The sequence below is a fragment of the Clostridium sp. Marseille-Q7071 genome, from assembly GCF_965112025.1.
On the sequence record NZ_CBCOPR010000001.1, the window covers coordinates 115,344 to 173,014 of the forward strand.

Annotated in this window: 51 protein-coding genes and 2 pseudogenes (2 of these 53 cut by a window edge); 13 read left to right on the forward strand and 40 right to left on the reverse strand. The window is 29.5% G+C overall.

Annotated elements, in window-relative coordinates; translation table 11 throughout:
• The 4 genes from ACWPW7_RS00490 to ACWPW7_RS00505 all read left to right on the forward strand — a co-directional run.
• Window positions 1-439: the end of a fused DSP-PTPase phosphatase/NAD kinase-like protein gene (locus tag ACWPW7_RS00490; protein WP_454051958.1), read on the forward strand. 530 nt of this gene lie to the left of the window's left edge; only the last 439 of its 969 coding nucleotides appear in the window; its start codon lies beyond the left edge, outside the window; the stop codon is at window positions 437-439.
• 5 nt (window positions 440-444) lie between these two features.
• The gene (locus ACWPW7_RS00495) at window positions 445-2,061 is read left to right on the forward strand and encodes a GxGYxYP domain-containing protein (RefSeq protein ID WP_454051959.1); all 1,617 of its coding nucleotides are present in this window, start codon (window positions 445-447) and stop codon (window positions 2,059-2,061) included.
• Between the two features lie 577 nt (window positions 2,062-2,638).
• Window positions 2,639-3,664, forward strand: a complete 1,026-nt coding sequence (locus tag ACWPW7_RS00500; RefSeq protein ID WP_291567386.1) for a branched-chain amino acid aminotransferase — start codon at window positions 2,639-2,641, stop codon at window positions 3,662-3,664.
• A 286-nt stretch (window positions 3,665-3,950) separates the two neighbouring features.
• Window positions 3,951-4,100 carry a polynucleotide phosphorylase gene (locus ACWPW7_RS00505; protein WP_291567384.1) on the forward strand — a complete coding sequence of 50 codons (150 nt, stop codon included), beginning with the start codon at window positions 3,951-3,953 and terminating at the stop codon, window positions 4,098-4,100.
• Between the two features lie 114 nt (window positions 4,101-4,214).
• On the opposite strand, the gene ACWPW7_RS00510 is transcribed toward ACWPW7_RS00505, so the two are convergent.
• From ACWPW7_RS00510 to ACWPW7_RS00520, 3 genes are all read right to left on the reverse strand, one after another.
• Window positions 4,215-4,823, reverse strand: a complete 609-nt coding sequence (locus ACWPW7_RS00510; RefSeq protein ID WP_454051960.1) for a cyclase family protein — start codon at window positions 4,821-4,823, stop codon at window positions 4,215-4,217.
• A 252-nt stretch (window positions 4,824-5,075) separates the two neighbouring features.
• Window positions 5,076-5,756, reverse strand: coding sequence for a Crp/Fnr family transcriptional regulator (locus ACWPW7_RS00515; protein WP_454051961.1), 681 nt, complete (start codon window positions 5,754-5,756; stop codon window positions 5,076-5,078).
• Window positions 5,757-5,944: 188 nt separating this feature from the next.
• Window positions 5,945-6,121, reverse strand: a complete 177-nt coding sequence (locus ACWPW7_RS00520; protein ID WP_454055451.1) for a winged helix-turn-helix transcriptional regulator — start codon at window positions 6,119-6,121, stop codon at window positions 5,945-5,947.
• Window positions 6,122-6,622: 501 nt separating this feature from the next.
• On the opposite strand from ACWPW7_RS00520, the gene ACWPW7_RS00525 reads away from it, so the two are divergent.
• Window positions 6,623-7,177 (forward strand): flavodoxin family protein, encoded by a 555-nt coding sequence (locus ACWPW7_RS00525; RefSeq protein WP_454051962.1) that lies wholly within the window; start codon window positions 6,623-6,625, stop codon window positions 7,175-7,177.
• A gap of 106 nt (window positions 7,178-7,283) precedes the next feature.
• Here ACWPW7_RS00525 and ACWPW7_RS00530 read toward each other — a convergent pair whose 3' ends face one another.
• The 10 genes from ACWPW7_RS00530 to ACWPW7_RS00575 form a co-directional block, all read right to left on the reverse strand.
• A complete protein-coding gene (locus ACWPW7_RS00530; RefSeq protein WP_454051963.1) occupies window positions 7,284-8,426 on the reverse strand; it encodes a hypothetical protein in 1,143 nt (380 codons plus the stop codon).
• A gap of 10 nt (window positions 8,427-8,436) precedes the next feature.
• Complete coding sequence (locus ACWPW7_RS00535; protein WP_454051964.1) at window positions 8,437-9,711, reverse strand: hypothetical protein; 1,275 nt, start codon at window positions 9,709-9,711, stop codon at window positions 8,437-8,439.
• 7 nt (window positions 9,712-9,718) lie between these two features.
• Complete coding sequence (locus ACWPW7_RS00540; RefSeq protein ID WP_454051965.1) at window positions 9,719-10,594, reverse strand: ABC transporter ATP-binding protein; 876 nt, start codon at window positions 10,592-10,594, stop codon at window positions 9,719-9,721.
• Window positions 10,595-10,596: 2 nt separating this feature from the next.
• Window positions 10,597-11,358, reverse strand: a complete 762-nt coding sequence (locus ACWPW7_RS00545) for a hypothetical protein (protein WP_454051966.1) — start codon at window positions 11,356-11,358, stop codon at window positions 10,597-10,599.
• On the reverse strand, window positions 11,351-11,905 hold the full coding sequence (locus ACWPW7_RS00550) for an RNA polymerase sigma factor (RefSeq protein WP_454051967.1): 555 nt from the start codon (window positions 11,903-11,905) through the stop codon (window positions 11,351-11,353). The genes ACWPW7_RS00545 and ACWPW7_RS00550 overlap by 8 nt, the downstream gene beginning before the upstream one ends.
• Window positions 11,906-12,445: 540 nt before the next feature.
• A complete protein-coding gene (locus ACWPW7_RS00555; RefSeq protein WP_454055450.1) occupies window positions 12,446-13,420 on the reverse strand; it encodes an IS3 family transposase in 975 nt (324 codons plus the stop codon).
• A 10-nt stretch (window positions 13,421-13,430) separates the two neighbouring features.
• Window positions 13,431-13,682 (reverse strand): transposase, encoded by a 252-nt coding sequence (locus ACWPW7_RS00560; RefSeq protein WP_454051968.1) that lies wholly within the window; start codon window positions 13,680-13,682, stop codon window positions 13,431-13,433.
• A 414-nt stretch (window positions 13,683-14,096) separates the two neighbouring features.
• Window positions 14,097-15,449, reverse strand: coding sequence for a serine hydrolase (locus tag ACWPW7_RS00565; protein WP_454051969.1), 1,353 nt, complete (start codon window positions 15,447-15,449; stop codon window positions 14,097-14,099).
• Window positions 15,450-15,701: 252 nt separating this feature from the next.
• Complete coding sequence (locus tag ACWPW7_RS00570; RefSeq protein ID WP_454051970.1) at window positions 15,702-16,151, reverse strand: MarR family winged helix-turn-helix transcriptional regulator; 450 nt, start codon at window positions 16,149-16,151, stop codon at window positions 15,702-15,704.
• A 295-nt stretch (window positions 16,152-16,446) separates the two neighbouring features.
• A complete protein-coding gene (locus ACWPW7_RS00575; protein WP_454051971.1) occupies window positions 16,447-17,334 on the reverse strand; it encodes a LysR family transcriptional regulator in 888 nt (295 codons plus the stop codon).
• 270 nt (window positions 17,335-17,604) lie between these two features.
• On the opposite strand from ACWPW7_RS00575, the gene ACWPW7_RS00580 reads away from it, so the two are divergent.
• A complete protein-coding gene (locus ACWPW7_RS00580) occupies window positions 17,605-18,990 on the forward strand; it encodes an MATE family efflux transporter (protein WP_454051972.1) in 1,386 nt (461 codons plus the stop codon).
• A gap of 789 nt (window positions 18,991-19,779) precedes the next feature.
• Here the strand turns inward: ACWPW7_RS00580 and ACWPW7_RS00585 are convergent.
• Window positions 19,780-20,724, reverse strand: a complete 945-nt coding sequence (locus ACWPW7_RS00585) for a helix-turn-helix transcriptional regulator (RefSeq protein ID WP_454051973.1) — start codon at window positions 20,722-20,724, stop codon at window positions 19,780-19,782.
• A gap of 129 nt (window positions 20,725-20,853) precedes the next feature.
• On the opposite strand from ACWPW7_RS00585, the gene ACWPW7_RS00590 reads away from it, so the two are divergent.
• Window positions 20,854-21,219 carry a VOC family protein gene (locus ACWPW7_RS00590; protein WP_454051974.1) on the forward strand — a complete coding sequence of 122 codons (366 nt, stop codon included), beginning with the start codon at window positions 20,854-20,856 and terminating at the stop codon, window positions 21,217-21,219.
• A 25-nt stretch (window positions 21,220-21,244) separates the two neighbouring features.
• On the forward strand, window positions 21,245-22,174 hold the full coding sequence (locus ACWPW7_RS00595; RefSeq protein ID WP_454051975.1) for a hypothetical protein: 930 nt from the start codon (window positions 21,245-21,247) through the stop codon (window positions 22,172-22,174).
• Between the two features lie 284 nt (window positions 22,175-22,458).
• Here the strand turns inward: ACWPW7_RS00595 and ACWPW7_RS00600 are convergent, their stop codons facing one another.
• The 3 genes from ACWPW7_RS00600 to ACWPW7_RS00610 all read right to left on the reverse strand — a co-directional run bounded on the left by ACWPW7_RS00600 (window position 22,459) and on the right by ACWPW7_RS00610 (window position 26,826).
• A complete protein-coding gene (locus ACWPW7_RS00600; protein WP_454051976.1) occupies window positions 22,459-23,085 on the reverse strand; it encodes a non-canonical purine NTP pyrophosphatase in 627 nt (208 codons plus the stop codon).
• 260 nt (window positions 23,086-23,345) lie between these two features.
• Window positions 23,346-25,070, reverse strand: a complete 1,725-nt coding sequence (locus ACWPW7_RS00605; RefSeq protein ID WP_454051977.1) for an ABC transporter ATP-binding protein — start codon at window positions 25,068-25,070, stop codon at window positions 23,346-23,348.
• Window positions 25,057-26,826, reverse strand: a complete 1,770-nt coding sequence (locus ACWPW7_RS00610; protein ID WP_454051978.1) for an ABC transporter ATP-binding protein — start codon at window positions 26,824-26,826, stop codon at window positions 25,057-25,059. The genes ACWPW7_RS00605 and ACWPW7_RS00610 overlap by 14 nt, the downstream gene beginning before the upstream one ends.
• A gap of 541 nt (window positions 26,827-27,367) precedes the next feature.
• Here ACWPW7_RS00610 and ACWPW7_RS00615 point away from each other — a divergent pair.
• A complete protein-coding gene (locus ACWPW7_RS00615; RefSeq protein ID WP_454051979.1) occupies window positions 27,368-28,351 on the forward strand; it encodes a helix-turn-helix transcriptional regulator in 984 nt (327 codons plus the stop codon).
• A 159-nt stretch (window positions 28,352-28,510) separates the two neighbouring features.
• Here the strand turns inward: ACWPW7_RS00615 and ACWPW7_RS00620 are convergent, their stop codons facing one another.
• The 20 genes and pseudogenes from ACWPW7_RS00620 to ACWPW7_RS00715 all read right to left on the reverse strand — a co-directional run bounded on the left by ACWPW7_RS00620 (window position 28,511) and on the right by ACWPW7_RS00715 (window position 49,523).
• The gene (locus ACWPW7_RS00620; protein ID WP_454055452.1) at window positions 28,511-28,876 is read right to left on the reverse strand and encodes a sensor histidine kinase; all 366 of its coding nucleotides are present in this window, start codon (window positions 28,874-28,876) and stop codon (window positions 28,511-28,513) included.
• Window positions 28,877-29,413: 537 nt separating this feature from the next.
• Complete coding sequence (locus ACWPW7_RS00625) at window positions 29,414-30,049, reverse strand: VanZ family protein (protein WP_454055453.1); 636 nt, start codon at window positions 30,047-30,049, stop codon at window positions 29,414-29,416.
• A gap of 289 nt (window positions 30,050-30,338) precedes the next feature.
• Window positions 30,339-31,232: a VanY-A/VanY-F/VanY-M family D-Ala-D-Ala carboxypeptidase gene (gene vanY / locus ACWPW7_RS00630; protein ID WP_454051980.1), complete on the reverse strand. Its 894-nt coding sequence runs from the start codon at window positions 31,230-31,232 to the stop codon at window positions 30,339-30,341.
• A gap of 109 nt (window positions 31,233-31,341) precedes the next feature.
• Window positions 31,342-31,506: pseudogene (locus tag ACWPW7_RS00635) on the reverse strand (ATP-binding protein); the annotation flags it as partial.
• A 445-nt stretch (window positions 31,507-31,951) separates the two neighbouring features.
• Window positions 31,952-32,575 (reverse strand): D-Ala-D-Ala dipeptidase VanX, encoded by a 624-nt coding sequence (gene vanX, locus ACWPW7_RS00640; protein ID WP_454051981.1) that lies wholly within the window; start codon window positions 32,573-32,575, stop codon window positions 31,952-31,954.
• A 5-nt stretch (window positions 32,576-32,580) separates the two neighbouring features.
• Complete coding sequence (vanF, locus tag ACWPW7_RS00645) at window positions 32,581-33,612, reverse strand: D-alanine--(R)-lactate ligase VanF (RefSeq protein ID WP_454051982.1); 1,032 nt, start codon at window positions 33,610-33,612, stop codon at window positions 32,581-32,583.
• Window positions 33,605-34,570 (reverse strand): annotated as a pseudogene (gene vanH, locus ACWPW7_RS00650) (D-lactate dehydrogenase VanH). Before vanH ends, vanF begins: the two are co-directional and overlap by 8 nt.
• Before the next feature lie 581 nt (window positions 34,571-35,151).
• Entirely contained in the window at window positions 35,152-36,258 is a 1,107-nt protein-coding gene (locus ACWPW7_RS00655) for a HAMP domain-containing sensor histidine kinase (RefSeq protein WP_454051983.1), read from the reverse strand.
• On the reverse strand, window positions 36,251-36,946 hold the full coding sequence (gene vanR / locus ACWPW7_RS00660) for a vancomycin resistance response regulator transcription factor, VanR-F/VanR-M family (RefSeq protein ID WP_454051984.1): 696 nt from the start codon (window positions 36,944-36,946) through the stop codon (window positions 36,251-36,253). Before vanR ends, ACWPW7_RS00655 begins: the two co-directional genes overlap by 8 nt.
• Before the next feature lie 115 nt (window positions 36,947-37,061).
• Window positions 37,062-37,367 (reverse strand): dihydrodipicolinate synthase family protein, encoded by a 306-nt coding sequence (locus ACWPW7_RS00665; RefSeq protein ID WP_454055454.1) that lies wholly within the window; start codon window positions 37,365-37,367, stop codon window positions 37,062-37,064.
• Between the two features lie 784 nt (window positions 37,368-38,151).
• On the reverse strand, window positions 38,152-38,277 hold the full coding sequence (locus ACWPW7_RS00670; RefSeq protein WP_454051985.1) for a hypothetical protein: 126 nt from the start codon (window positions 38,275-38,277) through the stop codon (window positions 38,152-38,154).
• Window positions 38,278-38,872: 595 nt separating this feature from the next.
• Window positions 38,873-41,410, reverse strand: a complete 2,538-nt coding sequence (locus ACWPW7_RS00675; protein WP_454051986.1) for a LuxR C-terminal-related transcriptional regulator — start codon at window positions 41,408-41,410, stop codon at window positions 38,873-38,875.
• 72 nt (window positions 41,411-41,482) lie between these two features.
• Window positions 41,483-42,451 (reverse strand): ABC transporter permease, encoded by a 969-nt coding sequence (locus tag ACWPW7_RS00680; protein ID WP_454051987.1) that lies wholly within the window; start codon window positions 42,449-42,451, stop codon window positions 41,483-41,485.
• A 14-nt stretch (window positions 42,452-42,465) separates the two neighbouring features.
• Window positions 42,466-43,209, reverse strand: coding sequence for an ABC transporter permease (locus ACWPW7_RS00685; protein WP_454051988.1), 744 nt, complete (start codon window positions 43,207-43,209; stop codon window positions 42,466-42,468).
• An 11-nt stretch (window positions 43,210-43,220) separates the two neighbouring features.
• Window positions 43,221-44,159, reverse strand: a complete 939-nt coding sequence (locus ACWPW7_RS00690) for an ABC transporter ATP-binding protein (RefSeq protein ID WP_454051989.1) — start codon at window positions 44,157-44,159, stop codon at window positions 43,221-43,223.
• A gap of 205 nt (window positions 44,160-44,364) precedes the next feature.
• A complete protein-coding gene (locus tag ACWPW7_RS00695) occupies window positions 44,365-45,792 on the reverse strand; it encodes a sensor histidine kinase (RefSeq protein WP_454051990.1) in 1,428 nt (475 codons plus the stop codon).
• A gap of 5 nt (window positions 45,793-45,797) precedes the next feature.
• Window positions 45,798-46,472 (reverse strand): response regulator transcription factor, encoded by a 675-nt coding sequence (locus ACWPW7_RS00700; RefSeq protein ID WP_454051991.1) that lies wholly within the window; start codon window positions 46,470-46,472, stop codon window positions 45,798-45,800.
• Between the two features lie 410 nt (window positions 46,473-46,882).
• On the reverse strand, window positions 46,883-48,193 hold the full coding sequence (locus ACWPW7_RS00705; protein WP_454051992.1) for a hypothetical protein: 1,311 nt from the start codon (window positions 48,191-48,193) through the stop codon (window positions 46,883-46,885).
• Window positions 48,194-48,472: 279 nt separating this feature from the next.
• Window positions 48,473-49,258 (reverse strand): DUF2087 domain-containing protein, encoded by a 786-nt coding sequence (locus ACWPW7_RS00710; RefSeq protein WP_454051993.1) that lies wholly within the window; start codon window positions 49,256-49,258, stop codon window positions 48,473-48,475.
• Complete coding sequence (locus ACWPW7_RS00715; protein ID WP_454051994.1) at window positions 49,251-49,523, reverse strand: DUF2087 domain-containing protein; 273 nt, start codon at window positions 49,521-49,523, stop codon at window positions 49,251-49,253. The genes ACWPW7_RS00710 and ACWPW7_RS00715 overlap by 8 nt, the downstream gene beginning before the upstream one ends.
• A gap of 263 nt (window positions 49,524-49,786) precedes the next feature.
• Here ACWPW7_RS00715 and ACWPW7_RS00720 point away from each other — a divergent pair, with 263 nt between their 5' ends.
• Entirely contained in the window at window positions 49,787-51,115 is a 1,329-nt protein-coding gene (locus tag ACWPW7_RS00720) for an FAD-binding oxidoreductase (protein ID WP_454051995.1), read from the forward strand.
• 483 nt (window positions 51,116-51,598) lie between these two features.
• On the opposite strand, the gene ACWPW7_RS00725 is transcribed toward ACWPW7_RS00720, so the two are convergent.
• A complete protein-coding gene (locus tag ACWPW7_RS00725) occupies window positions 51,599-53,236 on the reverse strand; it encodes a M3 family oligoendopeptidase (RefSeq protein WP_454051996.1) in 1,638 nt (545 codons plus the stop codon).
• 389 nt (window positions 53,237-53,625) lie between these two features.
• Between ACWPW7_RS00725 and ACWPW7_RS00730 the strand changes: the two genes are divergently transcribed.
• Entirely contained in the window at window positions 53,626-54,105 is a 480-nt protein-coding gene (locus ACWPW7_RS00730; protein WP_454051997.1) for a YbaK/EbsC family protein, read from the forward strand.
• Between the two features lie 492 nt (window positions 54,106-54,597).
• Here ACWPW7_RS00730 and pdxR read toward each other — a convergent pair whose 3' ends face one another.
• Window positions 54,598-55,983 (reverse strand): MocR-like pyridoxine biosynthesis transcription factor PdxR, encoded by a 1,386-nt coding sequence (gene pdxR, locus ACWPW7_RS00735; RefSeq protein ID WP_454051998.1) that lies wholly within the window; start codon window positions 55,981-55,983, stop codon window positions 54,598-54,600.
• Window positions 55,984-56,095: 112 nt separating this feature from the next.
• Here pdxR and pdxS point away from each other — a divergent pair, with 112 nt between their 5' ends.
• Both pdxS and pdxT read left to right on the forward strand, forming a co-directional pair.
• A complete protein-coding gene (gene pdxS / locus ACWPW7_RS00740; protein ID WP_454051999.1) occupies window positions 56,096-56,971 on the forward strand; it encodes a pyridoxal 5'-phosphate synthase lyase subunit PdxS in 876 nt (291 codons plus the stop codon).
• The gene (gene pdxT / locus ACWPW7_RS00745; RefSeq protein ID WP_454052000.1) at window positions 56,968-57,546 is read left to right on the forward strand and encodes a pyridoxal 5'-phosphate synthase glutaminase subunit PdxT; all 579 of its coding nucleotides are present in this window, start codon (window positions 56,968-56,970) and stop codon (window positions 57,544-57,546) included. Before pdxS ends, pdxT begins: the two co-directional genes overlap by 4 nt.
• Window positions 57,547-57,663: 117 nt before the next feature.
• Here the strand turns inward: pdxT and ACWPW7_RS00750 are convergent, their stop codons facing one another.
• Window positions 57,664-57,671: the end of a DJ-1/PfpI family protein gene (locus ACWPW7_RS00750; protein ID WP_454052001.1), read on the reverse strand. It continues 610 nt past the right edge of the window; only the last 8 of its 618 coding nucleotides appear in the window; its start codon lies beyond the right edge, outside the window — the gene reads right to left on this strand; the stop codon is at window positions 57,664-57,666.

The following is a 57,671-nucleotide window of genomic DNA, read 5'->3' on the forward strand; positions in this document are numbered from 1 at the left end:
TGAAAGAGAGCTTGTCAAATCTCAATTAATGTCATATGTACGTATTCCAGTTACCGATGGTAAATTACCTACAGATGATATGGTTGACTATTTTATAGAGTTAGCAAATTCACAACCTAAAAATACTTGGATACATTTTCACTGCAAACAAGGTATAGGACGAACAACTACCTTTATGATTATGTATGACATCATGAAAAACGCTAAAGAAGTTAGCCTAGAAGATATTGTTAAGAGACAAATATTATTATCAAATATGAGTTCAAATAGTGCACAAGGATTTTATAATGAAGAAAGAAAAAACTTTTTAACTAATTTTTATAATTATTCTAAAGAGAATAATGATAATTTTAAAACTAATTGGTCTGAGTGGAAGAAAACTTCATCTATCAATAGTACCATGATTAAACAATCATTTGTTATGGATTTAGGAGCATAATTTCTATGAGGTCAAAAAAACTATTAAGCAAAGTTCTTATATTCTTTGTTTTTTCTATAATATTTTTTAATATATTTGTGTTATCAAATAATGTCTATGGAAATAGCTCTTATTATATAAAAAATTTTAAAAAGCCAAAATACCTTTATGTTGTAAACCAGAATAATATAACTAATGCAGAAAATACGATGATAGTTACGCTTCAAGGATTAGTATCTAACCGTTCAACTTCACAAATTTATACTTTAAATTCAAATGAGCCTGATTATGAAATATGGCTTGATGATTTAAAAAATAATTATGGAGTCAACTATGAAATTGTTGTAGACCCATGGAAATTGTTAGATATATTTAAATCTTATGTAGATGGATATGTACTTTACAGTGATAAAATAGAAAAAGATCCCTCAATAAATAATGCTTGTTCTTTAGCATCCTTAAAAAGAAGTATAGTTGTTGAAGAATCTCTTGAAGCTAAAGTTAAATCTTATGGTATAACAAAGCTTCAAGGAGATTGCAGAAACACAGATAAATATTGGGCTTATAATAATCTATGGGATTCTGGACTAAATCATTCAATTGTAATTCAATTATCTCCAGATAAATCTTCTCCATTACGTGATTATGCCATAATGACAAAATCTCTAGTATTCTTTGAAGATATGTCATATGATTTGCCACTTAGTAATAAAGTTTTTAACTCCATGGATGATGATTCTGTATGTTTAGGATGGGGAGCAGATGAACATACTAACGTAAGCACAGCTTCAAAATATGGTGTGAGTATGGTTCCTGCAGATTGGTCTTATAATTTAACTGTATTAAGTTCTTTTCCATCATTACCTATAATTCAAAAAAATCAAAGCCTTCCTCCTATAGAAAATAATGTACACTATGTTACATTTATTATGTCCGATGGAGATAATCAACAATGGAATCTTGGTAGTAATTATGGTTCTCCAAAATGGTATGGTTCTCCTTATAGAGGAAACTTTAATATGGGATGGTCTATAAGTCCATCTATATATTATTTAGCTCCTACAGTTTTAAACTTATATTACAAAAATGCTAGTAATGGAAATAATAATGATAATTTTATCGTATCTCCTTCTGGAAATGGATATATGTATCCAAGTCAATTTCCTACTACAGCATTGAATTCTTATGTAAAAAGATTAAATAATTATATGAAAAAAGTTGATCAAAAATATGTAGCTATACTTGATAATGACTCCTTTTACAAAACTGATCTTTGGGATAAATATACTAAAGAACCTAATATTCAAGGGTTATTCTATCTTAACTATCATAAACAAAATGATTATCATGGAGAAATTATATGGTCTAATAACAAACCAATAGTGTCCTGTAGAGATTTGCTCTGGAGCGGGCTTCAAGATGAGAATATGTTAGTTTCAGAAATCAATAATAGAATTAATCTAGGTTATACAAATATACATGATGCAAACTCATACTCCTTTGTGTACGTACATGCTTGGAGTAAAGATATGAGTAGTATTGAAAATGTTGTGAATCAATTAAATAAAAATCCTAAGGTAAGAATAGTTACTCCAGAAGGATTTATGACTCTAATAAATAGAAATCTGAAAAAAGATAGATAGCTTATCTATAGGTTTCCACAATAAAAATTTAACTTATGCATGATTTTAATTCCACAACAAAAATTCTTTTCTATGAATGAAAAATTAAGAATGAAAGATGAAAAATTATGGTTAAAACTCCACGGCTAAAGCCTTTGGAGTTTTTTTAAACAAATTTTATTTTAAGAAATTCACCTTTAGTGAATTTTTTCCTAAATTTTTCATTCTTCATTATCAATTCTTAATTTCTAAGAATTTAAGCTATTTTTATAGAAAATTTATTTTCCAGAGTATATATTAAGTTTTCGTATTGTATCCCTATAGTACTGCTATCTGTCTTTTTTATTTATTTTTCATAATTATGTTAAAATTATAAGCTATTATATCTATTAAATACTTACAGTATTAACAGAGATTAAAATTATATTTTCTATTTTCAAAAACTTACTATTATTCGAACTATTCAAAGAAAAACTATGATTTAATTTCTTCTTATAGTCAATATTAGCTTAATTGTAATTAGACATATATAAATTAGCGTGTTAATATAAAATTATAAAATATAATTTTAGGATATAATTAATTAGGAGGAATTTCTATGGATAAAGCTTTAAACATTGATTGGAGCAAATTAGGATTTGCTTATATTAAAACAGATTTTCGTTATATTTCAAAATGGAAAGATGGAAAATGGGATGAAGGAGAACTTGTTCAAGACAATACACTTGCTATAAGTGAAGCATCTACAGCACTTCATTATGGACAACAGTGTTTTGAAGGATTAAAAGCTTATAGAACAAAAAGTGGTAAAATTCAGTTATTTAGAGTAGATGAAAATGCTAAAAGAATGAATAAAAGCTGTAAACGTTTGCTAATGCCTGAGATTCCAGAGGAAAAATTTATTGATGCATGTATTCAAGTAGTTAAAGCAAATGAAGCCTATGTTCCACCTTATGGTACAGGTGCAACTCTTTATCTTAGACCTTTTTTAATAGGTGTTGGAGATAATTTAGGTGTTAAACCTGCTCCAGAGTATATATTCTGTGTATTTTGCTCACCAGTTGGACCATATTTTAAAGGTGGAATGAATCCTGTAAACTTTATTATTACAGATTATGATAGAGCAGCTCCACTTGGAACAGGTGCTGCTAAAGTGGGTGGAAACTATGCTGGAAGCCTATTGCCTCATGATGAAGTAGTAAAAAAGGGATTTGCAGATTGTATTTATCTTGATCCAGCAACTCATACAAAAATAGAAGAAGTTGGAGCAGCTAATTTCTTTGCAGTTACAAAAGATAATAAATTTGTTACTCCAAAATCACCATCAATTCTTCCTAGTATAACTAAATACTCTTTAATGCATGTTGCTAAAGAATATCTAGGAATGGACGTAGAAGAAAGAGATGTTTTAATTGATAAATTAGACGAGTTTGTAGAAGCTGGTGCTTGTGGTACAGCAGCAGTTATAACGCCTATTGGAGGAATTCAACATAAAGAAAAAATGCATACCTTCTATAGTCAAGATGAAGTAGGACCTATAACAAAAAAACTTTATGATACTCTTTATGGAATTCAATTTGGAGAAGTTACACCACCAGAAGGTTGGATTTTTAATGTATTGTAATATATAGACATGCTATTGGAAAAGTTAATGTATAGATAATATAACTGATTACTTTAGTGTTACAACCAAAATAATTCACACTGCACAATTCACAATTATGGTAGAAATTAGTTTAATTAAAATTAATTTCTACCATAATTTTTAACTATAAATTGCGAATTGTAAATTGAATAGTTCTAATTAAAATTTTATAAAAAATTTCTTATTATTTAAATTAAATTAGTACAAAATCTACCACACATATTTACAAAGTCAGCTGGAAATAACTAAATATGAGGTGATAGATATGGTGAATAATAATATTTCAGATTCTTCTAATGATATTAAATACGCTAATTTACATGAGACAGAAGAAAAAAGAATTAAAGAAATAGAACAACAATTTAATAGTGAATTTGGAACTGAATACTATTTAATGGTTATGAAAAAATCTTAAGCTTAAGAGAGCTATTGATATGATAATTATCAATAGCTCTCTTAAGTTTTTAAGTTTAACATAACATAAAAACTTCAATTTCTATAGTTTCTCATCTAGACATTATTTTATATATTAAAATTCAACTAGTACTCTCGTAGGTAACGCGTCTAATCTTTCCATTTTTATAGGCATACAATAAACCTTAAAATCTTTCTTAGGAATTTTGTTTAGATTAGTTAAATTTTCTATTCCATATATGTTATTATCTGCAAGCAAATTGTCAATAAATCGGTGATTTTTCCCAAGACCAAATCCTAAAGCATCAATGCCTACCATATTTACTTTTTTATCAATTAAATAATTTATAACCTCTATTGATACTTCAGGGTGATTCTGATACTTTTTCTCATCATCTAAATATCTATCCCAGTTAGTTTGAAAAAATACATATATGCCTTCCTCAATCATAGATAAATCTAAATCCTTTAGTTCAATAGGTCTATTTTCTATGTGAGAAACATCAAATTTTATTCCTTTTCTAATTAATCTATCTAATTCTATTTCGATAACACTCATTGTATCTATATGAGTTCCTGAATTATGAACGGCACCAGAAAAAAAGGTAGTAGCATATTCTCTTTCAGTACCTTCAAAACATTTAACTTTTTCAACTTTTAATGTTGGAGCACCTTTTATATAATTCATTCCTAATTTGCCAACTTGAGTAACATCAATTAACATAAATAACCCCCCTCCCACTCAACTTATATTTTCAGAAATATATAATTAAAATTTTTAAAAAATTAATTTACTATTTTAATGCTTTTACTTGTTTTCTAACTCTTCTTTAGATTCCTTTTGTATAATACTTTTTAATAACTTTAACCTATTATAAATACTACATACTTCTCCATAATATCAGCCATATCATATTCAACTTCATTTAAGTTTTTATATCTGTATGATTATCTTAAAGCTGTACTTATAATTCTATCACCACTTTGCATTTATTGATAATTTTTCTAGTTTCTCTTTATCTAAAATACATATAACTGATTTATCCTTATTTATAACTTTCTCTTCAGATAAATCTTTTATAATTCTACTTAGATGTCTAGGACTACACCCTAAGTTAAAGGCCGTATCAGATAAATTAAACTTTTCTATTTTATACTCATTTTCCGGAAGCACGGTAACTAAGTAAGTAGCGAATCTATTTATCAAAGGATACAACATACTATGAAACAATTCTCTACAAGTCTTTGATAATTTTTTACTTAAAAACTTACAAACTGATTTATAAAACTCAACATCCTTAGATAAATGTAGTAAAACATCTTCAATTGAAATTCCAATTAAAATTGTTTTCCCTACAGCTTCCACATTATGCTGATAACTTAGTTTTTCTAATAACTCTAAATCTCCTAACATATCTAAAGGATTTGAAAAATCTAATAAAAAAATTTTTCCATTCTCCGTTAGAGAATATACTTTTGTTTTCCCTTCTACTAAAAAATATATATAATCAATTTTCTCTCCACATCTATATATAATTTCTCCTTTGCGAAAAACATGTAGCTGCATATAATTAGTCATATCTTCTTCAAATAAACTATAAATATTAAATTTCTCAATATAAAAATTTAGCTTTTCATTATCTTTTAATATTTCCATAGCTATCACCATTCTTATTATAAATTACTTTTTTATTGTAGTATCGGACATATGTCATTATTTTTATTAAGATATTTTATTTCAACTACTTATCATATAAATTATCATTTTTTAAATCAGTAGTATATCTATATTGGTTCACAAAGAGGGCTAATCAACTTATACATTCCATTCATATTTTTCTCTCCTCATTGGCACATCAATTGTAAAATAGAAAAAATTGTCTTACCTTTCTCAGTTAAACTATACCCTACTCTTGGAGGAACTTCCGGAAGTATAACTCTTTTTACTAGTCCATCCTCTTCTAATTCTCTTAGTTGATGAGTTAACGATTTATGAGAAATCTTTGTTAAATATGATTTTATCTTCCCAAATCTTTTCGTTCCTTCTTGATATAAAAAATATAGTATTAAAGGCTTCCATTTCACATACAACTTCTTTAATTATCATAAAATTATACTCCTTAGTTCCATTTATTAGTTACCAGTTGGTTACTATGTGCATAAAAAGTGCGTACTTAACAGACTAAATAATAAACACTATAATATTATCATATTAACTAATAGTTTAGAATTTAATTATAGGATTGTTTATACTCAATTATAATTTCCTCAGATAAGGAATAAATTATAATAACTAAAGAATTCTATAAAAATTTATTTACCAACTATGTTAGGCATCTGAACGAAAATACCAAGTCAAAGATGTTAGTCTATTCTATATTGGACAAGGCGTCAGGCTCCGTTCATAGTGCTGCTATGGTCGGGTTCTGACAACGTAGTATAATGTAAAATAGTCTAACATGATGGCTTGCTATTTTTCTGAAGATGCCTTAATTATTATATAAATTAATAGGGGGCATAAAAATGAAAATTTTAGCATTACTTGGTAGTCCAAGAAAGAAAGGAAACACTTCCATATTATTAGATGAATATCTTAAGGGAATAAAAGAAGCCAATAAGAATATAGAAATTACTAAAATATATCTACATGAAAAAAATATACGTAATTGTGCTTCATGTAACTTTTGTCATAACATTAATATTGGTCAATGTTGTATAAAAGATGATATGCAAGAACTTTATATTAAATTTAAAGAAGCAGATATGATTGTTTTTGCAACGCCTATTTACTGGTGGAACATTTCAGCACAACTGAAATCATTTATAGATAGAATTTATGCTTTAGATGTAGGGCAAGGATACTTTACAAATAAAAAAGTTTCTCTTCTTATGACTTATGGTGGAAATCTTCCTAATAAAGGACCAGAAATTGTTAGAATTAGTTTTGAAGAAATATGTAAATATACAGATATGAATCTAATTGATGTATATGGAGTATGTACTGACGAATACTTAAAAGTAGCTGAAAACCCTAAGGCTCTTCAAGATGTATATGACATGGGGCTAAAAATTTCTTAAATTAACCTATTTATTCTATAAACTTTTATTTATAGGCTTAAAAATAAAGCAATCTTATATATATTTAGTTAAGATTGCTTTATCTAAAAAATTATTTATATAAAATTTAATTAACAATATCTAATATCTTTTCTTCTTTCCATCTTATTATTACAAGTATTGTTCCAATAATAATCAAAGAAAAATAAGTTATAGGTATGAAATATTTAGGTAGATAAATACCTGTAACCCTACCTATAATACGTGGAAGCAGTTTGCTAATAATAAAAATTATAGGTACTTGTACTCCAATTAAAGTTATATAGTTATTTACCATACTTGATATAAACATTACTATTAATCCAATAACAAAGCTTAATATATACATAGCTATTACCGTAATAACTATATACTGTATAAATGTTAAATCATACCAAAATAAATAGCTACCAAAAACTGAATTTATATTAGAATTAAAAAACATTTCTACATTGTTAAATGAATAAGCTATGAAAAAACACAGAAGTTGAATAGTTGTTATTATAAAAGCAGCCATTAATCCTGAAATTACCTTCTTTTTAAATAAATATCTTCCAGTTTTAGATGTCTGCTGAAGAAGATTTACTTTATTCAACTTATCTTTTAAAAATATAGGCGATATCATGAAAATTATGCTTATTATTACTAACATAGCTACATATTTTATTAAAGAATTATAATTTTCAAAAATTAGATAAGGAAAAATAGACTCATACTCTCCGCTACTAGCTATTTCCTTAATTCGTTTTTCTTGTTTCTCATTTATTGTCTCATATGTAGATCCCATCCACTCATCTTTGTGCTTATAATCTTCTATTAGTTGTTCTCTTGCTTGTAGTTGCCAAAATATATCTGATCTTACCTCAAAGAAAACATAATTATGTAGATTATTTAATTTTTCTATATCTTGATCCATATTTTTAAATTTTTCGTAGGTAGTTATCCCTTCATATACAAATTCTTTCTTTGATTGAAGATATCTATTTGCCTCTTCTACTTGTTTATTATAAGTATCCTTGAAATGTTCAAATTCCTCTTCATCCATCTCTTCGCCATAATTATTTATCATTTCAACACCTATATTATAGTAATCTAATTCTGGTCTTCCGTTAGGAAAATGCTCTATATAAAAACTAATAAATAGAAAATACATTATTATACTGATAACCATAAGTACAAATACCATCTTTAGGCTAAATATTTTCTTTATTTCATTTAAAACTACTTTCATTTATGCCCTCCTAATATATACTTTCTCTTTTAAATCTTTTAATACATAAGGTGCATAGGATTATTAATAATACGGACCATACACCAACTGTAATTATTTCATAATATTTAAATACTGTAGATACGCCATTTCCCATAAACCATAAAAAAGGATTTAAAATAAGACAAAAGGGTGTAAATCCAGTAATAAAAATAGCATTAGAACTGGTTGGCATAGAGCCTGGTATCAATATACTTCCTCCAAAGATTATGGCAAATATAAAAAATACAATATAACTATTTTTTATAAATTTTGATATTACAAAGGTAATGCCAGCAAAAAGTAATTCACATATATAAACTACTCCAATAGCAGAAAGTAAATATTGGACAAAAGACATATTCCACCATGATATATAAGGTACTTTATCTTCCCAGTTAAAAGCAGTACTTATTGGAACATTCCAAAGTCCTGAATAATCAAATAAGATAAAATAAGCAAGCAAAGTGACCCCCATAATAATAGTTGTAACTATTATAGAGGAAATTATTGAAGCAAATAGCTTGTCCATAATAATCTTTCTTCCCCTTTTAGATGAGTATGCTAAGTGATGAGTACTGTTTTCAAACTCATAGTTAACTAAATAGGCTGTAATTAGAACAACTATTATCATTATTTGAAAAATAATATTCTTAAATAAAGTCTTAAATAAAAAAGAATGCATTCCATAAATTTCTCCTATAAAAAATAGGTTTTTATGTTCTCCATTTTCTTTTAATTTTTCAAATCTGTCACCTAATTTTTTATATTCATTTCTTAAAGTATCAGCAGCTTTTCCACTGAGTCCAGCTGAATTTATCGCACTCTCCGCAATAGTCATTGTATCAATGGTACTATATCTTTCATCAATACTTTTTATAGATTGATGATATATTTCTACAATACTCAACTCACTGATAAATTTTTTCTCCTCTTCGTTATAAATGTCTCCTTTATAACCCTGTGGTGAATATTCATCATCCTTAAAAAGTTCTAATACACTTTCATAGCTTTTAGAAGTTTTTTTAGAAGTAATTTCATTCATTTTATTTAATTCATCATTATAATAATTATCAAACTCATTAACCATTTTGTCGTTAATTTCATATCCAAACTTATCTACAACTTTATTTAAAACCTTAAGTTCATCTCTAAAATATCCATTATTGAATATAATAAAAAAATTAAAGACTATAAATGCGGCCAAAAGTGATAGTATTATAGGGGATGTAATGGCTTTTTTAAGCTCGTACATTTTTATCTTCATAAAATATCTACACCCTCTCTAATGGTTCATCTCTATATTCATAAAGAAATACATCTTCTAAGCTTGGAATAACAGCCTTCCATGCACTATCGGGTTTTCCTTTACATATAAATCTTACTTTCATCTTACCTTCTTCCTGTTTTTCTGATAATGAAAAATACTGTTTTCTAAAATTAGATGCAGTATCAAAATCAATTTCTGTTTCATATACCATCCCTTGAATGTTTTTGCATATATTATTAATACTGTCTTTATAAAGTATTTTTTTATCCTTTATCATAATAATTTCATTAGCTATTGATTCAACATCAGATACTATATGAGTTGAAAGAATAACTATCCTATCCCTTGACAGCTCAGTAAGTAAATTTCTAAAGCGAACCCTTTCTTTTGGATCTAAACCAGCAGTAGGCTCATCTAATATAAGAATTTTAGGATCATTAAGCATTGCTTGAGCAATTCCTACTCTCTGAATCATTCCACCAGAAAATTTTCTCATCTTTTTATTAGCTACATCTTCAAGAGCAACTAATTTCAAAAGTTCTTCTATTCTTTTCTTAGCAGCATTATTATCTATACCTTTTAGTGCAGCTAAATAAAGTAAATATTGTTTTGGACTATAATTTTTATAATATCCAAATTCTTGAGGTAAATAACCTAATATATCTCGATATTCATCATCCATTTTCACTATATCTGTCCCATTATAAAGGATTTCCCCTTCATTAGGAAAAATTAGTGTTGTTAGCATTTTTATCAGTGTGGTTTTTCCTGCCCCATTTGGTGCTAATAGTCCATAGACCCCATTTGCAAACTCAAGATTAATATTTTTAAGCACAGAAAAGTTTCCATAGCTTTTGGTAACATTGTTTACTACTAACATTTTTAAAACACTCCTTTTACAGTTCTAAAAGTAATAAGCTTTTTTAAACTTTTTATATAACTACAACCACAGGCAATTATTACAATTAAATACACATATGTAGGTATACTCATAAGCAATTTATTGTAAAAATTCATATTAAATATACTTAATGCTAAATTTATAAATATCCATCCTCCAATTACAAAGTACTTTGTAAAACCTGAACCTATCTTAGTTATTAAATATAAAAATACAGTAGAAAATAAAAATAATGCTGTAACTGAAATCATGAATCCCTTTAAAAAGTTTATTTGTTCATATCCAAGGAAAATTCCATATATATATATTCCATTGGCTATAATACAAATAATACTAAAAATAAGCATTCTCAATGCTGCTAATTGGTATATATTATATTTACATACCATCTCTATTTCATAGGTACCTTTTTGTTTTGTATTAACAAAAGAAAATAATGACATAATTAAATATAATATTGGAGAAACCATAAATATAAGAGAATATATTACCTCATATTCCATATTAGAATTCTTACTAATACCTACAGTAAGAGAAATTAATATAGGCAATATTAATATTATAAGAAAACTAATTTCTCCTATATCGTGAAACAGATGCTTAAAACCAATCTGCCTATACATATTTTTTAGATGTGAATAAAATGATTCTTTTGGTTTAATCCCCTTATTTATAATAGTTTTAATTTGAGCTTCTATTTCTAAGTCATCAGGCATTTCTATATGAAACTTCTCCTTATTCATATTGCGCCTCCTTTAATATTTTTCTTATTTTCTTAAGAGTTGCATAGTACTTAGTTTTAACAGTAGATTCTGGCATTTGTACTATATTTGATATGTCTAAGAATGTACTCTCCCCAAAAATTTTTAATCTAAATATTTGTTGTGTTATCCCATCAAACTTATTTACTATATCAATAATTCTTTGAGCATCTTCTCTATACTCTATATTAATTGTAAAATCTTCCTCATCATATATATCATAATCATCAATTGTAACAGCTATACTATTGTATCTATAGTATTTAGAACGATAGTAATCCACTACTCGATTAGTGGATATTTTATATAGCCATGTTCTAAAAGAAGCTTTTTCTCCATCATAATTATTTATTGATTGTAGCATGCTTATAAATATTTCTTGTGTTAAATCCATAGATAGTTCTTTATTAATTGTTTGTTTATATACATATGCATATATTTCCTTATAATATATAGAAATAAGCTCATTTGCTGCAGCTTTGCTTGATTTCAGCTTAATTTCCTTTATCAATCGTTTTTCTTTATCCATATTTCACCACTTACTTAACTATTTTCATGAAAATGATCAGTGAGACTTTTTTCATATTCCTTATATAAATTTAATATCTTAAAATGTAACTTATAATTTTGTATAGATGTTTCTTTAAGTATTCAATTCACAACTTAGTTCAATTCACAATTCACAATGCAAAATTCACAATTGTGGATATTTCTCAGCAAAGGCTGAGAAATTTAGAATTAATTAACTGTAGCGGAGAACAGTGTTCTCCACAAAACCCAAATTAGTTTCTATTATCAATTATTGAACAGACACAGGGACGGTCCATTACAAATTATAAAATGAAAATTATTAAAAAGAATAAACCGTCCCTTATTCTTGGTTATCTCCATTAATATTAGTTAAATTTATTATTATTGTTGCAAGCTATACTGCACCCTTATACAATTGAAAATTGATGATTGACAATGGACAATTATTGAAGCTTCTCCTTTATATGAGAAGCTTTGAATCAATTTATTTTTAAAGAAATTAATTTCAACTACGGATTAGTACCCCTCAAATGGGACACTATATACTAATTACTAGCTTATCCTTAAATTTACAATTTTTTAGATTATAGAACTCATCAGGAGTTCTATAATCTATTGATGAATGGACTCGTATAGTGTTATATCCATATACATATTTATCAATGATGGCTTCCGCCTCTTCTAAACTATTAAATATCTTGCCAGCTAGACACTCATCTTGAAGATACCTATGATATGACTCTATATGTGCATTATAGTTCGGGCTATGCACTGGAATCCTTTCATGGATCACCTTTTCTTTTATACATAGCTTTTCAAAGTCATGAGCTATAAACTGTGAACCATTGTCCGTACGGACAGTAAGTCCGTCAACAGCATCTTTGATGCTTCTGTTGTATAATGCTATAAGCAATACTTCTTGCGCTGCTTCAGCATTAGCAGAAGGTGATAGCTTACATGCTATAATACTTCTATCAAAAACATCAATAATTGAAGCTAAATAAGCAACTTCACGTGTACCAGCAATATACACATACTTTGTGTCCATCTCCCAAAGTTGATTAGACTGTTTAACTAAGTGATTCTTACAAACACGTTTATATCTTGTAACTGGCTCCTTAGATTTCTGTATCATCCCTAATATACTCATTAGCCGATATACCTTTTTCTTGTTTATCTTTAAGCAATACCTTCGTTTAAGAACTGCTGTAACCTTCTTGTAACCATAGTGTCGTCCATGGTCACAGGACTTTATTTCCATAATGTACTTTTGTATTACTAAGTCACTTACTTTTACATTATCAATATTATAGCTAAATCCTGGAATAACTCCCTCTTTTCTTACAATGGGTGTATTTCCATCTTTTTTAGCTTGTTTTCTTCGATAGTATGTAGATCTATTCAGTCCTAGTATCCTAAGAATGCTTGCTACTGGTGCTCCACATGCTATCCATTCCTCTGCATACTCATAATAATCTATTTCATTTTCTTTTTTTTTAATAAATCTCTCAATACTGCTATTTCTAGGTCTTTCTGTTTATTTTCTTCAACAAGTTTTTTATACTCTTATAATTCACAATTATATTTTCTTCCTTAGGTTCCTTTGGTTTCAACGTTTGTTGATATCTCCTATAATTCCCTTTCCATGTTGATAGCAATTTAGGATTAATATCATATTTTGCAGCAACTAAAGCATTGCTTCCATATTCCAATGCCTCCTTAACAATTGCAACTCGTTCTTCTTCTGTAAACTTTCTTGTAAATTTTGTAGTCATATTTTACCCCCTCAACCTTGCTTTTTTATTGTATAGTCATTTGAACGAAGTGTCTAACATCTTGAGGGGGTCTATGAGAACTACAATCGTCAATTTTCCATTCTCAATTCTTAATTGGTTATGTTCCCCAGAGGTAGATACTAGCAATTATTTTGATGCATATAAATCTTAGGTTGGGTACATCCATATATTCGTAATGGTATTATAAATAGTTTTACTTTGTTCAAAATTTTATTAAATAAATAAAAAATAACGCCACCAGTTATTTACTGTTGACGTTAATATTGTAACTATTTTGACTATAACTTATTCTACTATGAAGCCCTAAGTAACAGGAACAATAGTATATTAGAATTACTCTAAGATATTTTTGTGATGATATTAATAAATAAAATATTCGTTTTAAATTTTTCTTTAATCAATTCGAATTGCTTTCTCACCACCAGATTGATAAATGACTAATTCACAAACCTTGCCTTTTTCATCTTTTAAAAACTCCAATTCAACTAAAGCATGTTTTATAAAGAATCTTGTTTCTGATAGAGGTATTAATTCATATAGTGATTTCATTAACATTTGAAAAAATAGTTTTCCATCTTTTTTTATAACTGTTATTTCTAATCCAGGATCTAAAAGATATTTTCCTATATATTGGTCATAAACACTTTCATCTATATCTACTCTTTCTTTTGCCTTAGGTACTTCTGGAATTGTATACGGTTTGTCAAACAAGATTTGCTGCACTGCTAAAAGGGTTTGTTGCTGAAAATCTATATTTTGTTCAAAGTTACATAGGTATATAATTGTTTTATTTTTATCTATATAACGAAATAAATAATTGTTATATCCTGGCCATCCCCCACTATGGCTAACTACCTTTCCCATATCATTATCATAATCAATAATCCATCCAAATCCATAATCAAAGGTTTCTTTATTATTTAAATATACTGGCGCAAAAGCTTCTTCTAATGTTTTTCTAGTCACTAGCTTTTCTGAATATAATGCTCTATCCCAAATAAAGAGCTCTTCAACATTTGAACTTATCATCCCATCTCCCTGCATTCCATCTAAGAATACAACATATTCTATTCCAGCTAATTTATCTGGAAGCTCATATTTTTCTGACTGATGAGAGTACACATATCCATAAGCATAATCAGATATTTCTTCCTTATTATATCTACGGTTATATACTCTTGAACTTTTCATGCCAAGTGGCTGAAAGATGTATTTATCCATATATTCCTCAAAACTCATCCCTGTTACTTTTTCTATAATCAAAGCAAGGACAACATATCCAGTATTACTATACTCCCACTTTTCATTAGGCTCAAAATACATAGCTGGTTTATATTTTTTTAGCATTTCCAATACGTCTTGATTGCTAGCAATCTTATCACGATTCCACTTTTCTATAAAAAGAACAGAATAATCTGGCAAACCGGATGTATGGCTAAGAAGTTGTCTAATTGTAATTCCCTTATAAGGAAAGTCTGGAATCCATTTCTCAATGAAATCTTCATAATCAAGCTTACCTTGCTCTTTTAAAATCATAATTCCCATGGCAGTAATTGGCTTAGATACAGAGGCTAATTCAAATACAGAATCAGTAGTTAGTGGACGACTCGTTGATATGTCTGCGATACCAAAGGCCTCTTTATAGATTATTTCCCCACCATCTGCTACTAAAATTGCTCCATTAAATTGTTTTTTCTCAGCTAAGTTCATAAATAAATTATGAAGTTTCTCTTGTTTTTTATTCATAAAAATTCCCCCTTTGAATTAAACATTTAAAGTAAAATAATTAATAAAACATTCTAAAAATATATTCTTTACTAGAATGAAATTGACTAAGATAATAATGCTATTAATAGGTTTTAACAACACAATATGATACAAAACATAACTAAATACTAGCTAATTATCTTTTGAAGGTGCTTATATATTTCTCTAATAGAAACATTTTATTTTAGCTATATAAATATTTTAGGCTACTTAAATGAAGAGTAAAAAAAATTATTTTTGTTCTAGTTCTTTTTCAATGACCTTCTTAAATTTTAGTGAGAGTTTTCTTAAAACTACAATTTCATCCCAGTCTAACTTTGAGTAAAAGCGATTAATAATAGAACGTTCAACTTCTTCGCATCTTTTAAAATGCTCAATACCTTTTTCATCCATTTCAACAAAGATTTCTCTACGATTACTAGGGTTAATTTCTCGCTTTATATATCCTTCTTTTTCTAATTTACTGACGATTTGACTAACTGCACTAGATGTAATTTCCATAGCTTCAGCAATTTCACTTATATTAAGACTTCCATGTTTATGCACCAACTCAAGCAAAACACCTTGCTTTGTGGTGATTTCATCATCCATTAAATCTTTATATTCCTGTAATAACATCATATTACATGCATAGTCTGCTTCTCTCATCTCTTTTACATATTGAATCAGTTCCTCATTCATTTTAGTAACCTCCATTGTTAAGATACCTTAATAATTAACTTATATTAATAATATATCGTTTTCTTCTCTTTTGTCAAGCAAATTATAATTAAAAATATTAATTTTATAATTATGGACATTTCTCAGTAGAAACTAAGAAATTTAAGTAAATATGTATAAAAAAATGGCGAACACTGTTGGCCGCTACAAAAATCTATTAAAGAAATTGGTTTGATTAAAACTAATTTCAACCGTAATTGTCAATTTTCAATTCTCCATTGTTGAAGTTCTTCATTGATGAAGTTCTCCATTGATTCTATATATTCTCAGAATACATCTCCTTTAAAAGCTTAATAAAATTTTCAGATGTCTTGGATAAATAATGATCTTTTAACCAAATTAATCCTGATTGTGCAATAAAATTATCATCATCAATTTCATATATCCTTACATTGTATCCTTTATGTATTTTAAGTACTGATTCAGGAATAATAGTTGTACCAAATCCCGAAGATACTAATTCTAATAAAACTAATATGTCCGAGCATTCACATAATATATTTACATTCAAATCACGATGTAAAAATGGTTCTAAAATCATATTATATAGACCTAATCCTTCAGTACTAGGTACTATAAGTGGATACTTCTGTATTTGCTCATAAGATATTTTCTGTGAAGGTAGTATTATTTTATTTGATGTTACAAAACAAAATTTTTCTGATTCAAAATGAAAAACAGAAAAGTCTTTTAACTCCACCGGCATTCTAACAATAGCCAATTCAATAGCTCGTTCTTTCAACAGTTTGCATAGCTGTCCCGATTCATTTTGTTGAATTTTATAAGATACATAAGGGTATCTCTCTTGAAAAATACTAAGTAAAGTAGATAATTTATAATATGATAGTGTATTTACACCAATTAGTAATTTGCCTCTTACACCACTTCCTATTTCTTTAATCTCAATGTTGGATTCTTCCATAAGATTTACTATATTTAAAGCATTCTGGTAAAGTGCTTTTCCAGCATCAGTGAGCTCAAGAAATTTTCCACTTTTACTAACTAACTTAACCCCAACTTCCTCCTCCATAGCACTTAGTTGCTGGCTTAAAGGGGGTTGGGTCATGTGAAGTTTTTTAGCTGCAGCAGTAATTTGTTTTTCTTCAGCAATAGCAATAAAATATCGTAATTGTCTAATATCCATAATTATATCTCCCACCTTACATATGAAAAACATATGTAAGCCAAATAAAAATAATATTTTCCATATATTTATTTATATGTTACCATAAATTTGGTATTTGAATACAATTTTGCTTATTGCATTACCTTATAAACTTAACAAAATAAAATTATATAAAAGAAATCTCTCTCTTTATATAATAATAAAATCTCTACTAAAAAACTTTAGTTATAATCTTTAGTTTATAACTAAAACTTTTTATTTATAAATATTATTTTAAAATAAAGGAGTATGCTCACTATGGTAATGGATATGAAAAAAGGAAATCCAACAAAACTTATATTAAACTTTGCATTTCCAATGCTTATAGGAAATATATTTCAACAAGTATATAATATGGTTGATTCTATCGTAGTTGGTAGATTTGTAGGTAAGAATGCCCTTGCTGCTGTTGGATCATCTTTTTCACTTATGAACTTTATTACTTTATTAATAATTGGACTATGTATGGGAAGTTCCATTGTCATTTCTCAATATTTTGGTGCTGAAGACTATGAAGGGTTAAAACGTGTAGTTTCAACATCTTTTATTTTTATGTTTATATTTACTGTACTTTTATCAATTTTAACGTTTTTATTTACAAAACCCCTTTTAATACTGATTAAAACTCCAGTGGAAATATTAGAAGACTCCACTTCTTATCTTAAGATTGTTTTTGCCGGATTAATATTTACATTTTTATACAATGCAATAGCATCACTACTAAGAGCATTAGGTGATTCAAAAACATCTTTATATTTTTTAGTTATTGCTTGTATTATCAATATAGTATTGGATCTTGTATTTGTTTTAAATTTTAAAATGGGCGTTGCAGGAGTTGCATATGCTACCGTTATAGCTCAAGCTATTGCCTCAATTTTAAGTTTAATATACGCTTTTTCAAAAGTTCCCATACTAAGAATGAAAAAAAAAGAATTTGTATTTGATCGTACAATTTTCCCAGTCATAGCGAAGTATAGTTTCTTAACTTCTATACAACAGTCTATTATGTCTATAGGTATGGTAGCTGTGCAAGGTCTTGTTAACACATTCGGTGCGGATGTAATAGCAGCTTTTACTGCTGCTGGGAAGGTTGATTCACTTGCATATCTCCCTGTTCAAGATTTTGGTAATGCCTTTTCAACTTATGTAGCTCAAAACGTAGGAGCAGGTAAAAAAGAAAGAGTACATGAAGGGGTAAAATCTGCTATTAAAATAATTATTGTTTTCTGTATTATTTCATCTATTTTGATTTTAATGTCATCAGAATATCTCATGAAAATATTCGTTGACTCAAGTGAGGTGAAAGTAATAGAAACTGGTATTGAGTATATATCTGTAGTTGGAATATTTTATATGTTAATTGGCTTTCTTTTTATGTTCTATGGTTTCTTTAGAGGTGTAGGTAATCTTACAATGTCTGTGGTATTAACAATAGTATCTCTTGGTACCCGTGTACTAATGGCATACTCTCTTTCTTCTATTTCATATATTGGACAAAAAGGTATTTGGTGGTCCATACCTATTGGATGGCTTTTAGCAGATATCCTTGGATTTATAACTTATAAAAAAGGTAAGTGGCAAAATAATATTATTGATCTAAAAGATAAAATAACTGAAGAAAAAGAATGTATGTAAGCTTAATTCATAATGCAAAATGCACAATTATGGATATTTCTTAATGGAAACTGAGAAATTTTGAATTATTTAACTGTAGCGGCGAACAGTGTTCGCCACATATTATTGCATTAATATTCAATTATAGGATACATTCAAAAGGAACTGGCGAACACTGCTCGCCCCTACGGTAGCTAGCAACTGCATTGCTAGTCAAAAAAATCCTTTACAGAAATTATTTTATTTAAAAATAATTTTCACCATAATTGTCAATTGCCAATTTTGAATTGTGCATTGATAAAGCCTCTGGGGTGCAGTATGGTATGATACTATATTTGCATCATTAAACAATATTTTAATAACATTGCGTCTCTCCATAGTATTAGCATAAATCCGCTAATTTTTGCTCCAAACCATACTGCACCTCAGAGGAACCCTTATACAATTGAGGATTGACGATTGACAATGAAGAATTATTGATACTTCTCTTTCTACAAGAGAAGTTCTAAATTTATTTCTTTTCAAAGTGACTCAGTCACTTTTATTGAAAAATCTATTTAAAGAAATTAATTTATAAGAATTAATTTCCACCACAATTGTCAATTCTCCATTTTCAATTCTCAATTGATTAAGTTCCCCAGAGGTGGAAAAACTAGCAATTGTATTGCTAGTCAAAATTAAATTCCATATTAATTATCAATCATCTAACTGTAGCGGCGAACACTGTTCACCGCTACAAAAATTTATTTAAAAAATTAGATTGAACAAAAATAATTTCAACCTTAATTTTGAATTGTGCATTACTTAACTTTATCTATAATTGTTTTTTATTTTATCTATCTTCTCTAAAATTAAATCAACTACTTCTTTAGGTGACTCAACAATTGCATCTGTACCTACACCTAATAAAAAATCTGAATAATAGTCTATGTCCCTTATATCTATAGTTGTATCAATAATCCCAGTGCCATCATCATTAACTTTTATTTTTTTATCCATCCACGGTTCTAGCTGACACTTTCTAACTCCTTTTTTAGAAAGCCTTACTTTTAGCCTTACAGTTTCTTTAGGCTTTGATGGTTCAAACCAATCTTTTAAAGTTATATTGCTAATGTCTTTTTCTACAGTTGTATCTTCATTTATACTTACTGATTTAATATAGTCAACTCGAAATAATCTGTAAGATTGTTTCTTTAAACAAAATGCTGGGCAATACCAATAGCCATTATGCGAATATATGCCAATAGGTAAAATTTCTCTATAACTAATTCCACTCATAGATTCATATTTAATTGATAAAACACTTCTTTGAATTACTGCTTCTAGAATAAATTTTAAGTATGGATTTTCTTCATTTCTTCTTGGTATCCAAAATAAAACTCGATTTCTCATTACATCAATTTTATCTTTCGTATTATCTGGAAGATAATTATAAAACTTATTTAATGCAGATACAGTATCATCTTCAAAAGGTAATGATTCATAATTTTGAAGAGACTGATAAGCAAAAAACATTGCTATAGCTTCATTTTCTGTAAATGCTATAGGAGGTAATATCTTTTTATTTAATAATCTATATCCACCTTTAGCTCCAAGTTCTGTATATAGTGGAACCCCTAAATCTTCTAAATCTTTCAAATCTCTTTGTATTGTACGTATTGAAACTCCAAATTCCTCTGCTAATTCCTTTGCTGTAAAGTTTTGTTTTCTATTAATAACAATTATTAAATCTACTAATCGTTTAGATTTATTCATAATTTTAGCTCCTAGAATATGTTTTTTTACTCATTATAGTCTTCTTATAATAAATACGTCAATAGTTGTCATAGATACATGTTACATTTATATTGATAATAAAAAAATTATTAATTAGGAGGTTAAATTATGTTCAAAAGATTAGAATGTGTATCCCTTTATACTTCTGATATCAAAAATTCTGTTGATTTTTATACCGCTTTGGGTTTAAAAGAAAATTGGAAAATTGAAAGAAAGTTAGATAATGGTAAACTTTGGACACTGATTGGATTAAAGTTTCCTGAAAAAAATAGCTCAGAGCTTGTTCTTCAAAATAATGCTGATATCAATGTAACAGATATAGAAATATATGTAGATGATGTTGTAGATACGTACAATAACTTAAGTGAAAATCCCAATGTAAATTGGATTAGAGAACCTTTTAAAACTGAATCTGGTCATGTTGCAGTGTTGGAAGCTCCAGATAAAAATGTGTTTGTATTAGTAGGTAAATAATATATTAATTGAAAGGATTGATTACATGATTTCATATAGAGGAAATGGTTCATATTGTTATTCTAACTCCGCTTCTATGTTATTATCTACAATAGATGAAGATGTATGTAATTCTTTAATAGAAGTGCTCACAGGATTTTCATTAGGTGCTTCTATAGAAGATGGTTTACTGTTTTTTGATAACTCTATAACTACTCCAGATGTAGCAATTAATGCAGCATTTCATTCATTAGGTTTTACTATAAATGAAAGAGTTAGCAATTATGGAGATAAACTTCCCTTAGAAGAATTTTTAAAAGTTCTATCTATTTATCCAGTTATGTTAGGGCCTTTAGATATGGGATTCTTAACATATTTACCAAATCATAAATATCTAAGTGGATCTGATCATTATGTCTTAGCCTTACAAATGAATAACAATGAAATATTATTGCATGATCCACATGGTTACCCTTTTGTATCATTATCTTTAAGTCAATTAGATTTAGCTTGGAAAGCTGATAAAATACACTGTAAAAAAGGACCTTATCATTACTGGTTTTCTCCTAAGAAAGAATTAAATCTAAGTGAAGATGAGATTTTTTTAAGAGCAGTTAACAATTTTAAAACCATATATATAAATCAACAAAAGGCAATGGAAAAATCTAAAATGCCTTTTGGAAAAGAAGCAATAAATATAAAGGCAACCGAGTTTAAAAACAAAAAAATTACGAATCGAGAAATGTCTCATTTAATATATTTTGCATTTCCATTAGCAGCAAGAAGAGCACAAGATTTCGCAAAATATTTTAATAATCGAAACGGTGTAATATCAACACTAAAAGAAAAACAATCTAGATTATTTGGCAAATGCCAAACACTAGCAACATTAAATCGCTTAGATGATGTGGCTGATACACTTAAAATCATAGCAGATATTGAGGATCAAATTAAAACCGCTATACTAAAATTATAATAAATACGGCATCTGAAATAAAAAAAGAGTTCGCTGAACTCTTTTTTATAATGTACAATTCACAATTATGGATATTTCTCAGTCATCACTGAGAAGCTTAGAATTAATTCTGTAGCGGCGAACAGTGTTCGCCACGTACTGACTAGCAATGCAATTGCTAGTTGGAAATCTATTTAAGAAATTATTTTGCTAAAAAATAATTTCATCCTTAATTGTACATTATGAATTTTACATTGTGCATTGGTTTACGCTGTGAATTGAATAAAGTAATGCTAACATTAAAATTAATATCCAGCATACTTTAATGCTGTTTTCTTAAAAAATTCTCTAAATCCTTTATTCTGAATATCATCTTCTTTATTTTTCTTATTATTCTCCATATCAATATAATACCTATTGCTTTCTATATCTACTGAAAGAGAATCTAAAGGGAATCCTTCATTTCTTTTTTCATGAGGCTTTGAAGATATTATAAAACTTCCTGTTCCTATATCTTCTCCATCATATTCAAATATGTTTTTATCATCCATCACTAGACATATGCCATTTTTATATCTTACCTTTGCTTGTCCTCCTAACTTTCTAGCTAAGGAGCTATAGTAATCTATCATTTCCTCATCATCTAAGCTTTTTCCATTCACTCTTCTAACATGTACTCCAGGTTGATTTTCTTTACTTAATCCTTCTATGTACAGTCCTGAGTCACAAGAAAATACTGGACTTTTATAAGTCTTATAATATGCAAGAGCTTTAATCCTAGCATTTTCTAGTGGCTCATTACCACTTTCATCTATTTCATCAAACTTTAAATTAATATCCTTTAATCCTATAATTTCAATATCCAGCCCTTCAAGGACTTTTTTCATATGTGCTAATTTTGCTGGATTAGATGTACCATATAACAGCTTCATATTTTCACCCCTAAAATTAATATTTTTTATAATAAACTTAAGGTAATTATCTATTTACTAATTTCTATTTTATTATAAGTTGATAAATAAACCTACTAATTTTGGATGAACAAGTAGGTTTATTCATTATAAATATTATGTATATATCAAAGAAATAGCGATTTTAATTATAAAATCGCTATTTTTCATATAAATATAGTTTATTATTAATCTCAATACTAAATAATCATTTTTATCCTATTAAATTATTAAAGATGATTTTAAGCATTTTCCTTAATTCTATAAATTTGTTCTTCTGCTTGCCACATGGCATTATACTTTCCTCGCTTCTTTATTAATTCACTATGTGTTCCCTGTTCTATAACTTTACCATTTGAAACTACAAGAATTTTATCAGCATTTTTAATAATTGAGAGTGTATGCGCAATCATAATCACTGTCTTTTTTGCCTTTAAAAGATTTAAAATTGCCTCTTTTACTGCTAGCTCATTCTCAATATCTAAAGAAGCTGTTGCTTCATCCAAAAGTATGATTGGACTATTTTTCAAAATAGCACGAGCAATAGAAATTCTTTGCCTTTCACCACCTGAAATCTGGTTGCCGTTTTCTCCTACAGGCGTATCATATCCCTTTTCCAATTTCTCAATAAAGTTAGCACAGTTTGCTAATTTGCAAGCTTCCACAATTTCTGCGTCGGTGGCTGAAGGACGAGCATAACGTATATTATTCTTAATGGTATCATTAAATAAAAACACATCCTGATCAACCATTGAAATCTGACTCAAAACTTTTTCTGAATTTATATCATTGATAGATATGCCTCCAATTTTAATATCTCCAGCCTGTGGTTCATAGTATTTAGAAATAAGATTTAGAATTGTAGATTTACCAGATCCCGAATCTCCAACAATTGCAGTTAGCTTTTTATCTTCTGCTGTAAAGTTAACTCCAGTAAGAATCGGTTCCCCCTCCACATAAGAAAAGTTCACATCTTCAAAACATATACCTTGAGTTTCAGGTGTAAATATAACATCTGATTTTCTTTCTTCCTGTTCATTGATAATCTGAGTAATCTTTCCTTTAGAAATCATTAAGTTTTTATATGATGTACAATCAATAAAAATAGTTCCTGCTAGCTTTGATACAAAAATTGGGATCATACTAACCATCAGAAAAGCAGCTGTATCTAGTATTCCAGACATCCAAGCATTTCCCGCAGCAATAATAGTTGCTGGTAGACTGCACCATGCAATGATGTTAAATGTAACGCCAACAGGTATAACTTTTTTTTCATATACATAGCTCACATCACTATAGGATCTCATTGAATCTGTAACAGATCTATTCTTTGTTCCTCCAATACCATAGGCACGGAATGTTTGTATACCCGTAATATATTCTACAATATTGCTCACATTATCTGCTAAAATTTGATTTTTCTCACTTCCATATTCTTTTACGGATCGAAAAGATAGCCATAAGGCTGGTATCACCATTAAATCAGCAATGAGTAGAATTACCCCAACAGGAAAATAAACACTTCCCATAAATAAAATAACCATAAGAGAAAGTACTATATTTTTTACAATATCTCCAGATTTATGAGTGAGAATCTTTTCATAGTTATTAACATTACTAGTCACAACATTGATGTATTCACCTGTTTGTCCTTTTGTAAAACGAGCTAAGGATATTTTTTTAATTTTATCACCTAAAAATAAACGTATATTCCGACTTACATTAGCTCCACCGATTTGTCCCTGAGTATAACCAATACTATAGGAAATCAATCGAATAATGAATACAAATGCAAGACTACCCGTTAAAGAAAGAAGTAATTTTATATTTAAGTTATGGTTCCACAGCGCCTGAATAGAATAATAAAGCATCATAAAATTACATCCAGATAACAATCCTTCTAGCATATTAAGTGCCATAGACAAATAGAATCTTCCATTCTTTTTCATCACTTTATTTGGATTCATAGAGCGTACCTCCTTCTATTTTGTAGGTAATACCACGTGCCTCCTCATAATCTCGCCATGCATGCCTATAATAGAGATTATTTTTAAGAACCTCATCATGAGTACCAACGGAGGTAATTGTACTACTTTCTACTACAGCCACCCTGTCACATTTAAGAACAACACCTAATCTATGTGCTACAATAATTACTGTTTTCCCTTTACAAAGATTATGAATTGCCTTATCAATTTCTACTTGGTTTTCTGGATCTGCTGCAGAAGTTGCTTCATCTAAAATCAAAATAGGGGCATTCTTTAAAATAGCACGAGCTATTGCAATTCTCTGTTTCTCACCACCTGAAAATCTAGATCCATAACTTCCTACAAGAGTATCGTATCCATTTGGAAGTTTCATAATAAAATCATCAATTTGCGCCTTTTTTGCCGCTGAACGAACTTCTTCAATAGTGGCATTACTTCCCATTCTAATGTTTTCTAAAACACTATCCTTAGTTAAGAAAGTCTTTTGAAATACAACAGAAACATTTTGTAGCAAGTCTTCATAATTGATTTCTTTTACATTCTTTCCACCAATTAAAATCTCACCTTTTCCAACGTCATAAAAACGGGCAATTAATTCAATTATAGTGCTTTTCCCTGCACCAGAACGACCAACCAATGCGATTTTTTCTCCATCTTGAATGTTTAATTTGCAATCTTCTAAAACATTATTTTTTCCATCATAGGCAAAGCTTACATTATTAATTGTGATGTCTCTCTTTTTAGGGAAAGCACTTCCCCCCTCATAAGCAGGTATTTGAAGAATTTCATCAGCTTTACGTATACCATTGAGGACTTGCGCAAAACTGGAACCAAGTTCCTGCAAAGGTCGTAACTCTGTTAAATACAAAGAGCCTACAAAGGCAAAGAGAATAAAAGCACTAGCAGTTAAAGAACCTTTTAAAAACCAGAATCCTCCAAGTGGTACCATAAGCAGTAGACCACACTCAACAATGACAACATAGGCAGCATAGGGTGGCCCCATTCTACGGGACATTTCTTTCCAAACGGAATGTTCATCTTCAATGGCATCAGAATATTTTTTGAAGGAATGACTTCCCATATTATAGGCTTTAATCTGTTTCATTCCGCTAATATATTCAATCATAGTGGAATTTAGATTTGAAATAGAACGATTTGCTCGCTCCATCATCTTATCTGTTCCACGGAACATAATAGCCATCAATCCAAAGGCCAAAACTAAAGGAATCAATGATACCAATGCCAGTTTCCAATTTACTGTACAAAGGTATATAAATACTGCAATTGGTCCACTGACATAATAAATAAGTTCTGGCAAATGGTGTGCTAAAAATAGCTCTAACTTTTCAATCTCCTCATTTAATGTGGTTTTAATTTCACCTGTGTTTCTCTCACTTAAATTTCCAAGAGGAACCTTTGCCATATGATTTACCAACATACAGCGCACTTTAAATAGAGCATTGTAAGCTCCTTTATGAGACAGTACGCCAGCTATACCAAACATTATAAAACGAATAGCAACTGCAGCAGCAATTAGTACTGCATAATATAACAAAACTTCTTTAGAAAATATATTATTATAAACATTTTCCATAATCTTATATACACCATAATAGGGAATCATTGTGCTAAGACCACTAATCAGTGACAAAATTACCGACAAATATAAATAATATTTATCCTTTCCCGCCCATTTTAATAGAAGTAATATTGGATTTTTTTCTTTTTGTTTCATATAATTCACATCCCCTCAACCTTATTCAATGCATAATTCACAATGCACAATTCACAATTGTGGATATTTCTCAGTTATCACTGAGGAATTTTAAATTAATTTTTTTGAAGTTACAGGGTAACTTTTTATGAAAGATTAGCAATTGCATTGCTAATTAAAAATATATTAAAGAGATTATTTTGCTAAAAATAATTTTCACCTCAATTGTGAATTGTGGACTGTGCATTGATAAGATTCCTACTATAAAATTAATTACTATTTTCTCTGTAAAAGCTTAATTGATGACTGACAGAAAAAATGCTATAATCATATAAGTTAGTTCTAACTAACCATATATCAAAAATCATTGTATCCTTTGAGAAATTCCTCGTCAATAAGAGGTAAAAAGCTACTCTTTTAAAGAAAATCTTATGATATAGGCTATATATCTATATATTTGAAATTTAAATAAACATTCTTTCTGTCATATGAGAGTATTAAAAAGATAAAATGGAGTTTTCTAATAAGCTTATATAGAACTCCGTAGTGGGAGGTGATAAGATTGGAATGTAAGTTATACCAAGAAATAGGTGAAAGAGGTTCTGCAGCTTTTTTTACAGAATCACTTGCTTTTCGAAATGTTATTGAAAACGGGGAACACTTTTTAAAACCTAATCCAAAAGAGGGAGAAGGATTTATTTATCAGGTGAATCCTTCTCCAGGTCTATTTCTTTCGATTAGTAACTGGACACCTTATTCACCAATTTATAAGACATATCAGCTTAATCAAAGACGAATAGAAATTTACTTAATAGAAAGTGGTAAAATTTCTTTAATTCAAAACGGTAAGAAAACTTTTGATGTTCCAGCTGGCGTGAATGTATATTTTAATAAACTGACGAAAGGTCGTATTTACTTTGGGAATCATAAGCCAATCCAAATTATTAATATATTGATTTTAGAGGACTATATCGCAAGACATTTAGAAAGTCAATTTTCTGAAGATGATTTTAATTTTGCAGAAACTTTTAATTGGAAGACACAACACTATAACACACCAGAAGTGACATTGTTGTTCCAACAGATTAAACAAAAACTCTTATCTTTTGAAAAGTCTCGTTTATATTATGAAAGTAAGATTGGTGAATTGCTTTCAATCATTGCAGGTAATTTCTTAAACGAAAAACATAAAATAGAAAAAGCTGTAAGCTTTGTTTCAACTAAAGATTTAAGACAACTAGAATTAGTAAAATCTGCAATTGATAGAAATGTTATTAATCCACCAGATATTAAAGAGCTCTGTAAGATTGCTGCAATTGGTCAAACAAAACTACGTGAATCATTTAAAGTTGCGTACCACATGACAATTGGAGAATATATCCGTCTTGCTAAGATGCGACATTCCCTGATTCTTCTATCCAATAATGAGTTAAAAATTCAAAATATTGCAAAACATATTGGATACGCAAATGCTAGTAAGTTTTCAGCAGCATTTAAAAGAGTTTATGGTTATTCACCAGATGAGTATAGAAAAAACTATTTTTAGTTCAAAGTTTTCTTCTAAATAATAAAAAATAGACTTAATCCTACATTTGCAGTATTAAGTCTATTTTTATATTTTCTCACCACTCTTTTTACTAAAGCCTGTATATATGCTACAATTTTTAAATAACTTCTCTTCTCAACTATGTATCTTATATCCTTATCATTCCAAAGGTAATTCTATCATAAAGCAGATTTTTCCCTCATCTACCTTATAAGTTATGTATGCATTATTTTTTTCCGCTAATTCTTTGCATATAAATAGACCCAATCCAGAACTTATTTGTGTATGGTCTCCATAATTATACTTAGTAAAAGATTCTAATAAATTTTCTTTAATTTCCTTTGGAATAGGAAGGCATTTATTTTCTATAATAATATAAATATTATTTTCACATTTGCATTGAATATTTATTCGTCCATCTTCACTACATTTGATTCCATTATCTATTAAATTCACAAGAATAGTTCTTATGTCTTCTTTTACAGCAAAAATTACAGCGTCATCACTCTTTAAGTTAATATCTATTTTTTGTTTTTAAAACACAAGCTCAAATTCATATATGATTTGAGTTAATAATTCTTTAATATTAAATTTTTGAGAAATGCCTTACTAAAAACTATGAACACCTATCCTCGAAAATCCCTTTATATCAATAACTTTCCCCTTTCAAAATGGAGAGAAACGGATAAAAATGGACTTTCAAGAATATCATTTGAACCAAATTGAACCAAAGATAGTAGCTAATTGAATACAAAATAACCACCATAGCATTTTAAAATTTTAATCTATTACTTGTAAAGAACTTGAGAAGGTCTCCTTTTGAAGTTTTTTACAAGTCCAGCAAGCGAAAGTGCGGTAGAAAAATCCCTCTAAATTAAGTTTAAAACCTATCTTTATTTCCAAACTGGTATCAACTTGATATTACAAGCAAAGAAAAAGCCTTGGAAACATTGATAATACCAAGTTCCTAAGACTATATGTCCTACTCCCATTCAATTGTAGTCTGTCATTTATAATATATTGACTTTATTTTTTGTCAAGTATTATTGATGGCGAAAAGCCCTAAATAGCAAATAAAAACATCCCCAAAAATGATAATACTAAATAAAAGATTGCTTCCTGTTTGATGACAAATGAAGATGATATTGTTTCATCTTTTTCGGTGCTATTTTTTTTCAAGATGATGTGAAAGAATGCTTTAAAGATGAAATATCCGATAATAGCTCCTAGGGTGTTCATAATTAAATCATCTGTCGTTGTGGTTCGACTTTGAGTGAACAATTGACTTAATTCAATACTTAAGGATAACAAAAATCCCGACAAGGCAACCTTTTTAATTGTTCGAAATTGTTTCCAAATCAATGGTAACAAGAATCCTAATGGTATCGTCATTATAATATTCAAAACATACGGCATCATTGACTCAGGAGAACTAGAGAATGGAACTAAATAAATTCGATCAAATCCAGATGTAGATGTGGTAACAAACCGTTGCACATCCCAAATTGTTCCTATACCTGTTACCCCATAAACAGCTGCCAGATACACTAAAAAAATAAATACCCCTAGAAAATGCTTGCGGGAAACACTTCCTTCTTCCTTCTTCTTAGCCCTTAGATAAAATCCTTTTTGAAATACAATACATAAAATGCATGTACAAATAATGTTAATTAAAAAATCAGTGTGAACAACATACATAATACATATACGAATATAGACATATAAATACTGAAATAGTGACACAATAATCCTCCTTGTTGAATCAAAATTTAATTATTGACATGATTATAATATCAACAAAAACTTAAGAATAAGTGAATACAATTCTTAATGTTTTCTTAATTTTTAACGCCTTTAATAAAAATCCAATTTGAAACACAATACATAAAATAATAATACAAAAATAAGTATACAAAACTGTAAGAATATAGAATATGCCTCCTAACTTTACATTTAAACCTATGACTTTATCATTTTAGAACCTAATTCAAGAAAATGTAGTCACAATCACTCCATCTATATTATTACCAGATATTTCATACTGTTCATTCGCTGGTACTTCAACTTCAATTGCCTCATTTTGAGAAATGGGATAATATGAAATTGTATATTTCTTCCCATCAACACTAACAGAAATGCTCTTTTCTTCTTTTAAATAATCCAAATATTCTTCCAAAGCTAAATTCATTTCCTGCATAATCGCACTGTGAGACAAGCCGACATATCGAATATGCCAAGGTTCATATTGAATTCCTGTAACATCCGTTTTATCCAAGGGATAGCGTAATATAAAGCCGTATTTCCAAGAATTTTTTTCTATCCACTTTCCTTCTGGCGCTTTATCCATCTCCATTTGAGTAGATCCCACATCAAGTGCTAATCCTAAATTGTGTTCGCTTTGACCTGCTGGCAAAGCATAATCAGAACCCATTTCTTCGTAAAGTCTGCTTTGCTCATCTAAGTCTCGAAAACCACTGCTAATTAAAAAGTGACAAACCCCATCTTTTTCAGCATCAGATATCATCTCAGAAAATTTTTCAGCTATTTCTTCTGACAATTTAATTTCGCTATCAAGTAACCCATACCCCTTTGTCAATTCTTTGTGCGTAAATAAATTTATGACATCCGATTTTATACTCTTTTGGTGAACAGGGTGTTCATTGTTGACCAAGAGTAGATTCCCTTGATAGATCTGTTCTTCCGTAAGCTCAATCTTTTGGATATTTTTAGCTGCCATTTTATTATCCGATGTATCTTTATTATTTTGTTCATATTTTTTAATCTCTCCTTGAATATCTACTTTATCTTGAGATATCGGTAATATATTAAAAATAAAAACTATGAATAATGCAAATGGCAATAAAAGTCCCCACTTCTTCATTTTTAGTTCCCTCCTTAACTTAACTTGTTTATAGTATAGGAAAAACTTTTAAAATAAAAAGTGGGGTAAATATTAAATTTTCCTTAAATTTTTTACTTGGATTTTACACTTAATCTCTTTGGGAATCCTCCATTGGTAAACGGACTTCAAATATAGTGCGTATTAAATTACTTTCAGCAGTAATCGTCCCATTGTGTTGCTCTACTATATTCTTCGCAATAAATAAACCGAGACCTGTGCTATTTTCTTGACGAGTTCGTGCTTTGTCACCAGAATGCCTTGTGCAATATCACTAAATTCATCATATGCAGTCTTTAGTGGGCACGCTTCACCCCAGTCAGCAATCCGCTCAAATAGCAACAGAAATTGCTGTTTGCTAAAAAAATAAAGGTGCTACCCACGAATTGGATCAGCACCTTTATTTTAGGATAAGTATAAAATTTTTTCTGTATCTAAACAGTAATTATTAACGTTGCTATCCACCAAATTGTGTCATGATACCTTTTACTTCCTCAACACATTCTGGTTTAAATATAGCAATCATCCTTGGGATAAAACTCTCCACATATTCAGTATTAAGTGTGCATCTGCGTGTTTTGAAAAAATTTCAGCTAATCACGCTTTAGCTTCATCTTTTTTGCCCTCTTGCACTCGTTCTAAAATAAAATTTAAAAATTGTTTTGTACCTTTCCAATCTACTATCCAAACGGCTTAGTATCTCATTTGAGATGGCTCTCGCTAATGGGGAAATCAAAATAGCTGTTGGGGTATGGTTCGTTTTTCAATACGTAGTGCCACCATTCATATATATATGGTTCAAATCCACTGTGTTCCATAATAGAACATAATAGCCGGCGATTTTGCGCTTCATTGCTTGAAATTTTTTTTGAGGTATGATGTGAACGTTCATCCATACAATCGAAGTCGCTCCCCATAGGGACAAGCGCACCCGTGTCCAGTCTATAAAGCGTAAGGTCAATGGCGCTTCCGCGACTGTGGCTTGATTTTGACGCCACATATCCCTTTGTAACCATCTCGCTCCGATCAATATTGGGATAATATCTTTCTTTTGTGCGGCCGTCTTCCTGCTGCTCAGACCAATGCAATAAACAGTTTACCGCATGTTGAGGACGATAGCCATCCCAAAGGAGCAAACCGTACCCTAGAGCAGCTGCCTGCTTCTTTGCCTTAAGCAGCGCAACAGCCAAAGCATATGTCCCCGCTATGCGATTGACTTCATAACCATCTACCGGTTTTCCAGTGAAATTGTCCCATGTGGCATATTTGGAGTCCCAACGAACTCCATGCAATATTTCATCTAAAAAAACAAAATCTTTTTCCATGCGTATCATCCTTTGAGTGCCAGTGTGATGCAATGATCAATTAACTCGGACAGTGTCATCCCCGCGGCAGCCATCATACGGGGATAACGGCTGTATGTCGTGAATCCCGGCAACGTATTGACTTCATTCAGTATAATACGTCCGTTTTCCTGCAAAAACATATCAATACGAGAAAGACCTTTACAGCCGAGCGCCTTATAAATTGCTTTCGCCGTCTCTTGTATCTTTATGCGTTTCTCTGCCGACAGGTTCGCGGGAACCGAAATAACTGCGTTTTCGGAACCTTTTTCTGGTTGATCTTCTTGATGGATGCGAAAGATACCATGCGAAAGTGAAATTTGGTCCACTTCGCCAACGATTAAGTCAGTACCATTTCCCAACACAGCACAGCCCACTTCAAGGCCTGGCACAGCTTGTTCAATCAGGACTTTATTGTCATACTGCCTTGCTGTTTCAATGGCAGCGTCTAATTCGTCCTCGTTATTGACTTTATTCACGCCGAAAGATGAGCCGGAACGCGCCGGTTTAACAAAAACAGGATATGTTAAGGGATTTGAATCCGGTATATCGCCATGATTCAAAATCAAAAATTCGGGAGTGCCAAAACCAGCATTTTGGGTCACAATGTATGTCAGGGATTTGTCCATACACACCGCCGAACTTTGAACATCACAGCCTACATAGGGGATGCCGGACAATTCAAATAAACCTTGTATGGCGCCGTCTTCACCCGATTTGCCGTGCAAAGCCGAAAATACCGCGTCTATACGTTGTATTTGATATCCTTTATTCCCCATAACAAGCAGCCCGTGCATTTTTTTGTCCGGAGAAAGCACTGCCGAACGGCAGTTTTCGTTTTCCCAATCCACGCATGGCTTTTCGCACATTTTCCAAACGCCGGATCGGGTGATTCCGATGTATATCGGCTCATATTTTTCTGTGTCGATGTTATCTGCAATCTCTTTCGCCGATTTTATCGACACATCATGTTCCTCTGAGCATCCCCCAAATAGGAGGGCTATTTTCAATCTATTCAAGTGTATCTCTCCTCTCAAAATCCAGACAGTTCAATATTGTCTTTTCAACGGTATCATACAATGCCCGTTCGGTATAGTACGCCGTATGCGGAGTGATGATCACATTTGGCATCTTGTGGAGCTTAAGCAAAAATTGGTTGTCAATCGGTTTCTGTGTGCAATCAAAATAGAAAAGTCCTTCTTCTCCTTCCAACACATCCAAGCCGCGCCGCCTAACCTTCCATTTTCCAACGCTTTGATCAGCGCGCCGGTATCCACAAGCCCGCCGCGGGCTGTATTGATAAGAAACGCGCCCTGTTTCATTGCTTCAATCTGTTCGTGACCAATCATATGATATGTGTCCGTGCCAAGCGGCACATGAATGGTGAGAATGTCGCTTTTCTGCAGCAATTCATTGAGGGATACATAATACCGCCGCCTCTTTGCTGTGACCATACGCCAGCACATGACATCCAAATCCCCGCAGTCGCTCAATAACCGCCTTGCCTATATGACCAGTCCCCAGCACGCCAACAGTCATCTCACGCAATTCTTTTCCGCAGGCAGTATCCAAGCTAAAATCATATTTTTCTGCACGGCTCATAATGGATTTTGCGTTTCGTATCGCCATCAGCATCAGCATCAATGTATAATCTGCAACGCTATCCGGTGAATATGCCACGTTTCCAACAGCGATACCCATACTTTCCGCGGCCTTCACGTCTATGTGATTGAAGCCAATACTTCGGGTAGAGATATATTTGACGCCGGATTCCTTCAGCGCAAAAAGAATGGATTCGGAAATCTCAGATTTGTGCCCCACACTGATACATTGATTGCCAGTGGCTAACATTGCGTTGGTTTCTGATACGGCAGAGCTTGTAATGGTAGGTATGACACCAAAGCGTGGCGAAAGTTCATTGAACACTTCAGCCTCGTCCCTCTCACATCCATAAATGGTAATGCCGGTATTTTTCATACTATCAACCTCTCTCTTGTCAAATAATTTTAGTTCCCTCCTTGAGTTAACTTGTTTATAGGGCTCATCACCACGAGAGGTGCTTGATGGAGAATCCCCTTGTTAAAATGCCTTTCGCTATAGTTCAATTTCGTGTGATTAATGCTTGAACCGCAATAAGCATCTTTCAGCTCTAAAAGCAAGAACCATTGATGGTGATGAGCTGTTTATAGTATAGAAAAAACTTTTAAAATAAAAAGTAGGGTAAATATTAAATTTTCCTTAAATTTTTTACTTGGATTTTATACTTACCCGGATTACTCACTCACTTTATAAGAAAAGCACCGAAACCATCACTAACTCGATACTTTCTTATTTTTACCTCATCACCTTTTGGGTGACCATTTCAGCTTTAGGGAATTCTCATCGTTCTTTGACAATGAAATTTTTCACTTTGGGGAGGTACGGGATAAGTGCGCTTAATTTTTGGGGAAAGAACAGTAAAATCTGTAAAAATTAAATATAGCCAGAAAAATGAATTTTCATACACTCCATTTTCTGGCTATATTTTTATCTTTGAGTAGTCATAAATAATCCTAGGCTTAATCTCTTTGGGAATCCTCCATTGGTAAACGGACTTCAAATGCAGTGCGTATTAAATTACTTTCAGCAGTAATCGTCCCATTGTGTTGCTCTACTATATTCTTCGCAATAAATAAACCGAGACCTGTGCTATTTTCTTGATGAGTCCGTGCTTTGTCACCAGTATAAAGCATATCAAAAATATAAGGCAGTTCATCTGGAGGAATGGCATCCCCATAATTGATAATTTGAACAACTATTTCCTTTGAACCGATGAAGCCGTTGATATCTACATACTGCCCCTCATATCCATAGCGATTTGCATTAATCAGAAGATTTTCAAACACACGGGCCAACAACTCTCCATCACCCATAATAGATAAAGGAGAAGTAATATTCATTCTTGCTATTAAATCGTTTTTCTCGAAAACAGGATACAACTCTTCTTTCAATTGAATAAGTAGCTTACTTAAATCGATTTGTTTCTTTTCAATTGGTAACATGCCATAATTCATCCTAGTTATTTCGAATAATTCATCAATCAACCTTTCTAAGCGTTGAGATTTGGTAAAGGCAATCGTTAAATAATGCCTGATCTGATTTTCAGTCAAGCTATCATCCTTAAGGATTAAATCTAAATAACCTAAAACAGAGGTAAGAGGTGTGCGCAAATCATGAGCCAAATTTACTACTAACTGCTCTTTACTACTTTCCGAAAAGTCACCCCTTTCTATGGCTTGTTCCAATTTTTCACTTGCCATATTAATGCCTTGTGCAATATCACTAAATTCATCATTTGACAATATTTGAACTCGATGCTTAAAGTCACCCTGAGCGAGATAATGAATTCCTTTTGAAATCTCATTGAAATAGGCAGAATAGGGTTTTGTAAGTAAAAAGAAAAACAATATCGAAAGCAGGATAAATAACAGTAAAAAGACGTTAAGATCTCCAATATTTGCCATGATTTCACGAAGATAAGCTAGTGTATCTCCACGTTCAACATTTGTATAATAATACAATTGGAGTACTTTAAAGAGTAGGTATGTTATGGCGCTAGACAACAACATGCTTAAACCTAACAATATTATCATTTTTGAACGAAAGCTTCGTAGTATTTTACCCATTGAATTTATAACCTACCCCCCATACAGTTTTTATCAATTTGTTTTTTCGTTTATCCTCTTCAAGTTTTTTCCGCAAAGTACGAATATGAACCATAACGGTATTCCCACCTTCATAGTATGCATCCCCCCATACCTTCTGAAAAATATCTTCTGCACTATAAACTTTATTTGGATGGCTGGCTAATAAATATAAAATTTCAAACTCTTTCCGCGTTAACTCAATATTCTTACCATATAAAGTAACTGTACGGTGTTCGGGCGAAATCACTAATCCTCCAAATTCCAAGCTTGAGTTATATTTAGTTTTAGGTTTATTTAACTTCATAAAGCGTCGCAGTTGGGCATTTACACGAGCTACCAATTCGATGGGTGTGAATGGTTTGGTCATATAATCATCTGCTCCAATCACGAGTCCTTGCACTTTATCAAAATCAGACGTTTTAGCGCTCAAAAAAATGATGGGCATATTATGTTTTTCACGAATGTGACGGGTAACTTCATATCCGTCCATTTTCGGCATCATAATATCCAAAATCAGCAAATCAATCGGTTGAGCCTGAATAACCTCAACAGCTTCTTGTCCATCAGATACCTTAATGATATGGTACCCTTCTTTCTCTAAATGGATGGCAACCAGATTAGCAATTTCTCTATCATCATCAGCTATTAATATTGTTATATTCTTCATCTATATCACTCCTAAACAAAGTTATATCTCATATTCCGATATGGATAACTCTCTGAAAAATTATTTTTGCAATTACCGATTCTTGATGTTTTTACTCCCAACACCCTCTCTTATATTATGGTTTATTAAGCTCTTTTACAATAGCTTTTGTATAGTAAATAGCCTCTTTCTGAGTCGGAAGCATATATGGAGAATACCCTAACAGTACTCCAGAAATTTTATTGCATTGATTTACATATTTCGCTAATTCAATAGCACCTTTTTGACGAATGCTAAATACACTAAAAATTATTTCTAAGTCTGGACTTAAAGCGTTATTTTCTTGAATAACATTTAAAATAACAATTTTTTCTTTTACAGATAAACTGTGTTGTTCTCCTGTTGCCCTACACACTAAAATAGATTTTACTCCTTTTTTCAGCTAAGTTGATGATATGCTCTAAGGTTGCTTGAACATTTATTTCTTCGTCGTAATGAAAGGCAGTCGGCACAGCAACATGATAGTTTTCTTTTAAATTAAACAAATGTAATCATTCTATTCATTTAAAGTTATAAAAATTATATACTGAAATGAAAATGACATCAATCTTTTCACTTATAAATATCTTTGTTTTGCGGACGTGGAAGCTGACCGGTACGCTCCAGCAAGTCGAATCCCCGTCCAATATTAATCCCATCGCTACTTATTCATCCCAAAAATGAGATGCCCCCTATTAAACAAGGGAAGTATCTCATTTTAATTCTCTGTATTTGGACTATCTTCTTTAAGATGTGGCGATTTGCATGGTTGTCTACGTGGTGTTGCTGGATTCTCCAATCGCTCAAGTCGCCTTTTTTCACGCTCTTCTTTTTCCTTTTCTACTTGAATGCGACAATAAGATACTTCTTTCAATAGTTCTGTGACAAATGGATTATAAATTCCAAACGCCAATTTTTTTCTTTGTCTATTTCAAATTCATAAGCGTTCAATTTGGAGTTATACTTTAAGTAATAAATTTGCTCACATGTAACAGTTTGAAAATTGCAGGCATTGGTTACTTTCAACGAATAAAGGACTATTTTAGGATAATCCCCTAAATTAAATTTTTTCAAATGATTTAAAACATAATAAGGTAAATTAGACGTCTTTAAAAAATCTAGATAATGTAATAACGACATATCTGTAAAAGTAAATGGAGCTAAATGAACCACTTCCTTTTCTCCGTCTATATACATGAAGGCTTTGAATCTGTTCCATGATTTGCTAAAGCTAAATAGAGTTCCTTGTCTTTACTGATTGACATATATTCAAGTATTTCCTCTTCGTTCTCAAAGTTAGTCTTTCCAATCATTGTGGTAACAATAGTTAAAATTCCGGCTTCATTTTTAAAATCCAAGTCATAATCAATCACTGTTTCAACGATATGAGATTCTAAAGTATTCGATATTTAGATTCCTAATTTATTGACAACTAGTTCATGAATATAGGCATTAGAATTTGAGCAATAGCTTGTTGGCTTCAAACTTTTTATTATCATACGCTGAACACATACCTCTTAAAGTAGTAACAACAGAAATGTAATCTTCTGTATTAGCTATTTGTTTTTCTAGCTTAAAACCCTCAATAATCCCATAACCTCCATTTACACCTTGTATAGATGTAATAGGTATTCCAGCTAAATTTAGTGTTTCAATATCATGCTATATAGTCCTAGTTAAAACTTCAAATTTTTCAGCTAATGTATTTGCATTTACTATATCTCGATTTAATAAATATATAATTATTCCAAGTAACCTATCTATCTTTATTTTTCCTCACCACTCTTTGTATTAAAATCTCATCTTATTAAAGCATCTGAAATAAATTAGTTAATCAAAAATATTATAGATATATTTGCTAGATGGTGCTATATTGCGTTCATATTAGTACTATGAACACAACCTCATTTAAATTATTATTCTTTTTCTTCCTTCGTTAATAGCTTCAACTCTATTATTTACTTCTAATTTTGAATATATATTTATTATATGAGTTTTTACTGTAGCTATAGAAATATATAATCTTTCAGCTATTTCTTTATTTGTATACCCATTTGATATTTCTTTTAAGACTTCTATTTCTCTTTCACTTAATATATTCTCTTTTTTATCCTTTGAAAATAATTCTAATACCTGTGAAATAAATTCCTTATCTTCTCTTGGTAAGGTATCGATTGATATATATTTCCTTATTAATCCTACTATAGGTTTTCCCATTATTGCATATGGCTTAAGTAATCTTTCATCTCTACTGTAAAAAATTGCTTCTAACAATAAATTTTTCACTTCTCGTGATTTTATATCCATACTATCCAATAATAGAGCTTTTTCCAATAATGCCATAGTTAAAACACAAACATTACTATTTTTTCTTGAATAAGCTAATATTTCATCAATAAGCTTTTGTCCTTCACCTTTATTATCAAGAATATTTAAAACCTTAGAATATATAAGTTTTTCCTCAATTTTTAATTCATTCTCTTTACTATTTAGCTCTTCACATATAGCCTCATATTCTAATATTTCTTCTTTCCTAACCCTTTTATGATTAAACAACATGGTAATTTTTAATGCTAGTATAGTCAAATATACTCTTGTACCTTTATACTCTTCAATTAATTCATTGATAATTTTTTCTCCTTCATCTAAATCACCTTGAAGAATTTTGATTTCTGCTAAATTATATTTTAGTCCTCTAGAACCAGCTCTAAAATATTCATCATATATAACCTTTGAAAAATTCTTTTCAGCATATTCTATAAGTTCCTCCGCTTTTTCTAGCTGCATTTTTTTTATATATACTCCTGCTAATCCTATTGATATAAAAAACTTAAATTTATATAAACCATCGGTTTCATCAACTATTCTATTTAATGTTTTTGATACATCTTCACTTTCTGTTAATCTTCCCATCTCTTCAAAAATCATTGCTTTCTGCATTAACGAATATATCTCTATATATTTATTTTTTAGTACTTTATTAGTATTTAAGCATAAATCGATTGTTTCTAGTGCCTCGTTTAGCCTATTTATATATAGAAACCAAATAGTCGTCATTAGATACATGAAAGTTTTTGTCAAATTATTTTCACATTGTTTCTCTATTTGTGATATTTCTAAATTGTTATAAGGTATATCAAAATCATCTACAAGCATCCTTATTGGGCTTAAATATTGCCATAATCCTTCTTCAAAATTGTTTTCTATTTCATTCAATATCTCATTACATTTTTCTATTTCAAAATTACTATAATGATGAAATACTCTAAAAATAGTTAAATCAATACTTTTTGGCAAATATGAATTAGGTATTAGTGTTACTAATCTTGGATTTAACAACCTATGGCCAAATTTTTCAACAATTTTTAGAGAGCTATTATAATCCTTCGCTTTAATATATAAATTCAATGCCTCATCAAAATCTTCTAGCTTTTCTAAGTAAGATGCTGATAGCACAAAAATATTTCCTTGTTCTTTAAGCTGCTGCTCATTAAATAATTTTACTAAATACTCTTTTAATATATTATGATACCTAAAAAATTCAAGTTCTTCGTCTATAGTTATGATAAGTATATTTTTACTTATCAAAGAATCTATTATTTCCTTGCAATAATTCTTCTGAAGAATGTTATTACAGAGATTTGGAGTAAAATAAGGTAATGGAGATGTTTTAATTAAAAGCTCCTTTTCTTCATCGGTTAAATTTGACATAATTTCCTTAGATAAATAGTCAATCATATATCTATTTATTTTGTTAATTTTCTCAAGCTTTTTACTACTTTTGGGAGCCATAGAAATTAACTGTACTCCTCCAATCCACCCTTCTGTAGCTTCATAAATTTTATTAATCTCAATATCACTTATATTTAATAATAAAGTTTGTCTCACAAAACTTTCACATTCTTTAAGAGATAATTTAAAATCATCACCATCTATAAATAAAAGATTTCCTGAAACCATAATGTCTCCAAGATACATAGGTATTTCCTCTCTTGTTATAAATACCATATGAATATTATCAAAAGAATTTTTTATAAAATATTCTATTGTTTCAACTAAAAAGCTTTCATTAATATTATGGAAGTCATCTAATACAATGGTTATTTCATCTTTAATAAGTTCATTAATCATAATACCTATCAATGTGTATATCTCTTTTCTATTTACTAAAGGATTTAATATATCTAGATATAATTTCTTATTTTTAACATAGTTACCTATAGCTTCAATAAAATAATTCCAAAAAGCAATAATATCATTACATCCTTCATCTAACGAAATCCAACAGCTTTTTTCATGACTTTCCTCAAGATATAAGGAAACAAGGGTGCTCTTTCCTACTGCTGCAGCACCCTTTATTATCGTAATTTTATGTTCTTTTATATATGAAACTTTCTTTTCTAAAAGTTCTCTTTTTATATTATTTTTTCTTACTTTAGGTCTCATAATTTTTGTGTAAAGAATATTATTCATTGCAATCACCCTTATATTTATCACCTATAATTTTACATAAAATAATTAAAAGTTACCATTTCTAAATTTTTTATTGTTTATAATATATGCTAACATAAATAAAATAATAGATAATAATATAATCATAATTAATCCTCTATAGTCTAATGTTCTATTATTCTCTACTGCAATAGTATAGTCAACTATTTTTCTTTGGGGTAAAATTTTTCCTATTTTACCTATAACCCCTTGGCTATCAATTGAACAAAAACTACCTGAAATTAGGGTGGTTATTACCAAAAGCATTGAACCAAATAAAGTTGCATTATCTTCTGATTTTACTAACGATGATATAAATAACCCGAAAGCTGAACCTAGAATACATAGTATTCCTAATATAAAAATAAACTGTATATTGCTTATATTAGTATTTAAATTTAAAATATTTACTGATATTAGAATTATTATGGTAATAGGAAGAAATACCATTATAAAGCATGAGATTGCATGAGCTAAGAAATAATTCATGGCGGTTATTGGATGACTTAACACCCTTTTCGATATACCTTTATCCCTTTCCTCATAAAACAGAGTAAAAAACATTAGCCCTTGAAGTAATATAAACATAGTTAGATATCCTAATATATTAGTACCTATTCCCCTATTTTCACTAGAAAAAACATTATCAATACTTTCTCTCTTTAGTAATTTTTCAATGTTTTCTTTAAATTTATGACTTTTTACCGTTATTACTTCATAAACTCCATTATTTGATTTAATAACTGCATCGTATTTATTTAGAACTAAATCAGACAGTTGTGGCTCTTTATTTATATAATTAACCTTTATACTATTACTATTTATAGGAAGATTATTTGCTCCAACTACCGCTAAATTAGCTTTAATCTCTAGCCTACCAGTAAAATATATAGCTATAAAAATCATAGTTGGTATAATAAGTATTATATTAATTATATAAAATTTATTTTGTAGTATCCTTATAAAATTATTTTTTATCATATTAAAAACATTCATATACTCCACTCCTCCTAAATATAGTCCTCACCATTAAATAAAAAATTTATCCCAATTAACAAAATTATTGTAATAGAAATTATTATACTTATTGTTGTTAAATAACCATTAAAATTTCCATCATATATTATTTTAAAAATACTTTCTATAATCATTTTTATAGGCGATAATGCTACTATACTTTTAATTTTTTCTCCAAGTCCATCTATTGGAAAGAATATACCAGAGGTCAATGCTAAAATATTACATACTAATGAAAGTATCTTATTTGTACCTTCCTCATTTTTAATTAATACACATACAAAAGCACCTAATGTTACAGTGAAAAACAATAACACAAGTATAAGTATCAATATATATAAAAATTTACCTCCACCATAATTAACCATACCAGTTATAGATAATATGCTCATATCTAGGGTAAAGAGGCTTCCTATAAATAAAAATGTAGATATAATTTTTGATCCATATATCTCCCAATTATTAGTCGGGGAAAATAACACCCTAAGATTACTGTTTTTTATCTTCCTCTCCATAAAAGCATTTGGAGTTATGGTACAAGACGATAATACTAAAAATATAATCATAGTAATTCCATAGTAGTCATAAGCAGTCACCCCTCCGCCACCATAAAATGAGGAAAATAAATATCCAAATAGTACAATCAAAACCATAGGATATACAAAACCAAAGATTATAACCACAGGATTAGTAAATAGATTTCTTATATCTTGTTTTATAAGCTTTACTAAATTCATAAGTCCTCCTCCTAATCCCTTAAATTTCGTCCTGTAAGCTTTAAGAAAACCATCTCTAAATTTCCTTCTTCGCTTTTCATATGTTTAATTTTAAGTCCCATATCAGTTGCTTTTAAGATAATCTTATCTAAATTTTCTATGGTTTTTATACTTGTAATCTCTATTAAATCTTTATTAGAATAAACTTTTTTAACTCCCTCTATAGAGTAAAAGCAATCTAAATCATCTTCTAATATCCTATCTACATATAACTTGTAAACTCTTTGCTCTTTCAAGCTTTCCTTCAACTGTTCTTTTGTACCTTCTGCTATTTTCTTTCCCTTATCCATTATTATGATTCTATCTGAAATTTCTTCTACTTCTTCCATGTAGTGAGTTGTATATATTATTGTAGTTCCCTTATCTCTTAATTTTTTTATAGATTCTAATATATGGCTTCTTGATTGCGGATCTATACCAACTGTAGGTTCGTCCATAATTAATATCTTAGGCTTATGAGCAATGGCACAAGCAATATTAAGTCTTCTCTTCATACCTCCTGAGAAGGTCTTAGGCTTTTTATTTTCATGCTCAAGAAGAGACACAAATTCTAAAGCTTCTTTTACTTTTTCTTTAAGTTCTCTTCCTTTAAGTCCATATAATGAAGTAAAAAATTCTACATTTCTGTAAGCTGATATATCTTCAAATATAGCTAAATCTTGAGGAACCATACCAATTTGACCTCTTATCCATTTTCTATTACCTTCTACTGGTTTATTAAAAAATTTTATATCTCCGCTATCTTCCTTTAGTATTGTAGATAGTATGTTTATGGTAGTACTTTTTCCTGCACCATTAGGTCCTAATAATCCTAATATCTCTCCTTCATAAACCTCAAAATCAAATCCATCCACAGCTTTACTATCCTTATAATATTTTTTTAAATCTTTAACCTCTATAATTCTATTCATAAATATCACTCCTCTCTTTTATAATAAGATTTTTAACCATAAAAAAAATCAACCCATAGGTTGATTTATAAGGTTGATATTTAAAGTTTTAATTATTTAATTTATGGTATTATCTATACCAGTATCTTTAAGCTAGGTTTTAAAGATATAAAAATTTCTCTTCTCACTTCTATATTTCATAAAGCTTATAATTTATTTTATATTATTATTCCAAAGGTAATTCTATCATAAAGCAAATTTTTCCCTCTTCTACCTTATAAGTTATATATCCATTATTCTTTTTCGCTAATTCTCTGCATATAAATAGACCCAATCCAGAACTTATTTGGGTATGGTCTCCATAATTATACTTAGTAAAAGGTTCTAATAAATTTTCTTTAATTTCCTTTGGAATAGGAAGGCATTTATTTTCTATAATAATATAAATGTTATTTTCACATTTACACTGAATATTTATTCGTCCGTCTTCACTATATTTGATTCCATTATCTATTAAATTCACAAGAATAGTTCTTATATCTTCTTTTACAGAAAAAATCACAACATCATCACTCTTTAAGTTAATATCTATTTTTTGTTTTTCAAACACAAGCTCAAATTCATATATAATTTGAGTTAATAATTCTTTAATATTAAAGTTTTGAGCTGTGTATCTCTTTCTCTCTTTACCTCTTGCCACCACCAACATATTTTGAACCATTGTATGCATCCTTTTAGATTCAGCTATAATTCTATTATAAGCTCTTTCCGTTACCTCTTTGTCCATTTCTCCCTTTTGAAGTAGCTGAGTATATCCTATAATTGCAGTAACAGGGGTTTTCATCTCATGGGTTGCATAGTTAAAAAAATTTCTCGATGATTTTTCTAACTGCTCTATCTTTTTCTTTTCTAACTGCAAACATTCCATTTGTGCCTCTATTTGATCTTGCATTCTATTAAAATGATGAATTAAACTTGCTACCTCATCATTACTCTTTGTTTCTAATCTATTAGAAAAATCTCCTTGTTCTACAAAAGTCATACCTGTTGCTAAGGTGTTTAAGGGCTTTGTTGTTTTCTTTAACCAAAAATATATAATTAAGATCATTGCTATAAATAATAAGCTTTGAATAAATACAATCTTTGTCATAAGATTAATAGAACCTTTATACTCACTTAAATAATCTTTTTGAAATACTAGCGTTCCTACATAATTGTCCCCTACATACATAGGATAGGCATAAGTAGCATAAAACACTGTTTTTTCATTATGTATATATAATAATGATGATTTTCTATCGCTATCTATCATTATCTTTTCTGTATATTTTTCATCTAGTAACTTCCCAGTGAATTGTTTATAATTATTCCTATCATCATTTATCGAAGCGTATATATCATATTGTTTATTAATATTATTTAAGATTGGCCATAATTCACTTTTATTATTAAAACTAATTGTATCATTACTTATAAGGTATTGTGTTTTCATTTCAGAAAAGGTAATAGTTCTTATCTTATCCATATCATTTGTTATAAAAGTCTGTAAATTCTTTTCAAATATTCCCCATATTATGATGTTTATTATAATCAATACACTTAAGCTAGCTATTATAACACCTATAGTGATTTTCCCTCTAATAGTTTTTAACATTTTATTTACCTCATTACATAACCAATTCCAAATACTGTTTCTATAAGAGTATCTCCAGGCATTTCTAGCTTGGCCCTAATTCTCCTAATATGAACATCTACTGTTCGAGTATCTCCAAAATATTCATATCCCCATACTTTATCTAAAAGCTCTTCCCTTGAAAATACTCTATTTCTATGGGTAATTAAATAAAAAAAGAGAGCATTTTCCTTTCTTTTTAACTCTATTTCTTCTCCATTTTTAAATACTCTTTTTCCTATCAAATCTACAGTAACATCTTCTCCTAGGTCTAAGGTCTGTTCTGAAGAAAAATGTTTTTCTTTTTCTAAACTTCTAAATAATACTTTTACTCTAACTATAACTTCTTTTATTTCAAATGGCTTTGCTATATAATCATCTGCTCCTAGTTCTAATCCAACAATTTTATCAAAAATATTATCCCTTGCAGTAATCATAATCACTAAATATTCCCTTGATATTTTCTTACAGATCTCAAACCCATCCATATCAGGCAGCATAAGATCTAATAATACAAGATCCGGTCTAAAGCTTTCTATTATATCTAAAGCACTTTTACCATCAAATACACTTTTAACTTCGTAGCCTTCATCTTTTAAAGCAATTGTTAAAACATCATTAATTGAATATTCATCTTCTACCACCAATATTTTTTTACCCATTATACTCACCCTAATCTCTAAAATAGCTTAAATCCTTAAAAATTAAGGATTAATAATGAAGAATGAAGAATTTAGGAAAAATTCACTAAAGGTGAATTTATTAAAATAAAGTTTATTTCAAGAAAACTCCAAAGGCTTTGGTCGTGGAGTTTTAACCATAATTCTTCATCTTTCATTCTTAATTTTTCATTCATAGAAATAAATTTTTGTTATGGAAATTAAAATCATGCATAAGTTAAATTTTCGTTAAGGAACCCTATATAACATCACTATATAATTTGAAATTGACTATAATTTTAATTTACTATTTAATAAATTATTTCAATATTTTGTATATACAAAAATTATATATTAAAACCTTGATTCTATCAATGTTCTCCACATCATATTGAGATAAAGCTCATAGACTTCTAATATTTAATTGTGTATTTTTTATATACAATATCTTTTGTTTTTACTGTGTCATCTTCAAATTTAGTTAAATGCCTAGCCAAAAATAATTCTGTTCCATCTTCACTTAATTCAATATATACCTCGGGAGATGACGTTTCACCTTCACCTTCAGTTTTCTCTTTATATATAACATTTAGCTCATCATTTCTTATTTCCTTAATATATCTATTTATAGGAATTATAGACTCCATGTTTTTTTCATTTTGCTTAAACTCTTCTATGTCTAGCATATTATTTCCTATATATTTTGCCCACATATTGATGCCATCTGGTACTTCAAATAATACTCTATATTGATTAGTCTTAAAATTGAACTTACTGATAGAAATGGTCCTATAAAGTGGACGATATAAATATGGTCCCTGCTCATTTATATATTCATCTTGAAAAATCAGCATTTCATCACTATTTATCATTACTCCACTTACATTATCTATTTTATCTTTTTTATTTGTGCCAATATACTTATCTAAATTAATATATGATTCAAAAAAAGCATTTTCTTTTTCTAATTTCAATTTATAAATTTTAAAATCCTTATTTATCCACACTAAGGATTGTAGTGAATCTACATAATTAAGAGTGTTAAGACATCCATTTTTTTCATATTCTTTATCATGAACATCATAGAGTTTCTTACTTTTCATATCATATAAGTATAGCTTTTCTTTATTAGATGCCGTTGTTATATAAATCTCTACATAGTTTTCATTATTTGAATTAAGTCTAATATGGCACGCACTATCATACCCGCTACGTTCTTTCAATTCACTTATTATCTTTGTCAGTTCAGGAATTTCCTTAATTTTATCTTCCTTTTTATAATCTATGCTAAATACTTTATCATTTTCAAACAATTTGAATCCTAGCATTTTAGCTCTCCATATAAAATTAAAAGCTTCCTTTGAAGTTTCTATTAAATTATTATCATCATCTACTTTATATAAATACTCTTTCATATATCCTGCTATTGGATGAGCTGCTGTAGCTTTATCTGATCTTGATATTATTCCACGTCCTTTATCGATAGTTCCATAAACTTCCCCTTCATGATAAAAAGCTGGTTCAAAATAATCTCCTTCATCTAATTTTAAATTTATCTTTTCTACTGTTACTTTTGGATTATTATTTTTTTCCCCTAGTTTTTGATCTCTTACATCGCTTTCAAGGACTATTCTTTTAACACTTTCCTCACTTTTCCCACCACAGCCAATTAACTGCGTGGTTAAACTTAAAATCATAACTACATATATCATCTTTTTATTCATGCCTCTCCCCCCTAGTTTTATATTATCAAAAGGTTTTTACAAACTAACTTTAACTTGTTTCCAAATTGTAAAATCCCCCAATTTTTTCATAAAAATATCCTAGAATACTTGTATTTTAAGTATTCTAGGATTAACAAAATTTATTATACTTTCACTTAAATGTGGGGATATTTTCTTAGTTACTCATATTTTCAAACTTACATGCAAATAATCTATATCTTAAGGCTTTATCTAAAATGCATAAGAATTTTATAATATCGGCAATCTGTATAATCTTATTTATTCTTTAATCCAATAACTTCTGCAGTCATTAGACCTACTTAGAAAGCCGTATTCAATTAGTGCTCTTCTTATAGTTGCAAAATCATCATATACTGCCTTTAATATTTCATTTATTTCTTTTTCTGAATAAATTACACTACTTTCAAATTTTTTCGTTATTTCTTCTAAAACTATAATTTTTTTCTTTTCTCTTGATGGATAACTTTTTAATACCCCATTTTTATCCATATAATTTTCTATAACCTGTACCTTTTCCTCATCAGTTATATTAAATCTATCGTCTAAGGTAGTTGCTGTTTTATGGGCATCACATATAGTTCCTTTATCAAGGTTATTTATCTTTTTGTTAGTACTTTGAGCTAATAAATCCATAATAGCTAAATATAATTTTGCCTGTTTTTCTTTTTCCCTTAGTTTATAACGATGATTTCTTATAGTAGAGGTGGCAACGCCTAACTTATTAGATATTTCTTTATCTGATAATCCCTGTGAAAAGAGATTTATTATTTCTCTTTGTGCCTCTGAAATTCCAGTAAAGCTTGAATTCATATTTAATAAATATTGTAGCATTGAATTATGTTTCTGTCCTATATGAATTTCAGCAGCTTTCTTTGCTTCATAAAACTCCGAATCAATTTTATATATTTTACCAATGGTAAAATTTTCTCCGCAAATTAAACATTTAATATTATCATCACTTTGAATATATCCATTTTTTATATCATCTATTGTTGCATTCCAAAACTCTTCATTATTTTTTATTTCTTCGTCACTCTTATTCATCAATGTATTCTCCTTCTCTCCAATATTTTGAACCATCTTTTTCTCTAAATAATAGTTTATAATTTATTAATCCTCTTCTAAGTAGAAAATAGTCTTCAAATGTATGCCACTCATTAATTATGCTATTAACTTCTTTCTCAGTATAAAAATAATTATATTTAAATTTGCTAGCAAGATAACTTAGAATTTCAACCTTTAGGTCTTTTTTAGCAGGCCAAATTTTTATTCTACCTTTATCATCAAGAAATCTTTCTATATTCCCCATAATATACATCTCCTAATTCCATAATTAATATATTTATTCCAATAAATATCATTTACAAGTATAATTATATAATCATTTTTGTATTTTGTCTATTTATTTATAGATAAAACTAATTTATGTTTATATACTCATATTCAATATGTTAACTATCATATTGAAGTGATGCTACTTAATTGTTAGTAATTCTCTTATTTAATTAAATATATCAAAGGTGCTTAAAATTCATAATATGTATTAAGATTAATTTTGAAAGGAGATATATAATGTATTTAACAGGTGGAATTGTTCGTAGAAATAATCCCCTATATTTAGAAGCTAGTAGAGATTTGAATCTAGCTTTTAGAAAATTTCCTTGCGTTATAGTTTTCTGTTTTTCTGAAGCAGATGTCATAAATGCATTAAAATATGCAATCTCAGAATGCATTCCATTTAGAATTAGAAGTGGAAGACATGATTATCAGGCAAATTCAAATGTAAATAGAGGACTCGTAATAGATATTAGTAATATTAATTATACTTTTATCGATAGAATAAATAATACTGCTAAGCTTGGCGGTGGAATAACAAATGGAAAAATGTACTCTGACTTAATAAGCAAAGGTTATACTATCCCTGCTGGAACATGTAAAGATACAGGTCTCTGTGGCCTAACTACTTGTGGTGGTGTAGGATTTGCATCAAGGTTACTAGGACTTTCTTGTGATAATTTATTAGAAGTAGAATTAATAAATTATGAACGTAAGAAAATAGTTGCAAATGAATGTTGTAATGATAATTTATTTTGGGCTGTAAGAGGTGGACTTGCCTCAAATTTTGGGGTAGTAGTTTCATTAACTTATAAAATTACTCCCGTATGCAATGTTTCAACTTATGTTATAACTTGGAACAGCAAATACTTTATTGATGTAGTAGAGCTTTGGCAAGAGCTAACCCCTCATGCTGATGTTAGATTAACAACTACTGTAGTTTATGAAAAAGACCACTGTGGTGATATCCTATTATCATCACAAGGACAGTTTTTTGGAAGCACAGAAGAATTAGAATGTATAATAAGGCCACTTATAAACGTTGCTCCAACAGAATCTGTAGAAATAGAATGTGTTCCATATAGAGAAGCTATAGAGATGTGGAATATTGGATGCCCTACCCCTCAAAAATTTAAAGCAACAGGCTCTTTTATATATGATCCACTTAATAGATGTATATTAGAATCTTTAGAAGATGAAATGATAAATTCTCCTAATAATTATAGCCGATTCTATGAGTTTATAGGGCTTAATGGAAATGTAAGTGACATTGATCCAAATGACACTGCCTTTGTTCATAGAGACTCATTATATTTATTAGAAATAAAATCTATATGGACTTCAGAGAGATTTAGAGAGGCTAATATTGATTGGACAAACGATGTTAAAGCTCTATTAGATCCCGTTGGAGTAGGCACCTATAGAGGTTTTACTGATTTTGATATTATAGATTGGCAAAATCAATATTATGGAGATAACTATCTAAGGCTTAGAGGAGTTAAAACTGAATATGATCCTTTTAATATATTTAAATTCCCACAATCAATAGAACCTTTTAATATTTAAATTTAAGGTAAAAGCATTAATTATTTATTAAATAATCAACAATCTTCATATTATTTAGTTAATATATCCACAGAAATGTGGATAAGTTATACAAATTATAATAAAGACTTTAAAATAAAAATATCCTAGAATACTTATGTTATTAGTATTCTAGGATTAATAAAATTTATATTATTTCTATTTACATATTTAATGGTTTCCTCACTGCTCCATTTCTGAGCCCATATATATTATGTCACTTTTGGTAATGACATGTTTATAACATATGATAATCTACAAAATTCAAATAGTAATGGTTAAAAACTAATATGATTAGCTTTATGAGGCAGTCTTCCTATAGTACTTAGGTACAATTCTATAATTCTATAAATTTTTCAATATCTTTCTCTATGATTTTTAATGCATTTCTCCAAAAATCTATAGAGTGAACATCTATATCCATTACTTTTGCAATATCAACAATGTTATTTTTGCTTGTTTGGCTTAAAAATATATTATATTTTTCTCAAAGTTCTTTTTTTCTTTTATATATTCAGCATAAAGACCTTTTGAAAATAGAATACCAAAAAAATATGGAAAATTTAAATATTCATTACCAACCATAAAATATCCAACCTTATTCATCCACATATATGGATGAATAGTCTCCTCTTTAATACTATTACCATAAGAAGCTTTCATAGAATTTATCATTAATTTATTCAGCTCTTCAACAGATAATGCCCCTAATTTTCTTTGCTCAAAAAACTTATTTTCAAATAGATATCTTCCATAAAAATCTACTATATAATAAGCAGCATCAGAAATACTTCTTTCTAATACTTCTATACTTTGACTACTTGGCAATATATTTAATAATTCATTACTTACTATAGTTTCACAAAAAATTGAGGCGGTTTCCGCAATAGGAATAGGATATTCAGTATTTAGCATCTCTTCATTATAAAGCTTAGAACTATGATATGCATGCCCAATTTCATGAGCTAGTATACTAACATCAATATATTTACCATTGAAACTAGTCATTATTCTGCTCTCTTTCATTGGAAAAATGTCTACGGATAATCCATAATTGCCCTTATTTATTCGTGGCTCTGCGTCAATCCATCTATTTTCAAAAGCATTTCTTGCAAAATAAGCAAGTTGTTCACTAAAATTTTTAAAACTATCTATAATCAAATTTTTAGCATCATTATAAGAAATTTTCACATTGTTATCACCTACAGGTGCGTAAATATCATAAAAAGGAAGATTGTCTTTATGTCCTAGCAATTCTGCTTTTTTATAAAAATATTTATGAAACATTGGAAGACTTTCTTTTATAGCCGTGGTCATAGCACTCAATGTTTGAAAGTCCATTCTTGATTGTAATAAAACTTTTTCTAAAGGTGATTTATATCCTCTAATTTCATATACATTAAGGGCTTCACCGCCAATTGAGTTTATGCACTTAGCACAAATTTGTGATATGCTTTTACACAAATCATTTTCTGCATAATAAGCGGTCTTTCTCAAAAAAGTATCTTTTTCATATGCCATATTTCTAAGTTCTCCAAGTGTCACCTTCTCTTCTACACCATCAATAGTAATGTCTACTGTTGCAGTACTTATTGTCTCCATATAAAGTTTTTGCCAAGCCCGAGAACCTGATATTTGCATTTTAGCAAAAATTAATTCTTCTTTTTCATTTAACAGATACTTTGATTTTCTTAAAAGCTCTAAAAGATAGAATTTGTGTTCTAGAAGATATGGTGACGCACTTATTATTTCATCCAAATTTGTAATATTACTAAGCCATCTACTAAATGTTACAAAAATTTTAGTAAGTTCTAAATTCTTACATTCAATATCATCCGAGATATTCATCACTTCAATATTTTCAAAATCCATATTCACAATTAAATATAAATAGGAAGATAATTTTGAATATATTTTCTTATATTCATTATTGAGCTTTAAAAACTCTTCAATTTTAAAAGAAGAGCTTTCGTCCTCTTTCCAATGCCTTATATCTAATTTATTTATAGAAGCTATATAGATATTAAGCTGCTCCATGTCTTTTTTAAATTTTTCACAACTAAAAGAAGTGTAGATATTATCTAAATTCCACGTTAAATCCATTAATAAACATCTCCTTATAAAAGCCATTATCAATTTTTATTTGTGAATTTTAAAAAGATCTACATATTTTTATCACTCCTTAAAGCTTTATTTAAGATATAATTAATGGATAAACTTATAATTTTTAATACTTATATAATACAAATTGTCATTTTATTAATATTACCATATTTTACATAGCAAGATAAGCCACTTATTATTAATTTATATTCATTAATTTATCTAATACATTATTTTTATATTAAAGCTCTTCTATACAAATACTATCAGATTGCATGTTACACCATGCTTTTGTATAATATATTTCATATAATCCTTTTTATCTTTTCTATATTATTTAATTATCAAGTGTATTATATAAATTTAAAGAATATAAGGAGGAAAAGATTATGTCATCTAATTTAAGTAAAAGTGCTGAAAAAGTTCAAATTGTACTTAATAAATTTGGATTTGAGCTTAATGTAATTGAACTATCTGATTCTACTCGTACTGCACAAGAGGCAGCAGATACAATAGGTTGTGATGTAAGTCAAATAGCCAAATCTTTAATTTTCAAAGGGAAAACCTCTCAAAATCCTATATTAATAGTAGCAAGCGGTACTAATAGAGTAAATGAAAAGGCAATTAAAGGAAATTTAAGAGAAAAACTAGAAAAAGCAGATGCAGATTTTGTACTAGCTCATACAGGCTTTGCCATAGGAGGCATCCCACCAATTGGACACAAAACCTCTATTACTACTTTAATTGATGAGGATTTAATGCAATATGAGGAAATATGGGCTGCTGTTGGAACACCACATGCTGTTTTTAAACTTACTCCAAAAATTCTAACAGAAATAACAAATGGAGATATAATATCTATAAAATAAACTAAAGCCACAAAATGCTTATGTATGTTTTGTGGCTTTAGTTTATATAAAACTCTATATTTATATAAATTTTAATCAACAATTTTCATATTTCTCAATCAATATATCCACAAAAATGTGGATAAGTTGCATATAATAATTTTTTTTAGATAGGATTATTATATTAAATATATGTAAGGGTCTATTTGAATATATGTCGAAACATTCTTTAGAAACTGTAATCCAAAGGCTGATGTTAATACATTTATTACTTTTGGTATCATCGGCTATTCCTTTGTTCTTATTTAAATTTAGTCAATTTACTCCTTACCTGCGAATAGCAAGTTACTACAGTATACTTGCATTAGGTTTACTTATTCTAGTTGCACTATCTAGTAAATTTTGGGATAAAGTCTTTGCTGTAACGTTAATTATTTTAAAAATTATTAATAAATGGTATTAATAATAACATTTATACCTCTCAAAGATATTTAAAATTTTTTTTTAAATATCTCATTTCCAAGCTTCTACTAAGAGAGAAGCTATTTTTTTTAATTCTGAAGGAGTAAAAGAAGCATATCCTACTACAACTGTTTTTGTATCAGGAATTTTTTTAATATAATAATCTGACAAAGCATAAACTCCAACATCTTTATTCTTTGCACTTTCAATAAGCTGAGCTTCATTCATGCCATTATTTACTTGTAAAAGAAGGTGCATACCCGCATCTTCTCCACTTATAGAAATCATATGACTTAAGGTCATTAATCCCTCTAAAAATGCATCTCTACGGCTCTTATATATTTTTCTCATACGATTCAAGTGGCGCTCATAGTAGCCACCTTGTATAAAAGCTCTTAAGGTATGCTGCTCAAACTCCGAAACTGTACAGGAATAAAACATAAGCTGCTCTCTGTAATGTAACAGTAATTTTTTAGGTAGCACCATATATCCGATACGTAAAGAAGGAGCAAGGGTTTTAGCAAAAGTATTCAAATAAATTACCTTATCATTATGATCCAAACTTTGCAGAGTTGGAATAGGTTTTAGCACAAATCGGTATTCACTATCATAATCATCTTCTATAATATATCTTTCATCACTTTGTGAAGCCCATTGCAAAAGCTGCCTTCTGCGATTAATACTCATTATCGTTCCAAGTGGAAAATGATGTGATGGAGTCACATGCACAACATCAGCAGGAGTATTTTTAAGTTCATCAATGCACATTCCTTCTTTATCCATTGGAATTGAATGCATATTTACTTTACGACTTTGTAGAATACGAGAGGTTTTATAATATCCTGGGTCTTCCACTGCAAAAGCATGATTTGGAAGCATTTCTGTTATAAGGCCCAGTAAATATTCTGAACCTGCACCTAAAACTATTTGTTCTGCTGATACATTCATGTTACGGAATTCTTGAAGGTATTTTGCTATTACATTGCGCAATTCAATATCACCTTGAGGATGTACAGGTTTAAGCAAAGAGTCACCTTGGTTGTTAAGGCATTCACGCATTAGCCTTGTCCAGACTGAAAAAGGAAAGTTACTAGTATCTACAGTATTTGTTTTTAAATCAAACTTTACATCATTAGGAGATTGAATTTCATGTTTTACTTCCCATTCAACTTTTGATTTTATTTTAGGTATAAATTCAACTTGTTGAACATAGTACCCTTTTTTTTCTACAGCATTAATATACCCTTCTGCTTTAAGTTGATTATATGCATTTTCAACAGTAACTTGGCTAACTTGCAAATGTGAAGAAAATGCTCTTTTAGAAGGAAGTTTTTCACCTGATTTTAAGGAACCCCCTTCAATCATATGTCTTATATGCATATAAAGCTGTTCATAAAGAGGCTCTTCTTTTTTATCATTAAATATTACTGTAATCATAGCATAACTCCTATCTGGCATTATTAAATAATTGAATTCTGGTTATTGAAGGCATATCAGATGTATTATATTATTATTTCAAGAAAATTGTCAAGATTATGGAGGTTTTAACATGGGTCAGGAAAGATATGAATTAAATAAAAACTTAGCACAAATGCTAAAAGGTGGAGTAATTATGGATGTAACTACACCAGAACAAGCAAAGATAGCAGAAGCTGCTGGAGCATGCTCCGTTATGGCACTAGAACGTATTCCTGCAGATATTAGAGCAGCTGGAGGGGTTTCCCGCATGAGCAATCCTGCTATGATTAGAAGTATTCAAGAAGCTGTTTCTATTCCAGTTATGGCAAAAGTTCGTATTGGACATTTTGCAGAAGCTCAAATTTTACAGGCTATTGAAGTTGACTATATAGATGAAAGTGAAGTTTTATCTCCAGCAGATGATACTTATCATATTGATAAAAAACAATTTAACGTTCCTTTTGTGTGTGGAGCAAAAGACTTAGGCGAAGCACTACGCCGCATTAATGAAGGTGCATCTATGATACGTACTAAAGGCGAGCCGGGAACAGGAGATATTATACAAGCAGTACGTCACATGAGAAAAATTATGAGTGATATCCGTGCTATTGCTTCAAAAAGAGATGATGAATTATATGTAGTTGCAAAGGAATTAGCAGTTCCTTATGAATTAGTTAAATATGTTCATGAAAATGGGAAATTACCGGTTGTTAATTTTGCCGCTGGTGGTATTGCAACTCCAGCAGATGCAGCATTGATGATGCAACTTGGTGCTGAAGGTGTATTTGTTGGTTCTGGTATATTTAAATCTGGTGATCCTGAAAAACGTGCTGCTGCTATAGTGCAGGCAGTTACAAACTATAAAGATGCTGATTTAATAGCTAAACTATCTGAAAATCTTGGTGAAGCTATGGTTGGAATTAACGAACAAGAAATAGAATTACTAATGGCGGAGCGTGGACAATGAGGATAGGTGTTTTATGTCTACAAGGAGCATTCATTGAGCATATCAAAATTTTACGTCAATTAGGTGTAGAATGCTGTGAAATTAGACAACTTAAAGATTTCACAGAGGACTTAAGCGGATTAATTCTACCTGGTGGTGAAAGCACAGTTATTGGTAAATTATTAAGTGAGCTTAATTTATTAGAACCCATACAGTCTGCAATAAATAAAGGAGTACCTGTGTTTGGTACTTGTGCAGGACTTATCTTATTATCTAAAGATATAGGTGGTAATAGTACAACATATCTTAGTTCTATGGATACTACTGTGAAAAGAAATGGTTATGGACGACAACTTGGAAGTTTTACGACAGTTTCAGAATTTAAAGGCATTGGACAAATTCCTATGGTTTTTATCCGTGCTCCTTATATCATCTCCTGTAAAGATACTATAGATATATTAGCTGAGATAGATGGAAAGATTGTAGCTGCAAGACAAGATAATATGTTAGTTACTGCTTTTCATCCCGAACTAACTGATGATATGCAAGTTCATAAATACTTTTTAAACATGATATCTGAAAGTAATTACATTTAAAAAGCTTAAGCATAATATAAATTATAATATACATTACTTTATCTATAAACTCTTATAGATAAATAAAAAGCATGAAGGATATAGGTGTTTTTTTTAATTTCCTTCATGCTTTATAAGTTAATCTC

Coding starts and splice junctions, on each gene's coding strand:
- ACWPW7_RS00680 (WP_454051987.1), bottom strand. CDS start 42,451: ATGAATGTTTTTAATATGATAAAAAATAATTTTATAAGGATACTACAA.
- ACWPW7_RS00610 (WP_454051978.1), bottom strand. CDS start 26,826: ATGAAACAAAAAGAAAAAAATCCAATATTACTTCTATTAAAATGGGCG.
- ACWPW7_RS00560 (WP_454051968.1), bottom strand. CDS start 13,682: ATGACTACAAAATTTACAAGAAAGTTTACAGAAGAAGAACGAGTTGCA.
- pdxT (WP_454052000.1), top strand. CDS start 56,968: ATGAGGATAGGTGTTTTATGTCTACAAGGAGCATTCATTGAGCATATC.
- ACWPW7_RS00550 (WP_454051967.1), bottom strand. CDS start 11,905: ATGGATAAAGAAAAACGATTGATAAAGGAAATTAAGCTGAAATCAAGC.
- ACWPW7_RS00570 (WP_454051970.1), bottom strand. CDS start 16,151: ATGAATGAGGAACTGATTCAATATGTAAAAGAGATGAGAGAAGCAGAC.
- ACWPW7_RS00545 (WP_454051966.1), bottom strand. CDS start 11,358: ATGAATAAGGAGAAGTTTCATATAGAAATGCCTGATGACTTAGAAATA.
- ACWPW7_RS00585 (WP_454051973.1), bottom strand. CDS start 20,724: ATGAATAAATCTAAACGATTAGTAGATTTAATAATTGTTATTAATAGA.
- ACWPW7_RS00685 (WP_454051988.1), bottom strand. CDS start 43,209: ATGAATTTAGTAAAGCTTATAAAACAAGATATAAGAAATCTATTTACT.
- ACWPW7_RS00575 (WP_454051971.1), bottom strand. CDS start 17,334: ATGGATATTAGACAATTACGATATTTTATTGCTATTGCTGAAGAAAAA.
- vanY (WP_454051980.1), bottom strand. CDS start 31,232: ATGAAGAAGTGGGGACTTTTATTGCCATTTGCATTATTCATAGTTTTT.
- ACWPW7_RS00675 (WP_454051986.1), bottom strand. CDS start 41,410: ATGAGACCTAAAGTAAGAAAAAATAATATAAAAAGAGAACTTTTAGAA.
- ACWPW7_RS00595 (WP_454051975.1), top strand. CDS start 21,245: ATGATTTCATATAGAGGAAATGGTTCATATTGTTATTCTAACTCCGCT.
- ACWPW7_RS00515 (WP_454051961.1), bottom strand. CDS start 5,756: ATGGAAATATTAAAAGATAATGAAAAGCTAAATTTTTATATTGAGAAA.
- ACWPW7_RS00670 (WP_454051985.1), bottom strand. CDS start 38,277: ATGATTGGAAAGACTAACTTTGAGAACGAAGAGGAAATACTTGAATAT.
- ACWPW7_RS00580 (WP_454051972.1), top strand. CDS start 17,605: ATGCTCACTATGGTAATGGATATGAAAAAAGGAAATCCAACAAAACTT.
- ACWPW7_RS00695 (WP_454051990.1), bottom strand. CDS start 45,792: ATGTTAAAAACTATTAGAGGGAAAATCACTATAGGTGTTATAATAGCT.
- ACWPW7_RS00590 (WP_454051974.1), top strand. CDS start 20,854: ATGTTCAAAAGATTAGAATGTGTATCCCTTTATACTTCTGATATCAAA.
- ACWPW7_RS00605 (WP_454051977.1), bottom strand. CDS start 25,070: ATGAATCCAAATAAAGTGATGAAAAAGAATGGAAGATTCTATTTGTCT.
- ACWPW7_RS00710 (WP_454051993.1), bottom strand. CDS start 49,258: ATGAATAAGAGTGACGAAGAAATAAAAAATAATGAAGAGTTTTGGAAT.
- vanR (WP_454051984.1), bottom strand. CDS start 36,946: ATGAAGAATATAACAATATTAATAGCTGATGATGATAGAGAAATTGCT.
- ACWPW7_RS00500 (WP_291567386.1), top strand. CDS start 2,639: ATGGATAAAGCTTTAAACATTGATTGGAGCAAATTAGGATTTGCTTAT.
- ACWPW7_RS00725 (WP_454051996.1), bottom strand. CDS start 53,236: ATGGATTTAACGTGGAATTTAGATAATATCTACACTTCTTTTAGTTGT.
- vanX (WP_454051981.1), bottom strand. CDS start 32,575: ATGGAAAAAGATTTTGTTTTTTTAGATGAAATATTGCATGGAGTTCGT.
- ACWPW7_RS00540 (WP_454051965.1), bottom strand. CDS start 10,594: ATGTTAGTAGTAAACAATGTTACCAAAAGCTATGGAAACTTTTCTGTG.
- ACWPW7_RS00700 (WP_454051991.1), bottom strand. CDS start 46,472: ATGGGTAAAAAAATATTGGTGGTAGAAGATGAATATTCAATTAATGAT.
- ACWPW7_RS00655 (WP_454051983.1), bottom strand. CDS start 36,258: ATGGGTAAAATACTACGAAGCTTTCGTTCAAAAATGATAATATTGTTA.
- ACWPW7_RS00510 (WP_454051960.1), bottom strand. CDS start 4,823: ATGTTAATTGATGTTACTCAAGTTGGCAAATTAGGAATGAATTATATA.
- ACWPW7_RS00730 (WP_454051997.1), top strand. CDS start 53,626: ATGTCATCTAATTTAAGTAAAAGTGCTGAAAAAGTTCAAATTGTACTT.
- pdxS (WP_454051999.1), top strand. CDS start 56,096: ATGGGTCAGGAAAGATATGAATTAAATAAAAACTTAGCACAAATGCTA.
- ACWPW7_RS00705 (WP_454051992.1), bottom strand. CDS start 48,193: ATGAATAAAAAGATGATATATGTAGTTATGATTTTAAGTTTAACCACG.
- ACWPW7_RS00565 (WP_454051969.1), bottom strand. CDS start 15,449: ATGAATAAAAAACAAGAGAAACTTCATAATTTATTTATGAACTTAGCT.
- ACWPW7_RS00530 (WP_454051963.1), bottom strand. CDS start 8,426: ATGAAAGTAGTTTTAAATGAAATAAAGAAAATATTTAGCCTAAAGATG.
- ACWPW7_RS00600 (WP_454051976.1), bottom strand. CDS start 23,085: ATGAAGCTGTTATATGGTACATCTAATCCAGCAAAATTAGCACATATG.
- ACWPW7_RS00495 (WP_454051959.1), top strand. CDS start 445: ATGAGGTCAAAAAAACTATTAAGCAAAGTTCTTATATTCTTTGTTTTT.
- ACWPW7_RS00535 (WP_454051964.1), bottom strand. CDS start 9,711: ATGAAGATAAAAATGTACGAGCTTAAAAAAGCCATTACATCCCCTATA.
- pdxR (WP_454051998.1), bottom strand. CDS start 55,983: ATGATTACAGTAATATTTAATGATAAAAAAGAAGAGCCTCTTTATGAA.
- ACWPW7_RS00690 (WP_454051989.1), bottom strand. CDS start 44,159: ATGAATAGAATTATAGAGGTTAAAGATTTAAAAAAATATTATAAGGAT.
- ACWPW7_RS00505 (WP_291567384.1), top strand. CDS start 3,951: ATGGTGAATAATAATATTTCAGATTCTTCTAATGATATTAAATACGCT.
- ACWPW7_RS00525 (WP_454051962.1), top strand. CDS start 6,623: ATGAAAATTTTAGCATTACTTGGTAGTCCAAGAAAGAAAGGAAACACT.
- ACWPW7_RS00625 (WP_454055453.1), bottom strand. CDS start 30,049: ATGTATGTTGTTCACACTGATTTTTTAATTAACATTATTTGTACATGC.
- ACWPW7_RS00720 (WP_454051995.1), top strand. CDS start 49,787: ATGTATTTAACAGGTGGAATTGTTCGTAGAAATAATCCCCTATATTTA.
- ACWPW7_RS00715 (WP_454051994.1), bottom strand. CDS start 49,523: ATGGGGAATATAGAAAGATTTCTTGATGATAAAGGTAGAATAAAAATT.